Origin of the sequence: Variovorax glucosi (assembly GCF_051216695.1) — a bacterium.
Lineage (GTDB): Bacteria > Pseudomonadota > Gammaproteobacteria > Burkholderiales > Burkholderiaceae_C > Variovorax.
In genome coordinates this window covers 1418022-1474578 of the sequence record NZ_JBPJZE010000001.1, presented here as the reverse complement: position 1 = coordinate 1474578, position 56557 = coordinate 1418022, and the positions used below count along the sequence as shown (strand labels likewise).

Genomic DNA, 56557 nt, shown 5'->3' with positions numbered 1-56557 from the left:
CGCGCACGCGCTTCATCTCGACTTTCGTCGGCAAGGCCAATCTGCTCGAAGGCCGCATGGTCGGCAATGGCGCGGGCGGCGCGCGGCAGTCGGTGCAGATCGGTGCGCTGCGGGTCGACGTCGACGATTCCGGTTTCCGGGGCGGCGCAGCCGTGTTGCTGAGCGTGCGGCCCGAGAAGGTCCAGCTCTGCGCCACCGGCAGCGGCCGCATCGACGGCGAGATCAGCGAACGCTTCTTCCTCGGCAGCCAGTGGCTGTACCGCTTCGTCACCTCCGTGGGCGACCTGATGGTGCTGACGCCGAACGACGGCCGTCCGGCGCTGGAGGAGGGCACGCGCGCTGCCGTCGACTGGCCGGACCACTGCACGCGGCTGCTGCCTGCCGACGAAAGCGCGACGGTCGCTGATGTACTGGCGGCGGGAGCGGTGTCGTGAGCCAGCCGAGTTCAGGTTCGGCCGGCAAGGCCACGCCGTGGTTCCTGTCCGGCCCGGCGCTGGTGCTGTTCGTGGCGCTGTTGCTGGTGCCGCTGCTGCTGACTGCGGTGCTGTCGTTCAACGTCTACGACCCCGTGACCGGACCGAAGTCGGGCGAGTTCACGCTCGATCACTACGTCCACGTTTTCACCGACAGCTACTACCTCGGCATCTTCTGGCGCACCTTCTGGATGTCGGCGCTGGTGGCCGTGATCTGCATCGTCGTCGGCGCGCCGGAGGCGTATGTGCTGAGCCGCATGCGCAATCCGTGGCGCTCGATGCTTCTGCTGGTGGTGCTGGCGCCGCTGATGGTGTCGGTCGTGGTGCGCGCCTTCGGCTGGAGCATGCTGCTCGGCCCCGAGGGGCTGGTGAACGGAATGCTGGGGCTGGTCGGCATCGGGCCGGTGAAGATCCTGTACACCGAGACGGCCGTGATCATCGCGCTGGTGCACGTGATGCTTCCGTTCATGGTGATACCGGTCTGGACTTCGCTGCAGAAGCTGGACCCGGGTGTCGAGAACGCGGCGCTGTCGCTGCGCGCTTCGCCCTTCACGACGCTGCGCCGCATCGTGTTGCCGCAGGTGATGCCGGGCATCCTGTCGGGCAGCCTGATCGTCTTCGGCCTCTCGGCGAGTTCTTTCGCCATCCCCGGTCTGCTCGGCGGACGGCGTCTGAAGATGGTCGCGACCATCGTCTACGACGAATACCTGCACGAGCTCAACTGGCCGCTCGGCGCAGCCATCGCGCTGGTGCTGCTGGTCGCGAATCTGGTCGTGATGCTGAGCTACAACCGCCTCGTCGAAGGCCGGTACAAGAAAGCGCTGGGCTGAAGCCATGAGCAAGAACGGACCTCTCGCCCTCGCGTTCAACGCGCTGGTCATCGCCTTCATGCTGGCGCCGCTGGTGATCGTCTGCGTGGTCGCCTTCACGCCCGAGAACACGCTGACGCTTCCGACGACCGAGTTCTCGCTGCGCTGGTTCCGCGCCGCGTTCGCGCACCCGGATTTCATGCAGTCGTTCTGGAACAGCCTTTGGCTGGCGCTGGCCTCGTCGACCATCGCGACGCTGCTCGCAGTGCCGGCCGGCATGGCGATCACCCGCTACAGCTTTCCGGGCCGCGACTTCCTGAACGCGCTGTTCCTGTCGCCGTTGATCATTCCGCATCTGGTACTGGGCGTCGCGCTGCTGCGGCTCTTCGCGCTGGTCGGCGGTACGGGCAGCTTCGGCTTTCTGGTGATGGCGCACGCGCTGATCGTCACGCCGTACACGCTGCGGCTCGTGGTCGCCGCACTGGTCGGCTTCGACCGCAGCGCGGAGCAGGCAGCGCTGTCGCTCGGCGCGTCGCAGGCGACCGTGTTCAAGCGCATCACGCTGCCGATGATCCTGCCGGGCGTGACCGGCGGCTGGCTGCTGGCCTTCATCAACAGCTTCGACGAAGTGACGATGTCGATCTTCGTCACCTCGCCGAGCACGGTGACGCTGCCGGTGCGCATGTACATGTATGCGACCGAATCGATCGATCCGCTGATGGCGGCGGTGTCGGCGCTGATGGTGGCGGTGACCGCGGTAGCGATGATCGTGCTGGACCGCGTTTACGGGCTCGACCGTGTGCTGGTGGGTCGGCGATGAGCGCTGCGGTTTCTTTCTCTGATCTTGCGCATCGTCCGCTGCTGAAGCGGCTGACCGAGAAGCAACGCGCCAGCATCGCCTTCACGCTTGACGGCGAGCCAGCGACTGCGCTGGACGGCGACACGATCCTGACTGCCGTACTGACGCAGCACGACCAGTTGCGCCGCAATGAATTCAGCGACGCGCCACGTGCGGGGTTCTGCATGATGGGCGCGTGCCAGGACTGCTGGGTCGCGACGGAGAGCGGCGAGCGCCTGCGTGCCTGTTCGACCTTCATCGCGCCCGGCATGTCGCTGCTGACGGGCTCTTGCTCCCTCCCCTCCCGGGGGAGGGTTGGGGTGGGGGCTGACGGCGTCACCATGGTTGGCGATTGCGTTATCGACGGCTGCGGCCCCCATCCCAGCCTTCCCCCGGGAGGGGAAGGAGCAAGACCGGTACGTGGCGGGGAGGCGGCATGAGCGCACGTCCGCCCGAACTGGCGCAGCCCGTCATCGTCGGCGCAGGCCCTGCGGGCATCCGCGCGGCGCAGACGCTGGTCGCGCATGGGTTGCGGCCGGTGGTTATCGACGAGGCCGCGCGCGCGGGCGGCCAGATCTACCGGCGTCCGCCGGCGCATTTCGAGCGCACGGCGCGCACGCTCTACGGCACCGAGGCTGCGCGCGCTACATCGCTGCACGACGCCATCGACAGCCTGCATGACCGCATCGACTACATGTCCGACAGCCTGGTCTGGAACGCGCAGCACGGCTTCCTCGACGTGCTCGAGGGCAAGAAGAGCGCCGCGCACAGCGTGCGGTACCAACGCCTGATCGTCGCGACCGGCGCAACCGACCGCGTGCTGCCGGTTCCCGGCTGGACGCTGCCCGGCGTCTACACGCTCGGCGGCGCGCAGGTCGCGCTCAAGTTCCAGGGCTGCGCCATCGGCGAGCGCGTGGTGTTCATGGGCACCGGACCGTTGCTGTATCTGGTCGCCTATCAATACAAAAAAGCCGGCGCGGATGTAGTCGCGGTGCTCGACACGGCCTACCTGTCCGATCAACTCGCTGCCGCGCCGAAGATGCTGACCCAGCCCGCCGTTTTCGCCAAGGGCGTGTATTACGTCGGCTGGCTGCGCGCGCACGGCGTGGCGCTGCACAGCGGCATGCGGCCGGTGCGGATCGATGGCGAAGGCGACGGCAAAACCCGCGTCTCGTCCGTGACTTTCAACGACGGCAAGCGCGAACGCACGCTCGGCTGCGACGCCATTGCCTTCGGCTACGCCCTGCGTTCCGAAACCCAGCTCGCCGATCTGCTCGGCTGCCGCTTCGCCTTCGCCCCGATGCAGCGTGCCTACCTTCCGGTGCGCGATGCGGCCGGCCGCTCCAGCGTCGATGGTGTCTACCTGGCCGGCGACGGCGCGGGAATCATGGGCGCCGACGCGGCCGAGTGGGCCGGCGAACTTGCTGCCCTCGCGCTGTTGGCCGACCAGGGAGCGGCTGTCGACAGCGCACGCGCCGACGCGCTCGAACGCAAGCTCGCCCGCCTCGCACCGTTCCGCGAAGGCCTCGAACGCGCCTTCCCGTTCCCGACCGACTGGGCCGCGCACGCACCCGACGACCTCATCGTCTGCCGCTGCGAGAACATCACTGCCGGCACGCTGCGCGACACCATCCGCGAGACCGGCGCCGACGACATGAACAGATTGAAGGCGCTGTCTCGCATCGGCATGGGCCGCTGCCAGGGCCGGATGTGCGGCATCGCCGCGACCGAAATCCTCGCGCACGCTACCGGCAAGACGGTTGAAGAATGCGGGCGCCTGCGCGGACAGGCGCCGATCAAGCCGATCCCGATGGTGCTGATGCGCAAGCCGGATCGTCAGCGCGTGGAGGCGGAATCGTGAAGCGCATATCGACCGATGTGGTCATCGTCGGCGGCGGCATCGTCGGCTCTTCCGCAGCGCTGGCGTTGCGGCGCATGGGCCTGACCGTCGCGCTGCTGGAACGCGACCTTTGCGGCTCCCGATCCAGCGGCGTGAACTACGGCGGCGTGCGTCGCCAGGGCCGGCCGCTGTCGCAATTGCCGCTGTCGCAGCGCGCGCACGGCATCTGGGGACGGCTGGCGGAAACCATCGGCACGCAGGCCGAATACGTGCGCTCCGGCCACTTCAAGATCGCCCGCAGCGCCGAGGACATGGCTGCGCTGGAGGCTTACCGCGAGCGCACGCGCGACCACGGCATCGGCATCGAACTGTTGTCCGGCGAGCGGTTGCGTGCGGCCTGTCCGTGGCTCGGCGGCAAGGCGGTCGGCGGCTCGCTGTGCCCCGAAGACGGGCAGGCGAATCCGCGGCTCGTGTCGCCTGCCTTTGCGCGGGCTGCACAGCGGGCGGGCGCGGAGATCTTCGAGCGCACGCGTGTCGACGAGGTCTCGCACGACGGCTCGACCTTCACCGTGCGCTCGGGCAACGCGCTCGAAGTGCGTGCGCCGGTGCTGCTGAACTGCGCGGGTGCCTGGGCCGGTGCGCTGGCCGCGCAGTTCGGCGAAGCGGTGCCGATGCAGTCCGGTCATCCGGCGATGGCGGTGACCGAGCCGGTGCCGCATTTCATGAACTGGAGCCTCGGCGTCGAAGGCGGCGGGGTGTACGGGCGGCAGGTCGCGCGCGGCAATCTGGTGCTCGGCGGCGGTGCGGGATTCGCGCTCGATGCCGACCGCGCACGCTCGTCCAGCGAGGCGATCCTTGCGCTGACCGAACAGGCCGTCGAACTGCTGCCGGTGCTGCGCCATGCCCACATCATCCGCACCTGGAGCGGTACCGAAGGCTATCTGCCCGACCGCGAACCCGTGATCGGCCCGAGCGGAACGACGCCCGGCCTGTTCCACGGCTTCGGCTTCGCGGGCGGCGGCTTCCAGGTCGGTCCTGCAGCCGGTGAAGTTCTGGCCGAACTCGCTGCGAAAGGGCGCACCGACACGCCGATCGATGCGTTCTCGATCCGGCGCTTCGCCGGCGAACCCGCGCCGGCGACCACGGCACCGGTCGAATCCTCGCCGCCGCAACCCGTTCCGGCGACCGAGTCGGCCGTCGCCAACTGATTTCTTCGCTTCCGTTTCTTCCTGCTCCACCCTGAAAGGACTCACCATGTCTCGCATCGCTTCCAAGCAAACTTCCATCCGTCGCGCACTCGTCGCGTCGGCTGCCGCAGCGGCGGCCATGGCCTTCAGCGGCGGCGCGGCCGCACAGGCCAAGACGATCTACATCGGCATGAACGGCGGTGCGATGGAGAAGGCGTACAGCCAGTACGTGTTCCCGGCGTTCGAGAAACTGTATGGCGCCAGGGTCGTGGTCGTGCCCGGCACGTCGTCCGACATCCTGGCCAAGGCACAGGCCAACAAGGACAAGCCGCAGATGCACGTCATGTTCCTGGACGACGGCATCATGGTCCGCGCCATCGGCATGAACCTCTGCGAGAAGCAGCGCCCGAACGCGAACATCAACGACATCTATCCGGCAGCGCGCTTCAAGGGCGACATGGCGACCGGCGTCAGCCTGGGCATGACCGGCATTGCCTACAACGCCAAGATGTTCAAGGAAAAGGGCTGGGCCGCGCCGACCTCGTGGATGGATATGGCCGACCCGAAGTTCAAGGGCAAGGTGGTGTTCCAGTCGATGCCGGCGTCGTCGTTCGGGCTGCACGGTTTCCTGATGTTCAACCGCATCCAGGGCGGCAACGACAAGAACGTCGAGCCCGGGTTCAAGGCCTGGCCGACGACCATCGGCCCGAACGTGCTGGAGTACATCCCCAGCTCGGCCAAGCTGTCCGAGATGGTGCAGACCAACGAAGCCGCGATCTTCCCGCTGACGCCGACGGCCGTCGCCGCGCTCAAGGTGAAAGGCATCCCGGTCGAGTACGCGCAGCCGAAGGAAGGCTCGGTCGTGCTGATGGTCGGCCAGTGCGTGATCGCCAACAACAGCGAACCCGAACTCGCGCAGAAGCTCGCCGAGTTCCTGCTGAGCCCGCTTGCGCAGGCCAACGTGCTTCAGTACGGCGCGCAGATCCCGACCAACCCCAAGGCACCGGCGGTGGGCGAGGGCGCGCAGCAGGTCGCGGACATCAACAAGTGGATGAAGAACGCGGTCACGCTGGACTGGGATTCGGTCAACGCGAACCGTCCGGCCTGGAACGCGCGCTGGAACAAGACGATCGAGCGCTGATCGTCCGGGCTCCGTCTAGGGGTTGACCACCAATTACGAAAACGCGCCGATCCGACTAGGCTCGGCTTGCGTGCGAAGAGGTTCGCGGTGAGTCGATACCCATAAAGAAGGAGACAAGATGTCAGTTCGTTTCAAGGCCGTCGCGGCCACGGCGTTGTTTGCGATGTCTGCCGGCGCGGTACTCGCGCAGGACATCAAGATCGGCTACAACGCCGACCAGTCCGCCAGCGGCGTCGCCGAGCTGGGAACGGCCGGTCGATGGGGTTTCGAGGCCGCCATCGAGGACATCAACAAGGCCGGCGGCGTCATGGGGCGCAAGCTGGTCGGCGTGAACCGCGACGACCTCGGCTCGCCGCCGAAGTCGATCCAGAACATGACGGAACTGATCGACAACGAGAAGGTCGCCGCCGTCGTCGGCCCGGCCAACTCGGGCAACGCGCTGGCCTGGCTGCACATCCCGCAGCAACGCAAGATCCCGGTCGTGGTGCCCATCGCCACCGGCACCGAAGTCACGCTGCGCTATGCCAAGGAACCGCAGAACTACCTCTACCGCGTGTCGATGGTCGACCGCGAGCAGATCGCGCTGCTGGCCGCCTATGCGGTCAAGGCGTCGAAGACCGGAAAGATCGCGATCTTCGCGGACTCGACCGGCTACGGGCAGGGCGGCATCAAGGATGCGACCGAGGTGCTGGCGCTGCACGACGTGAAGCCGGTCATCGTCGAGAAGTACGGCCCGAAAGACACCGACATGACCTCGCAGCTCGCGAAGATCCGCGATGCGGGCGCCGATGTCGTCATCGTCTACGGCATCGCCGACGGCACCGCGCACGTGCTGCGCAGCATGGAGAAGATCGCCTACATGCCGGTCACGCTCGGCACCTGGGGCAACCTCAGCGGGCTGCTGCCGCGCATCGCCGGCGAGAAGCTGTCGGAGCATCTGATCCTCGCTGCATCGACCACCGAAGACACCAACACCCGCACCAAGGCGCTTGGCGAACGCGTGCGCAAGAACTTCCCGACGCTCACCACCTTCCCGTGCGCCGCGCAGGCCTACGACTCGGTGATGCTGATTGCCGCCGCCATGAAGCTGGCGAACAGCGTCGATGGCGAGAAGGTCGCTGCCGCGCTCGAACAGGTGTCGGGCGTGCAGGGCGTGATCAAGACCTACAACAAACCGTTCAACAAGACCAATCACGAAGGCCTGAACGTCAGCGACTTCTACCTTGCGCGCTGGAAGGGCGGCGTGCCGGTGCGCTACGACGACGGCATCGTCAAGTCGCTGACGCCGGCCCAGCTCAAGCGCTGAGCACACTCACAGACGAGCCGTCGACATGGTCGCGATCCTCCAGGCGCTGTTCAGCGGTCTGGCGCTCGGCAGCGTGTATGCGCTGGTCGCGCTGGGCTTCAACATCACCCACAACACCACGAAGACGCTGAACTTCGGGCAGGGCGAATTCCTGGTGGCGGGCGCCTTCGTCGCGGTATCGGGCGTGCTGCTGCTGTCGGGCAAGGGCCTGACCGGCGCACTGCAGCCGCAGGACGTGACGCTGTTGCGCTACGGCGGCAGCATGCTGATCACGGTCGCGGTGCTGGGTGTTCTCGGCGTGTTGCTGTACTACACGGCGGTGCGGCCGTTCATCGGGTTGCCGGGGCTGGCCTGGGTGATGAGCACCATCGGCTTCGGCATCATCATCCAGAACACCGCGCTCGCCATCTGGGGTCCGTCGCCGATGGTGCTGCCGTCTCCCCTCGGCGACAGCGTACTGCGCATCGGCGGCGCGGGCGTGCTGCCGCAGGAGGTGCTGGTGCTGTGTTCGAGCATCGCCGTGATGCTGGTGCTCGACACCGTGATGCGCAGGACCAGGATCGGCAAGGCGGTGCGCGCCGTCGCGCAGAGCCAGAACGCGGCGACGCTGATGGGCATCAACGTGTCGGCGGTGATCGTGCTGGCTTTCGTCGTCAGCTCCAGCCTGGCCGGGCTCGCAGGATTGCTCATCGCACCGATCACGACCGTGTCGGTCTTCATGGGCGTCACGCTGGCGCTCAAGGCTTTTTCCGCGGCCATCGTCGGCGGGCTGAGCAATGCGCGCGGCTGCATGCTGGGCGGCTTTTTGCTCGGCATCATCGAATCGATGGTTGGGCTCTGGCATGCGGAGCTGCGCGAGATCAGCATCTTCCTGCTGATCATCGTGGTGCTGGTGCTGAAGCCCGAAGGCCTGCTCGGTCAGCGCGTCTCGGAGAAGGTCTGATGAAAGACCTGACGGGATCGCGCACGCATGCGGTCGGGCTGGTCGCCGTCGCGCTGTTCATCGCCTTCGTTCCGTTCGTCACCGACAACGCGTTCTATCTGAAGGTGCTGTTCCTCATCGCGGTCAATTACCTGGCTGCGGCCGGGCTCAATGTGCTGGTCGGGCATGCGGGGCAGAAGTCGCTCGGACATGCGGGACTGTTCGCGGTCGGCGCGTACACGGCGGCGCTGCTGACGGCGCGGCTGGGCTGGAATCCGTGGCTTGCGTTCGCGGCGTCGGGTGTCGTCGCAGGCGTCTTCGGCGTGGTCATCGCGCTGCCGGCGCTGCGCGTGAAGGGGCCAGCGCTGGCGATGGTCACGATCGGTTTCGGCATCGTGGTCGAGAAGGTGGTGTCGGAATGGCAGGACGTGTTCGCCGGCCAGCAGGGCATCTACGGCGTGGTGCCGCCATCGTGGGGCACACACGCGTTCGGCGCGGCCGACTGGCTCTGGTTCGCGGGCGCGCTGGCGATCGTCGCGCATCTCATGATCCGCTCGCTGCTGGGCGGCAAGTACGGGCGCGCGTTCATGGCGGTGCAGACGGCCGAGGTAGCCGCCGAAAGCGTGGGCGTGAGCGTCTACCGCTTCAAGGTGCTGGCCTTCGTGATCAGCGCGGTCACCTGCGGTTTCGCGGGCGCGATGATCGCGCAGCAGAACCAGTACATCAGCTCCGACTTCATCACCTTCAACCTGTCGATCTTCTTCCTGCTGATCGTGCTGTTCGGCGGCAGTTCGATCTACGGACCGCTGCTCGGCGCGGTGGTGCTGACGCTGCTCGATGCGTTCCTCGCCCGCTGGCCCGACCTGCAGCATTTCACTTATGGCGCGCTGCTTCTGTTCGCGCTTTACGTGATGCCCGACGGGCTGGCCGGCGCCATCAGGAGTCTGGCGCGTCGCGTGATGCCGGGGCTGTTCAGTCATCCGGTGCTGCCCCCTCCCGCCGAGGAGTGGACATTGCGCAGCACCGCTGCCGCCGCTACTACCGCTACTACCGCCACTGCCGCTGCTGCCGACCGGCCGCTCCTGGTCGCCACCGATCTCTGCAAGTCCTACGGCGGCGTCGTGACGACGCGCAACATCGACTTCACGCTCAAGGCCGGCCACATCCATTCGCTGATCGGACCCAATGGCGCGGGCAAGACGACGCTGCTCAACATCCTCTCCGGCATCGTGCCGCCTAGCCAGGGCAGCATCGTCTTCAACGGCACGGAGATCGTCGGCAAGGTGCCGAACCGCATTTCCAGCCTCGGCCTCGGCCGCACTTTCCAGAACCTGAAGCTGTTCGCCGACATGACGGTGCTCGACAACGTCAAGGTCGGCCTGCACCGGCTGCTGAAGCCGGGCGTGTGGAGTTGTCTGCTCGGCCTGCCGGCATCGGACCGGGCGGAGAAGGCAGCGGCCGTCGAGGCACTGCAGATCCTCGACTTCCTCGGTTTGCGCGACAAGGCCTTCGAGCGCGCCGGCAGCCTGCCGTACGGTCTGCAGCGCCGGCTCGAACTGGCGCGTGCAATTGGCACGCATCCGCGCCTGCTGCTGCTCGACGAGCCGGCGGCCGGCCTCAATCCGCAGGAGACGCGCGACCTGATCCAGGTGATCGCGAAGGTGCGCGACAAAGGCATCACCGTGCTGCTGATCGAACATCACATGGATCTGGTCATGGCGATCTCCGATCACGTCATCGTGCTCGACTACGGCAACAAGATCGCGGAAGGCGCGCCGGCCGCGATCCAGCGCAATCCGCGCGTGATCGCGGCGTATCTCGGCGACGAGGAGCCCGAGGAAAACGTCGACGCCCACGATCCGCACGATGCCGACACGCTGGAGCCCGGCATGCGCGATCGCGCGACCGGGCTCTTCACGACCACCGGAGGAAGCCATGTCTGAATCGCCTCTGCTGCAGATCGAAGGGCTGGAAGTGCGCTACGGCGCCATCGAGGCGCTCAAGGGCATCTCGCTGGAAGTGCGCACCGGCGAAGTCGTCACCATCATCGGCGGCAACGGTGCCGGCAAGAGCACGCTGATGAAGACGATCTCGGGGCTCGAACCCGCAGCCGCCGGCCGCGTGCTGTTCGAGGGCCGCGACATCACGCGCATGCGCGGCCACGAGCGGGTGCCGCTCGGCATTGCGCAGTCACCCGAGGGCCGGCAGGTGTTCCCGGACCAGACGGTGCGCGACAACCTGATGCTCGGCGCCTACCACCGCAAGGCGAGCACGGCCGAGCTCGACGCCGACATCGATGCGCAGTTCGCGATCTTCCCGCGCCTGCGCGAACGTGCGTCGCAGATGGCCGGGACCATGTCCGGCGGCGAGCAGCAGATGCTGGCGATCGCGCGGGCGTTGATGGCTCGGCCCAAGCTGCTGCTGCTGGACGAGCCGTCGCTCGGCCTGGCGCCGCTGGTCGTCAAGGAGATCTTCGGCGTGATCCGCGATCTGAAGCGCCACGGCGTGACGATCCTGCTGGTAGAGCAGATGGCCAACCAGGCGCTGGCCGTGGCCGAACGCGCCTACGTGCTGGAGACCGGCCGCATCACCATCGAGGGCAGCGGCGCCGCGCTGCGCCGCGATCCGCGCGTGCGCGCGGCCTACCTCGGAGAGCATTGAATGGTCGCCGGCAGCGAATCGCCCGACGAAGCGTTCGACTACGTGATCGTCGGCGGCGGCGCGGCGGGTGCCATCCTGGCCGCGCGGCTCAGCGAAGACGGCAGCGCCAGCGTCTGCCTGCTCGAAGCCGGCCCGCGCGACTGGCATCCGTACCTGCATATGCCGGCCGGCTACATCAAGGCCGTCTTCAACCCGACCTATGCGTGGCAATTCAGCTCCGAGCCGAATCCGCTCACGCTCGACCGCCGCATTCCGCTGCCGCAGGGCAAGACGCTCGGCGGTTCGACATCGATCAACGGCCTCGTCTACAACCGCGGCCAGAAGGAAGACTTCGATGGCTGGGCCGCGATGGGCAACCCTGGCTGGAGCTACGCCGACGTACTGCCGTACTTCATGCGCAACGAGCGACGCGAATTCGGCGATGCGGCCTATCGCGGTCGCGAAGGACTTCAGCCCGTCAGCGACATCGCCTGGATCCATCCGATCGCAGAGAGCTTCATCGCCGGCGCGGTCGGGCTCGGCCTGCCGCGCAACCCCGACTACAACGGCGCATCGCAGGCAGGCGTCGGCTACTTCCAGCGCACCATCGACGGTCGCTGGCGCATGAGCACGGCGCGTACCTATCTGTGGCCTGCGCGCAGGCGGCGCAACCTGTCGATCCGCACCGACGCGCGAGCCACGCAGATCGTCTTCCAGGACCGGCGCGCGACGAGCGTCCGGTATGTGCGCGGAACGTCGCTCGCGACGCAACGCACCGTCTCCGCGCTGCGCGAGGTGATCGTCTGCTGCGGCGCGCTCAACACGCCGAAACTGCTGCAGCTCTCTGGCGTCGGCCCTGCGGCGCTGCTGCGCGAACTCGGCGTTCCGGTGGTGCACGACCTGCCGGGCGTCGGCGCCAATCTCAGCGATCACTTCTCGGTGCGCATCGTGCGCGGCGTCAACGGAAGTGGGGGCATCACGACCATCAACGAACTCTCCCGCATGCCACGCCTGGCCGGCCAGGTCGCGCGCTGGCTTTTGGGCAAGCCGAGCATCCTGGCGTTCAGCCCATCCCTGGTGCACTGGTTCTGGCAGTCGCGGCCCGGCCTCGACCGGCCCGATCTGCAAGGCGTCTTCACGCCGGCCAGCTACCGCGAAGGCTATGTCGGCATGCTCGACACTTTTCCCGGCATGACATGCGGCGTGTGGCCGCACCGGCCGTTCAGTCGCGGCACCGTCCATGCCGCATCCGCCGACGTGTTCGCCGATCCGCTGGTGCAGCCGAACTACCTGAGCGATCCGCGCGATGCGGAAACGCTGCTCGGCGGCATGCGCCTCGCGCGCCGGCTCCTGCAGACGCCGGAACTCGCATCGATCGCGACCGCCGAATCGCTGCCCGGCCCGCAGGTGCAGACGGACGACGAACTGCTCGACTTCGCGCGTCGCTACGGTGTCTCGTCGTATCACGTCAACGGAACGGCGCGCATGGGGCCGGCGGACGATCCGATGGCGGTCGTCGACGCGCAATTGAAGGTACACGGGCTGCAGGGGTTGCGCGTCGTCGATGCCTCGGTCATGCCGTCGATCCCGTCGGCGAACACCGCAGCGTCGACCATGATGATCGCGGAGAAGGCGGCCGACATGATCCGCGGACGGCCGGCGCCGTGAGCAGGCGCGCGATGCCGCCGCCGCCGGATCAGGCGGAATTCGATTTCGTCATCGTCGGTGCGGGCGCGGCGGGCTGCGTGCTGGCCAACCGGCTGTCGGCGGACGGCAGGACCACCGTCTGCCTGCTCGAAGCCGGCCCGCCAGACGACAACCTCTTCATCCACATACCGGCCGGCTTCATCAAGCTGGCCTATGACCCGAAATACACCTGGCAGTACGAGACCGAGCCAGGCGACGGCACGGCCGGCCGGCGCATTCCGACCACGCAGGGCAGGACGCTCGGCGGTTCCAGTGCGATCAACGGCTTCAACTGCACACGCGGCCAGTCGCAGGACTACGACGGCTGGGCGGCGCTCGGCAATCCCGGTTGGCGTTATGCCGACGTGCTGCCGTACTTCAAGCGCAGCGAACGCCGCATCGGCAGCTTCGATTCGCGTTACCGGGGCGGCGACGGTCCGCTGCCGATCGCTGATTGCGACTGGCGCCATCCGCTGTGCGATGCCTTCATCGAGAGCGCGCATGCCATCGGCGTGCCGCACAACCCCGACTACAACGGCGCGCGGCAGGAAGGAGCGGGCTATTACCAGCGCTGGATCCACAACGGCCGGCGGCACAGCGCAGCCGTCGCCTTCCTCAAGCCGGCAATGCGGCGCGCGAACCTCACGGTTTGCACCGGCGCGCAGGCGACGAAGGTGCTGCTCGACGGCAACCGCGCATTCGGCGTGGCCTACGTCCAGGATCACGGCAACGGCAATCCTGGCCAGATGCGCCTGGTTCGCGCGCGATGCGAAGTGGTGCTGTGCGCCGGCGCAGCGAACACGCCGAAGCTGTTGCTGCTTTCCGGCATCGGCGACGCGACGCGACTTATCGCCCTCGGCCTGCCGGTGCGCCACCACCTGCCGGGTGTCGGCGAGAACCTGCAGGACCACCACATGGTCCGCTCGGTCTGCCGCGTCAAGGACGCAACGACGCTGAATCAGACCGCGCGCGGCGCGCGGCTGCTAGGGCAGATCGCGCTCTGGTGCCTGCGCAGGCCAAGCATCCTTTCCATCAGTCCGTCGGTGGCCTATGCGTTCTGGAAATCCGATCCCGCGCTCGACCGCGCCGATCTGCAGTTCCATTTCAGCCCCGGCAGCTACAAGGAAGGCGTTGCCGGTTTGCTGGACGACTTCCCCGGCATGACGCTCGGCTTCTATGCGCTGCGCCCGAAGAGCAAGGGCACGCTGCGCCTGCGCTCCGCCGATCCGTTCGACGCGCCGCTGATCCAGCCCAACTACATGAAGGAGGAAAGCGACCGGCACGTCGTCGCAGCAGCTTTGCGACTGACCCGCGCAATGCTGCACGGCGAGGCGCTCAGCCGCTTCCGTGAGCGCGACGAGTACCCGCCCGAATCCGCCGTCACCGACGAAGACCTGATCGAGTTCGCCCGCCAGCGCGGCGGCACCGCCTGGCACCTGATGGGAACCTGCCGCATGGGGCCGGCGAGCGATCCGGCATCGGTCGTCGACAGCGAATTGCGCGTGATCGGCCTGCAGGGCCTGCGCATCGCCGATGCGTCCGTCATGCCGACCATGCCGTCCGGCAACACGCAGATCCCGACCATGATGATTGCCGAGAAGGCCGCCGACATGCTGCTCGGGCACGCCGCACCGCCGGCCGAATATCCCGAACGAGAGAGAGACAGGACACCATGACCGTCGATTCCAGACTCCCCGATTTCCGCAAGCTCACGCCCGCGCAACGCCTCGAAGCGCTCGGTCGCGCAGCCAATCTCTCGGCCGACGACCTGGCGCTGTTGTCCACCCCCGGCGCGCTGAGCCCGGCGCTGGCCGACGGCATGATCGAAAACGTCGTCGGCACGTTCGAGCTGCCAATGGGCGTGGCCGCGAACTTCGTCGTCAACGGGCGCGACGTGCTGATGCCGATGGTGGTGGAAGAACCGTCGGTGGTGGCGGCTGCATCGTTCATGGCGAAGCTGGTGCGTGGTTGCGGAGGCTTCGAGACCTCGAGCACCGAGCCCTTGATGCGTGCGCAGGTGCAGGTGCTCGGCACCACCGATCCATACGGCGCGCGGCAGGCGCTGCTGCGGCATCGCGCCGAGATTCTCGAAGTCGCGAACAGCCGCGACAAGGTGCTGATCGGCCTGGGCGGCGGCAGTCGCGACATCGAAGTCCACGTGTTCCCGGATACGCCGCGCGGCGCGATGGTGGTGATGCACCTGATCGTCGACGTACGCGATGCGATGGGCGCGAACACGGTCAACACGATGGCCGAATCCGTGTCGCCGCTGGTCGAGAAAATCACCGGCGGCAAGGTGCGGTTGCGCATCCTGTCGAACCTGGCCGACCTGCGACTGGCCCGCGCCCGCTGCCGCGTTACGGCCGAAGCGCTGACGACGCCCGAGCGCAGTGGCGCTGAAATCATCGAAGGCATCCTCGACGCCTACACCTTCGCTGCGGTCGATCCGTACCGCGCCGCGACGCACAACAAGGGGATCATGAACGGCGTCGATCCGGTGATCGTCGCGACCGGCAACGACTGGCGCGCGGTCGAGGCGGGCGCGCATGCGTACGCGAGCCGCAGCGGGCGCTACACCTCGCTGACGCGCTGGGAAAAGGACACGTCGGGCGCGCTGGTCGGCACGATCGAGATGCCGATGCCGGTCGGGCTGGTCGGCGGCGCTACCAAGACGCATCCGCTCGCGCGCCTTGCGCTGAAGATCCTCGCCGTCAGGTCGGCGCAGGAACTCGGCGAAGTGGCCGTTGCCGTCGGGCTGGCGCAGAACATGGGCGCGCTGCGTGCGCTCGCGACCGAAGGCATCCAGCGCGGGCACATGGCGCTGCATGCACGCAACATCGCGCTGGTCGCGGGCGCTGTCGGCGACGAAGTGGACCGCATCGCGCGCCGCATGGCCGACGAGAAGGACGTTCGGACCGATCGCGCCGTGGCGTTGCTGCAGGAGATGCGCCAGGTCGGCGGCGGCTGAATCAGCGCTTCTTGAGCGCGCACAGGTCGATCATTCCCGGCAGCGTCTGCGGATCGCTGTCTTTCGGGAAGATCGCGTGCTTCTGGATCTTGTGCGTGCCGGTGGTCGGAATGGATTCGGCGAACCAGACGTAGCCCGGCGCCTTGTAGTACGCGAGTTGCGCGTGGCAGAAGTCGAACAGCATGCGCGCCGCCTGCTGCCGCGATTCTTCGTCGCCGGCCGGCTGCTTCAATACGACGCAGGCGAGCACTTCTTCTTCGCGGACCTCGTCGGGCACACCCATCACCGCGACCTGTGCCACCAGCGGATGCGTCTGCAGCAGCGCCTCGACTTCGGCCGCCGCGATGTTCTCGCCCGAGCGCCGGATGATGTTCTTGCGCCGGTCGACGAAGTGCAGCATGCCGGTCGCGTCGCGCACGACGACGTCGCCGGTGTGGAACCAGCCGCCGCGCCAGGCGTCTTCTGTGGCGACCGGGTCGTCGAGGTAGCAGGTGAAGAAGTCCTTGCGCGGCGTGGCTTCCGAATGCCGGATGACGAGTTCGCCCGGCGTGCCGTCGGGCAGTTCGTCACCGGCTTCGTCGACGACGCGCGCTTCGGTGCCCGGCACTGCTCGCCCGAACGCGCGTGTGCCGACCTGGCGCGGCGGCATGTTGTCGACCAGCATGCGCACCATCTCGGTCATGCCCCAGAGTTCGAGCAGCGGAAAGCCGAAGCGTGCTTCGAACACGGCGTGCAGTTGTGGCTCGACGCCAGCGCCGAAACCGAATCGCACCTGATGCCGGCGGTCCGGAATACCGCCTGCATCCACCGGCTGGTTCAGAAGCATCGGAATCACGACGCCGAGGTAGTGCACGACCGTGGCGCGCGATTCGCGCACCTCGGTCCAGAAGCGCGAAGGCTGGAATCTGTCGGTCTGCACCTGGCAGTTGCCGGTCAGCAGCACGCAGTAGAACGACAGGATCGACGCGTTGACGTGGAACAGCGGCAGCGGGTTGTAGATGCGCTCCTGTCCCTCGCGCAGCGTGGCCAGTCCGCCGCAGGTGGCGTAGGCGCGGCCGGCTGCCAGTTCGTACCGGTGGGAGAGAACGCAGCCCTTGGGTCGGCCGGTCGTTCCAGATGTGTAGAGGATGCTGGCTGGCGTTTCGGACGTGACCGGCGAGTCGTCGGCAGGACGTTGCGGACGCGGCAGGGCGTTGTCGAAAGATTCGAACACGACGACTTCGGGCCGATGCGCCGACTCGGCCAGCGCGGCCAGTGCGGCGTCAAGCAGCGCGCGTCGGCCTTCCAGCACGACCACCAGATCGACGCGCGAATGATCGATGAGGTAGGCCAGCTCGCGACTGCGGTAGTCGGGATTGATCGGCACGCAGCACGCGCCGAGCGTATTCAGCGCGAGCTTGTGCAGCATGTGTTCGGGCCGGCTTTCGAGCAGCAGGCCGACACGGTGCCCGCTGCCGTAGCCGGCGGCCTGGTACTGCGCCATGAGAGCGCGCACCTGTGCGGCGGCGGCGTAGAAGCCGATCTCGTAGCCCTGCGGGTGGTAGGCGCGTGCTGCGTTGGCGGGCACGGCCATGAGGGCGTTGGCGCCATAGCGCGTGGCCGCGGCGAACAGGGTCTGGCCGATGGTGCTGTGGTCGTCGATCTCGATCATCGGGGGCTCAGGGTTGCGTATCGGGTGCCGGCACGGTCGACACGCCCTGGTCGCCTGCACTTTGTTTTTCGACCCGCAGCGCGCGCCTGAAGGCTTCGCGCTCCTGCAGACGCTGCCAGTAAGCCGCGACGGCGGGCGTGAACTGCGCGGAAAGGTCCAGGTGCTCGGCCAGCATCAGCGCGTAGCCGACCGATACATCGGCTGCCGTGAATCGTCCGCAGAGGTACGGTTGCGCGGCCAGCAGCGGTTCGAGCGACCGCAGCCTCGACAGGAACCACTTCGAATAGTCAGCCGCCACCTGTGGCGAGCGCCGGTCTTCCGGCTCGAAGCGGCCGTAGCGCAGCACCAGCGTCTGCGGAAAGGTCAGCGTGGCCTCGCCGAAGTGCAGGTAGTTGAGGTACGCGGCGAACTCCGGCTCCTGCGGCTCGACGTTCAGCGGCGTCGGGGCGGACTTCGCAGCCAGGAACTGGCAGATGGCGGCGGACTCGGTCATGCGGAGCTCGCCGTCGAAGAACGCCGGGACAGTGCCGAGCGGATTGATCTTCAGAAACTCGCGTGCGCTGGCCCGTGGCGGAAACGGCAGCAACTTCAGCGTGTACGGAACGCCGAGTTCCTCGAGCATCCAGAGGACGCGGAACGAGCGGGCGCTGACGCAATGGTGCAGTGTGAACATCGACCCCATTATTTCGTGGTCGGGTCGTTTCAAGGCTCGGGCCGATCCCTCGATTTTCGATTCGCGTGAACGGAAGATCGTCGTTCACGCCCGATGCCGCCCTGCGGCATCGGGGGCTGGCTGAAGCACGTCGAAAGCGGCGACCAGCCGGTCGATCGCGTCGTCGATCACGGCCTGTCGCTGCCCGGCGTCGAGCGGGACGAGGAAGCCTATCGCGTCCTCGATCAGCAGGTGCGAGATGCCATGGACCAGACCCCAACTGGCCGTGATGCCTGCGGCAATGGTGGCTTCGGACGCCGCCGGATCGAGCACCGCCTCGACACAGCTGCGCAGCAGGAGAAACGCGCTTGCCGAAGCGCTTCCAGCCGCCGTGCCATCCGTGCAGGGGTCTGCGAGGCGCCGCGAACGCCTGCCGGAGAACATCAGGCGGAAGAGCTGCGGATGCGCTTGCGCAAAGGCGATGTAGGCACGCCCGGCAGCCGCCAGGCGCTGCCGCGGCACATCGCTGACCGCCTGCATGTCCAGTCGCATGCGATCGGCAAGGCGCGCGAAGCCGGTTTCGGCCAGTGCCGAGAGAAGTGCGTCGGTATTGGCGAAATGATGCGCCGGCGCGGCATGGCTGACCTGGGCGCGCCGTGCCGTACCGCGCAACGAGAAGCCCGCCAGGTCGGTCTCGACCAGTTCCTCTTCGGCGGCGGCGAGCAGGGCCGCGCGCAGGTCGCCGTGGTGGTAACTGCGCAGCGCTGGCTCAGCCGGGTGCTCCGATCGATCGTGACGCGCGACTTTGCCGATCGTCTTTGGTGCTCTTGCCATGCCAATGCCTTTTCAGATCCGGACGCCGATGAACGAACAGATTTTATCTAGACACCGTCCAGATTAAACTTTACAGTGTCTACATGGTGGCGGCGTCCGTCACCTTCGATGAAGAATCAAGACATGAAACTGGATGCAATCTTTTCTTTGCCAGCTTCTTCCGTGCCCAAACGGAGCCCCCGGTGCCTGGGCGACTGGGAGCCGTTGATGAGTCGGCTGGGACTGGCGCTGGCGGCCTTGGTGCCGGTCTTGATGGTGGCTGGCGCGATGGACGATCGCGCAATCGCAGGCGTCCCGATCTGGGTCAAGCCAATCAGGTTTGCGCTGGCCTTGTCGATCTACCTTCTGACGCTGGGCTTCTTCGTCCGGTTCGTCGATCGCGCGTGGCGCAAGCGAATCGCTTTCAGGGTGCCTGTCTTTGCCGGCGCGGCGGCTATCGTGATGGAGCAGACCATCATCACGCTGCAAGCTGCGCGGGGCGTGGATTCGCACTTCAATTTCGCCACGCCGCTCGACGCGGGCCTGTATGCCGCCATGGGCGTGGGTTCGCTGGTGCTCACCGCAATGACGCTGCCGGTGGCATGGGGCGTTGCCCGCAGCAGGACGACCGTCCTCGACATCGGCATACGCCAGGCCATCGTCATCGGCCTGGTGCTGACATTCGTGCTGACATTGATGACGGCCGGGACCATGGCCATGCATGGAGGTCATCAGGTCGGAGGCTCGACGGGTATGTCCCGAAGCCTGATGCCGATAGGGTGGCTGCGCGATGCAGGTGACCTGCGGGTGCCGCACTTCTTTGCCACACATGCCATGCACGCCTTGCCGCTCGTGGCGTGGATGGTTGCGCTGGCACGCTCCGGCGACCGGCGCAGTGCCGTTGCCTGCGCCGTCCTGTATGCCGTGGGAGTTGGAGCCCTTTTTGCCCAAGCTCTGGCCGGTCGGCCGTTGCTGGTCTGGGGTTGATTTCCATCGGCTAGGCGCCAGTCTGCCGACAGAGTTCACCCACAAGCCGCTTTCGGTCGCTGCCGCCTGTTCCCGTCCGACACGGGGGAGGTCGTTCCTCGACTAAGTTTTCTGCCGGATCGCATCCCGGCGGTCGATATGTCTGTGGACAAATGAAAAATTCTGCCTTCGTGGACCTTTGCGGGTCGTCCAGAGACTTCGCATCAACGGTGCCTGTTCGAGCGGCGCACGCGTCATGAGCGCGCTCGATCGCGAAGCGCGGCTTGCAAGCCGGAGTGTGATGGAGGGCCCGCAGACCGGCAACGCGCCGCTGACGGCCATCGCCGGCGCTGTGCCGGAACTCAAGATGATGGTCGGGCTGATCACTGCTGCAGTGCTGATCGCCGCTCTCTACTTCGGGCGCGAAATTCTGGTGCCGTTGGCACTTTCGATCCTGCTCGGCTTTGTGCTGGACCCCCTCGTCGTCCGATTGAAGCGCCTGGGGCTGCCGCGTGCGCCAGCCGTCATCGTGGTGGTGCTGTTCACACTGTCGCTGATCGGCCTGGGTGGCCTGTTTCTCGGAAACCAGGTCAGCACATTAAGTGCGGAATTGCCGACTTACCAAAGCAACATCACGACCAAGCTGCGCGGCCTGCGCACCGATTTCAACCAGCCGGGCGTGTTCGACGGTGTGGTCAAGACATTCAATACGTTCAAGGCCGAAGTCGACATCGCGCCTCCGGCTGCCACGGCGGATTCGGGCCAGCGCCGAAACGCAGCGGCGGCGCCGCAGCGCGTGCTGGTCGAGGAGCGACCGACTTCGGCTTTCCGGCAGATGCTGGCCGTGCTCGAGGCCGGAAGCGGTCCGCTTGCGAATGCCGGCATCGTGCTGGTCTTCGTCGTGCTGATCCTGCTCGACCGGCTGGATCTGCGGGACCGGATGCTGCGGCTCTGGGGTGGCAGCCTGCAGCGCTCGACCGACGCGATGGACGAGGCCGGCGCCCGCATCAGCAAGTACCTGACGATGCAGCTGGTCGTGAACCTGTCCTACGGCGTGCCGATGGGACTGGGGCTCTGGCTGATCGGCGTGCCCGGCGCGCTGCTCTGGGGAGCCGTTGCGGCGGTGATGCGCTTCGTGCCTTATGTGGGCCCGATGATTTCGGCGGTGTTCCCGCTGGCGCTGGCATTTGCGGTGGATCCGGGATGGAGCATGGTGCTCTGGACCATCGGACTGATCGTGGTGCTGGAGATGGTCAGCAACAACATCATCGAGCCATGGCTGTATGGCGCGAGTACTGGTCTGTCGGCGATCTCGCTGATGGTTTCGGCCATCTTCTGGACAGCGCTGTGGGGTCCGGTCGGGCTGATCATGTCGACGCCGCTGACCGTCTGCCTGCTGGTGATCGGCCGCTACCTGCCAAGGCTGCAGTTCCTGGATGTGCTGCTCGGCAGCCAGCCGGCGCTCGACGCTCCGACCCGCGTCTATCAACGATTGCTGGCAGACAACGTCGAGGAAGCCATCGAGCTCGCGACCGAGCAGTCGGTCGAGGGCAAGGTGACGCCGTTCTACAGCGAAGTCGGCCTGCCGGTGCTGCGCATGGCGACCACCGACCATGCCAGCAATTCGACAGCCGAACACCGGCTGCGCATCGTGCGCGGCATGGAGGCGCTGATCGAGGAGCTCGAAGAGCAGTACCCGCCCCCCGATGCCGCCTCGACCAATGGCGTGCCGCTGACGGTCTGCATCGGCGGCAAGTGGGAGGTCGATACGCTGGCGGCCCGCATGCTCGCGCATTCGCTTTCGCTCGAAGGCCAGCCCGCCGAGCACCGGACGGCTGCGACAGTCACCGCAGACTACATCTCGCGCCTCGACCTCGCCGGCGTGCAGACAGTGTGCCTGTCGTACTTCAGCCCCGAACCGCAGGTGCAGGCGCGCCATTTCTGCCGTCGCCTGCGCCGTCGCTGGCCCGACGTGAAGATCGTGCTCGCGCTGTGGAACGCGCCAGCCGAACTGCTCGGGGAAGACGCCTGCAAGTCGCTCGGCGCCGATGCGGTCGTCACGTCGATCAGCGAAGCCATCGTGCGCACGGCGGCCTTCACCGGCGTCGGCCTGCCGGATGGGTTCATGGCGCCAGCCACGCCGGAAAACGATGCCGCCCGGCTCGCCGCCGTGCGTGCGAGCGGCGCGCTCGACCCGCGTGCCCAGCCGCTGTTCGACACCATCGCCAAGCGGGCGGCGGATATCTTCGATATGTCGATGGCGCTGGTTTCGGTCATCGAGGAGGACCAGCAGAGCGTGCGCGGCGCGCACGGTGTGCTCAATTCCGTGGACGGTGCCTCGGGAGGCACGACCGGCGACCCGGTCGCCACCGTTGGAGAAGACCTGAACATGCCGAGATCGCTGTCGATGTGCGGTCATGTCGTCGCCAACTCGCAGACGCTGATCGTTCCCGACGTGGCACGCGATCTGCGCTTCGCCGGAAACCCGGCGCTTCAGTCCAAGGGCGTTCGCTTCTATGCCGGCGCGCCGTTGCGCGATGCGGGCGGTCACGTCCTGGGTGCGCTGTGCCTGCTCGACACGCGGCCGCGCGCGCTCGACCAGCGCGAGGTGCGGCTGCTCGAGGCGATGGCAGCGGATGTCATGAACGGCCTGCGTGAAGCTTCGCGGCAGTGGGGCGAACTCGCACCGGTTTCTGTTGCCGACGATTCCGCCGCGGCGCCGTCGGCCACCGTCGGCCAGCTCATGCCGGGCTGATCGCCGTGCCGCTCACACACACGCCGGTCGTCAGTCGGGCCTACAAGTGCCAGTGCGGGCGGCCGGTGTTTCTGCGGAACACGCAATGCGTGAACTGCGGCAGCCAGCTTGGCTACGACACCACCCGGTTGACGATGACGGCGCTGGTGCCCGGTCCGGCTTCGGATCAATGGTGGCTGGCGGGACAGGTCGGCGGTGCGCTCTATCACTTCTGCGCCAACCGGCAGAGTGCGGCGGCCTGCAACTGGATCATCAAGGTCGATGGCAACGCCACGGCCAACGTCGAGAAACCGTGCCTTGCCTGCAGCCTGAACCGGCAGATGTTCGACGTCTCGCAGCCGCGCAACTGGCATCGCTGGCGTGAACTCGAAGCTGCCAAGCGCCGGCTGATCTCGCAATTGCTGGCGTTGCGCCTGCCGGTCGAAAAGAAGATTGGAACCGGGCCCGGCATTGCGTTCGACATGCTGGAGCAGTTGCCGCAGGGCAAGCCGGTGCTTACCGGTCACCACCACGGCGTCATCACGCTCAACGTCGCCGAGGCCGACGATGCCCATCGTGAGGCAACGCGCGCCGCAATGCGCGAGCCGTACCGCACGCTGCTCGGCCACTTCCGCCACGAGATCGGCCATTTCTACTGGGACCGGCTGGTGCGCGACGACCCGGTGAAGCTGGCCCAGTTCCGCGCGCTGTTCGGCGACGATCGGGCCGACTACGCGAAGGCGCTGCAGAAGCACTATGCGGAGGGTCCGCCGTGGGGGTGGGCTCTGACCTACATCAGCAGTTACGCGTCGACCCATCCGTGGGAAGACTGGGCGGAGACCTGGGCGCACTACCTGCACATCACCGACACCGTCGACACGGCGGCGAGTTTCCGGATCGACACTGACCAGGCGGAGACGGAATCGGAGCCGTTCCAGATGAAGGATCTATGGCGCGCCGACCTGCCGGGCGCCAAGGGCTTCCTCGAGATCCTTAACGCCTGGGTGCGGCTCACGCAGGTGATGAACGAGCTTGCGCGCAGCATGGGCCAGCAGGACGGGTATCCGTTCGTGCTGCCGTATCGGGCGGTGGCGAAGCTGCAGTTCATTCATGAGGCGATCGGGCAGCAGCGGACGGCGGGTTAATCGAGTTTCAGGGGGTGTGCAGCGGTCTTGTCTCGACTGATTTCGAGATCGACACCGCCGAGTTCTCTGCCGATGTCGGCCAGCATGCTGCCTAGCGCGACGGGACGTTTCTCTTCGTTGTCGATCAGCCCCTCACCCCGCGCCTGAAGCAACGCCACAAGCCGTCGCGCAGCCGGCGACAGATATGCACCGCTCCGATACGTCACCCCCAGCGTCCGCTGCAACGTCGTCTCGGCCAGTGGCACTTCCTTCAGTACACCGTCGCTCCCGCTCCCCAACGTCCGCCGCGAGATGAAGCTCAGCAGCCCGGTGCGCAGGATCAGTGCCGGCAGCAGTGGGATCGAGTTCGCGCTGATCTGCACGCGCGGCAGCGGCAGGCCGCGCGACTGGAAGACCGCGTCGAGCCACTGACGGCTCGGAATCGAAGCAACCGGAAGCACCCAGCCGAAAGCGGTCAGCGCTTCCAGCGTGATCTCCGGCAGCGCAAAGACCGGGTGATCCGGGCTGGTCGCGACGACGGCCGTGTCGTCGAATATCGGATGCGTCTGGAACTGCGGATCTGTCAGCGGAATGAGGCCGATCAGCAGGTCGATGCTCCCTTCGCGCAGCTGTTCGCGCAGCGCCATGCTCGGGCCGACGGTGATGTCGATGGTCGTGCCGGGCGCTTCCGACAGCAGCATCCGGCACAGCGCGGGCAGCACGTTGTCCGCAGCGATCGGTCCGCTGCCGATGCGCACGTGCCCGGCGTTTCCCTGCGCGAAATCGTTGACCTCGCGCAGCGCTTCTTCCGATGCGGCGCGCAGCAATCTGGCACGCGCGAGCAGCACTTCGCCGACGGCCGTGGTCTGGATGCCGCGACCGGCACGCGTGAAAAGCGGCACGCCGAAAGCCGTTTCCAGCCGCTGCATGCATTTGGTCAGCGCGGGCTGCGAACGCCCCAGCTTCTCGGCCGCCTGTCCCAGATGACCGAGTTCGGCAACGACTTCGAAAAAAGCGAGGTCACGAAGATTCAGTGTCATTCATAACTTAAAGAGATGGGTGGATGAACTTAATCGAATGGACGGAATGAATCAAGGTTGGGAAGATCCGCCGCAAATCACCAGGAGACAACCCATGGTTCAAAGACGCCTTCTTATTAGTGCAGCCGCCGCTTTCTCTGCAGCCGCGCTCCCGTGGATTGCCGCCGGAAACGCTTCGGCCCAGTCGGTCGGAGCCTGGCCGCAACGGCCGATCCGCCTTGTCGTGCCGTTCCCGCCCGGCGGCAGCGCCGATTTCCTAGGCCGGCTCGTGGCCGAGAAGATCACCGTCCAGACCGGCTGGGTCGTGATCGTCGAAAACCGCGCAGGCGCCGCCGGCAACATCGGCCTCGACGCCGTGGTGCGTGCACCGGCCGACGGCTATACCTTCGGCATCGGACAGACCGCCAACATGGCGATCAACCCATCGCTGTACGCCAAGATGCCTTTCGATCCGCTCAAGGACCTGGTGCCTGTCGCGCTGGTCGCTTCGCAGCCGATGGTCGTCACGGTAAAGACGGATTCGTCGTTCAAGACGATGGCCGATCTCGTCGTCGCCGCCAAGAAACGCCCCGAGCCGATGCGCGTCGCCTTCGCCGGCAACGGCACGGTCGGCCATCTCGCCATCGAACTGCTGGAGCGCCGCGCCGGCATCACGCTGCTGAACGTACCGTACAAGGGCGCCGGCCCGGCGGTGAACGACCTGCGCGCCGGACACGTGGATTTCTACATCGGCAACTCGGTGTCGGTGCTCGGCCAGGTGAAGGGCGGCAGCCTGCGCGCGCTGGCCGTGACCTCGCCGGCGCGGCTCCCGGCGCTCGCCAATGTGCCGACCGTCGCCGAGTCGGGCTTTTCCGATTTCGACGCGCAGACCTGGTCGGGCGTCGTGGCGCCGGTGGGTACGCCACCGGCCATCCTCGAGCGGATGTACGCGGAAATCGGCAATGTGCTGGCGCGTGCGGACGTGCTGGAGAAGCTCGCGAACGAGCGCAGTACCGCCGCGACGGGACGCACGAGCAAGCAGTTCGGCGAGCTCATCTCCAAGGAACATCGCAGCTGGGGCGACGTCGTGCGTCAGGCCAACATCCAGCTGGATTGACGGGCGATGCGCGACTTCACCGTTCTGGTCACCGCGCCGACGCTGGCCGCGCCGGGCGCGCGATTGCTGCACGACGCCGGTTGCCGCGTCCTGTATCTGCCCGCAGACAGCGACGACGAAGCAGTCGGCCGGATCATGTCCGCCGAGCCCGTCGACGCCGTCATCTCGCGCACCGTCCTGCTCACGGCGCGCGACATGGACGCCTGCCCGACGCTGCGCATCGTGTGCAAGCACGGCGTCGGCGTGCCCAACATCGACGTGGCTGCCGCGACGGCGCGCGGCATTCCGGTCTGCGTAACGCCGGGCGCCAATGCGCAATCGGTCTGCGAAATGACGCTCGGGCTGATGTTCGCCGCGGCCCGCCGCATCTCGTGGATGGACGCCGAGCTCCGCGCCGGCCGCTGGTCGCGTGCGCAGGACGGGCTCGAACTGCACGGCCGCACGCTGGGGCTGATCGGCCTCGGCGCGGTCGGCCGCAAGGTTGCTGCGGTGGCGATGGCGCTGGGCATGCCGGTCGTGGCTTTCGATCCTTCGGTGGCAGCGTTGCCTGCCGCGCTCGACGGCGTGCGCCTGTTGCAGAGCGTCGATGCGGTCGTCGAAGCAGCCGACGTGTTGAGCCTGCATGTGCCGCTCAACGAGGCCACGCGCGACCTGATGAGCGCGGAACGCATCGCGCGCATGCGGCCCGGCGCGATCCTGATCAACACCGCGCGCGGCGAAGTCGTCGACGAGGTGGCGCTGATCGCCGCGTTGCGCAGCGGCCATTTGCGCGCTGCGGGACTCGACACGATGTCGATCGAGCCGCTGCCCGAAAACCACGCGCTGCTCTCGCTGCCGAACGTCGTGCTGACACCGCACGTCGGCGGCTCCACGCGGGCCGCGCTCGACGCGATGGCTCTCGGCGCGGCGCGCACCGTTCTGGCGTATCTGCAGAGCGGCCAGCTGGACCTGTCCGCCTGCGTCAACGCGACCCGGATTTCTCTACCGATTCAACCCAACGCCCAGTGACCCAATGAATATGTCGATCGCAAAATCCGCCGCCTGGCCGCCCGGCTACCGAATCAACCCCCGCGCCGACAACCTGCCGGCCACGCTGATCGACGCTTTCCGCCGCATCCCCGTGGCCGTCGCCGGCGACTGCATGGGCCGCAGCGTCGGCGCCGTCGGCCTCACCGGCTATCACGGCAGCCTCGACGCCGTGCTCTGCGGCCAGGCCGTCACCGTGCGCGTGCGTCCCGGCGACAACCTGATGATCCACAAGGCGCTGATGATGGTTCAGCCTGGCGACGTGCTCGTCATCGACGGCGGTGGCGACCTCACGCAGGCACTGATCGGCGGGTTGATGCGCACGACATGTCTGGTGCGCAAGCTCGGCGGACTGGTCATCGACGGCGCGCTGCGCGATCGGCTGGAATGGGCTGAGGGCGGGCTACCGGTGTTCGCGCGCGGGCATACGCATCGCGGGCCGAGCAAGGAGGGGCCGGGGGAGATCAATGTGCCTGTCGCCTGCGCGGGGTTGGCTGTGATGCCGGGGGATTTGATGCTGGGGGACGCGGATGGGGTGATTGCGATACCGGCTTCGGAGGCGGAACTGGTGCTGAAGCGGGCGGTGCTGCATCTGGAGAGGGAGGCGGGGATTCGGGCGACGAATCTGGCGGGGAATTCGGATCCGGAGAGGTTCGATGCGGTTTTGAGGGGGAAGGGGTTGCCGGTTTGAGGACGGTTCTGATTTCTGGAGCGCGCTAGAACAGAAGGCTGATCCGATAAATCGGCTGCTGGCTAGCTGATCTAGTTTGATCCAATTGCTTGAATCTGCAGCGACTGCGGAGAGGGTCCTTGCGATAGATGCGGCTGTCGAGCCTCACTGTCGCCTCGACCTTGCTCAGATGCATGTACAGGCTGTAGTAGACGATCTGCGTCGCCGTGTCGCCTGCGGCGCCGATGTCGGTGGTGTGTTCGACGATCACACAGCCGTTGTCGGTCCACGCGGGCTTCCCGTTGGGCATGTAGTTCTGAGGATGCGCGGGGTCGGCATTCTGCGGCGCGGGCTGGTTCACGAAGATCACCTTGCCGTCGGCAATGGCGCAGACGGGCAGCGCGCCAGCTGTCTCGTGAGGCGCCACCAGGTGGATACCGTTGTGCCATTGCAGGGCGGCGCTGACCGGGTAGGAGCCTTCGAAGGCGCGTGTGCCGGGCGCCCGGGAGCGCGGCTGGGTCATGGCGCGGGCGAGCCAGGCGGATTCGTCTTCGGTCGTTGCAGGTGCGGTGGCCGTGGCGGGCGTGACTGTGCGCGCGGGGAGGAAGGGTGGGCTGATGATCATGAAATCACCGCCGCGTGAACTTTCACGGTGCGCACCAGCGCATCGTTCTGACTTTCGAAAACTGACATCCGATAGCTCCCTGAACCAGCCCTTCAAACGAGGGCTTGGCGGGATTATGGGAAGTCGCTCGGGACAGGCTTACATCGGGGTGAAGCACAAAGTTCTAGCTGGCATACATCCTGTAAGCCGACCGAATTCATAGTCACGCACCAGCGACCGAAAGTTCGTACAGCGATTCAAGCAACAAACTCAGCGAGACGGTTCAACGCGCCTTCGACGGCAGCGAAATCACCGGACCGGGCTTCAAAACGGCACCGAGCTTTTCAGCGATTTCCGGATGAAAGACTGCGAGTTGCGCCAATCCCTCCGAGGCACGTGAACGCCAGCCTATGCCGCGGCTCATCAGGTCGGTACCCGCATCGGCCAACGCGCGCGGCGAGCGTTCCATCGCGTAGGACACCAGGGATGCAACCTGACCCGCATCCTTGGCGATCTTCGAACGGAACTGCTCTTCGCGCTCCGCCATCACGATCAGCTTATGAAGGGCATAACGGACGGGAGACGGTATGTTCACGACGATCGCGTCTTCGCCGGAAATGATGGTGGTCTGGGTCGTCTTCTCAAGTGAGAACTCCATGAACTTCAAGGGCTGGAGATTGACGTTGAGCGGCGCGTGGCGGTAGACATCGTCTTTGCGTCCAGCGACTGTCAGCAGATCGATCCGCATGTCACCCCGACCGGCATTCAGGTAGGTCGCGCCTTCGCCAGTGGTGATCGATCTTGCCGGCAGCAGGCCCATTTCCAGAGAAGTGATGGCGTCATGCACATCCGCTTCCATATTTGTCGGCAGCGCGAGGGAGACATTCTTGCCTGCGCGAGCGAAATCGATGTCATTGGTTCGCCATCCGCCCGTCCAATGCACACCCAGCATGTTCGACATGGCGATGAAGGCATGGGTGCCGATCAGCACGCCGCCCGCGCCGAAAAATCCGTGTTCGGCAAGTCGTTTGATGACTTTGAAATGCGGACGAAGAATCGTTTGGCAACCCAGCGCAGTGCACGCCGCGGCCAAGCGGTTGACGCTGTCCGATGCCTGTGTTCTGCCTTCCTCGCGTTTTTTGATCAGTGCTCGCAGCCTGTCGTCGTCGGGTCCCAGGTAAACCTGTTTCAGCTTTCCCTGCAAATCGCGAAACTGCCAGTACCAATATTGGATTCCTTTGACTTCCTTCTTGTTGAACGAGCCCGGTAGATCCGCAACCGAACGCTCCGGCATCCGTGACTGCGTCTGCTCGACAAGCTCGGAAAAGTTGGTCTGAGCCGATACGGGCAAGTCAACGAAAAGATCTGGTACGACAGGCGTTGGCGGCATCGAACCTATACTCTATAAAAATAGAGTGAAGTATAACTTTCGAGCTCTAAAAGACCCAGCCGAATGCTGGTCATCAACAAAGATATCCCAATCGACGGGCATCATCCGCCGCACCCAATTTCAGCCAAGGAACGCTGTGGAAAGCCTGCAAGCCCTATTTTCCGATCCCACCGCGTGGGCGGCGCTCGTCGCGCTGGTCATCATGGAAGTCGTGCTCGGCATCGACAACCTGATCTTCATCTCGATCCTGTCGAACAAGCTGCCGGCGCATCAGCGCATGAAGGCGCGGCGCATCGGCATTGCGCTTGCGTTGGTCATGCGGCTCGGTTTGCTTTCGATGATCGCGTGGCTGGTCGGCCTTACGGCGCCGGTTTTCGATCTCGGCATCAAGGGCTCGCTCGACGCGGCCGGCGTGCCGAGTTTCGAGACGCAGTTCTCTTGGCGCGACCTGATCCTTATCGCGGGTGGCCTGTTCCTGATCTGGAAGGCGACCAAGGAGATCCATCATCACGTCGATCCGGTGCGGCCGTCCGAAACCGGCGGTGCCGCGAAGGTGGCGACGATCGCGTTCTCGTCGGTGATCGTGCAGATCGTGCTGCTCGACATGGTGTTTTCCGTCGACTCGATCCTGACGGCCGTCGGCATGACCGACAACCTGGCCGTGATGGTCATCGCCGTCATCGTCGCGGTCGCCGTGATGCTGATCGCCGCCGAGCCGCTCGCCAACTTCATCAATCGCAACCCGACCGTCGTGATGCTGGCGCTCGGCTTCCTGCTGATGATCGGCGCGGTCCTGATCGCCGACGGCTTCGGCGTGCATGTGCCGAAGGGCTACATCTACGCGGCGATGGCGTTCTCGACGCTGGTCGAGGTGTTCAACATGCTGTCGCGCCGGGCGCAGAGCCGGGCGGGGTAATCGGTGGATTAATCGGCGGGTCGATCGACGCTAGCGCAGGGCGGGTATCAGTGCCCCGGCAAGGCAGCTCGCGACCGCGCCCAGCGTGAGCTGCAGCCGCATCGGCAACCATGCCGACAGGCCGGCCCGGACGTACATCCGCCGGTCGACCAGGTAGCACAACGCCAGCAGCGCGGCCAGCGCCGCGAGCACCAGGCGCGACGGCAGCAGCAACAGCACCAGCCAGGCCGCGAGTTGCGGCATCACGCCCCAGGCCAGCGCGGCAATGTCGCGGCCGCCGTCGCGCAGTGCCGGTCCCCAGTGCACGCCGCCGAGGAATGCAGTGATCGTCGCTGCGTAGGTCGCCAGGGCGAAGGTGGCGGCACCGACGGCCGGCGTGTCGCGCACGGCCCAGACCCAGGCAGCGCCGGCGAAGAACGGGATCAGGCCGGCGTAGCCGAGCAGGCGGGCGGTGCGGGGATTGAAGTGGTCGTCGGGTTGCATCCGGCAAGTCTAGAACGCGCACACAATCCCCGGCATGAAAGCCGCCTCTGCACCGAGCCCCCAAGCCCCCCTCATCGGCACCGATCTCCTCGCCGCACTCGGCGCAGTCGTTATCTGGGGCCTCAACTTCGTCGCGATGAAGTTCTCCTTGCGCGACTTCACGCCGTTCCAGCTCGGCGTGTTCCGCTATGTCTTCGCGGTGCTCCCGCTCATTTTCTTCATCAGGAAGCCCGCCCTTTCGTGGCGCTGGCTGATCCCGGCAGGCCTTGCGCAATTCGGCCAGTTCGGCTTCCTGTTCGTCGCGTTGCAGGTCGGGATGACGGCTGCCCTCGCTTCGGTGATCCTCCAGACGCAGGTGTTCATCACCACGCTGCTGGGTGCGTTCCTGCTGAGCGAGCGGCTCGGCGGGCCGTTGCGTGTCGGGCTGGTTTTTGCCGCGGCCGGGCTGGGTTGCTTTGCGCTCAACGTGTTCAGCGGTGCACCGACCGGCGGCATCACCTTGCTTGGCCTGGCGCTCAACCTGTGTTCCGCGGCGATGTGGGCAACGTCGAACATCATCGCGCGTCGCGCGCAGCAGGCGCAGCCGGGCTTCGACCCGCTGCAGTTCATGGTGTGGATGTCGCTGGTGCCGATCCTGCCTTTCGCGGCGATGTCATGGCTGTTCGATCCCGTCGCCACGCGCTGGCAATGGATGAACGCAAGTCCTGGGGCCTGGGCCGGCGTCGCGTATCTGGGCTGGTTCGCGACCATCGCGGCCTACACGATGTGGACAGGGCTACTCACGCGTCATCCCGCCAATCGCGTGGCGCCGTTCAGTCTCGGCGTTCCGGTGGTCGGTCTGGCGGCCGGCATGCTGCTTCTCGGCGAGCAGGTGACGCCGTGGCAGTGGGTAGGAAGTGCTTGCGTCGTCGCCGCACTTGGCGTCGTGATGTTCGGCGGGCGGTTGATCGGCAGACTCCGAACGGCATAGCCGGCGCAGGAACGCGTCATTCGCGTGTCATGCGGGGTCGGCATCGTCGCGGCTTTGCGGTTCATTCGCCGCTTCCACTGCCTCAAGCCTCCACATGCTCTCCATCACCCGCATCGCCGCCTGCGCAGCCCTGACCTGCGCCGCACTCGGTTCCGCCCACGCGCAGCAATCCCAGCAAGTCCAGCAAGTCCAGCAAGCCTTTCCGGCCACGCTGGCCGGCCACGCCGTCCTTCCCGCGCAGAGTTTCGTCGCCGCGCCGAAGAACGCACCCGTCGACCTGCAGACCAGCGGCAAGTTCACGACTGCCAGGCGCGTCGAGCAGACCGGCTCCGTCGAAGGCACTTCGGCAGGTCGGCCGACCGGCGTCTCGCTGCCTTTCAAGGGCCAGCCGCTGCAGGGCCATTCCGGCATCAGGCACATGCCGGACGGCTCTTTCTGGATCCTCACCGACAACGGCGCTGGCGCCAAAGCCAACTCGCCGGATTTCATGCTCTACCTGAATCACTACAAGGTGGACTTCAAGAGCGGCGAGTTCAAGCGCCAGAAGACGGTGTTCCTGCACGACCCCGAGAAGAAGGTGCCGTTCCGCATTGCCGAGGAAGGCACGAAGGAGCGCTATCTCACCGGTGCCGATTTCGATCCCGAAAGCTTCCAGTTCGCCGACGGCGCGATCTGGATCGGCGACGAGTTCGGCCCATTCCTGATCAAGGCCGACATGAACGGCAAGGTGCTGGCCGTGTTCGACACGCTGGTCGACGGCAAGGTCGTGCGTTCGCCGGACCATCCGGCTGTCGCGATGCCCGGCGCGCCGGATGCGAAGGTGCCGGCGTTCGAGGTCAAGCGCTCGAAGGGCTTCGAAGGCATGGCCACGTCGAAAGACGGCAGCAAGCTCTATGCGCTGCTCGAAGGTCCGCTGTGGAACGACGCGGCCAAGGCCTATGAATCGGTCGACGGCGGCAGGCAGTATTTGCGCGTCCTCGAATTCGACGTCAGGGCCGCGCAATGGACCGGCCGCCACTGGAAGTACGTGCTCGAAGCCAATCACCATGCCATCGGCGACTTCAACATGATCGACGACAGCACCGGTCTGATCATCGAGCGCGACAACGGCGAAGGCACCGCCGACAAGGCCTGCCCGGAAGGCCAGAAGCGCACCGACTGCTTCCACGATCTCGCGAAGTTCAAGCGCGTCTACAAGGTCGAGCTGACCGATGCCAACGCAGGTGCCGAGCTGCGCAAGATCGGCTACATCGATCTGCTGAACATCCAGGATCCGCAGCGCATCGCGAAGAAGCCGACCGCAAACGGCGCTCTGGCTTTCCCTTTCTTCACCATCGAAAACGTGGATGTCGTCGACGCCACGCACATCGTGGTCGGCAACGACAACAACCTGCCTTTCAGCAGCAGCCGCGAGCCGAACAAGGCGGACGACAACGAACTCGTGCTGTTGGAAGTCGGCGAATTGCTGCGCGCGCGATGAAAACCAAATACCACTCGGCTACGCCATTCGGCTAAATATTTCTAAATGTATCTGGTGCAAAACGGTCGTTTGTTTTAAAAGCTCGGAAAGGCTTTTGACGGACGGCGCACCATGGATTTCATTCAGGACGTGATGGCGGGCAGGGTGAAACTGCCGATGGTTCCGCGCGTGGTCGAGCGCGTGCTTTCCGTCATCCGCAAGCCCGACGCCAGTTTTGCGGACGTCACGGAGGAGCTGGAGCAGGATCCGGTGCTCAGCTCGCGGGTCCTGCGGCTGGCGAATTCGTCGTTTTTCGGCGGTCGACGCTCGCTGGCGTCCATCGAGGACGCGGTGTCGACCGTCGGCCTGAATTCGCTGCAGACGCTGCTGATCGCCAGCGGCGCGATGGCGGCCTTCGTCGAAGTGCCGGCCGTGAACCTGCGGCAGTTCTGGATGGTGTCGGTGATCAGCGCTTCTTCAGCGCGGCAGATCGCGGCGCGTGCCGACGTCAATGGGGAGATGGCTTATTGCGCCGGACTGCTGCAGGGCGTCGGCCACCTGATCCTCTGCCAGAGCCATCCCGACGAAGCGTTGGGCGCGATGCTGGGCTACCGGACGCTGTGGGGCCAGGAGCTGGCGCTGGTGGAAGCGGCGGCTTTCGGGGTGACGCACCCGATGATCAGCGCGATCTGGGCCGACCGGCTGGGGTTGCCGAGGGAAGTCGTCGCTGCGATCCGCTATTCGCTGGAGCCGATCGGCGGCGCGGCGCCCAACCTCGGCCGCGTCGTGCAGCTGGCCTCCAACGTCGCGGCTTCGGTTTCTGCCGGCGTAAGCGTGGAGGATGCGATCGGGCGGGTGGACATGGCGCTGGTCCAGCGGCTGAATCTCGAAACCTATGTATCGAGCGGACGGTTCAGCACGGATTTCGACGAGTTGCAAACGCTATCGGTGCCGCTCTAGTGAGCAACGCGGGTCAGCCCGGACTGACGCGCAGCACCTTGCCGTCCTTGTCGTCGGTCAGAAGATAGAGCGCGCCGTCCGGCCCGCTGCGTACGTCGCGCATGCGCGCGCCGGGTTCCATGAACAGGATTTCCTCTTTTCCCGGCACGCCCGCGCGCATCGGCACGCGGCGCACGCTGCGCTCTTTCAGCGCGGCAACGAACAGGCTGCCGCGCCATTCCGGGAACAGTGTGCCGTCGTAGTAAGCCATTCCGGCCGGCGCGATGGACGGCGTCCATTCGAGCAGCGGCGACACGATGCCGGGACGGGTCCTGTACGGCGTGATGCGCGCGCCGGTGTAGTCGACGCCGCCGGTGGTGATCGGCCAGCCGTAGTTGACGCCGCGCTCGATCCGGTTGAGTTCGTCGCCGCCCTTTGAGCCATGCTCGTGCGCATACAGCGCCCGGTCGGCTGCGACGAACACCATGCCCTGCGGATTTCGATGGCCGATGCTGTAGATCTCGGGCAGCGCGTCGGCGCGTCCGACGAACGGGTTGTCCGGAGGCACGCTGCCGTCGCGACCGAAGCGCATCGTCTTGCCGAGGTGCGTGGTCAGGCGCTGCGCGTCGGTGCGTTCGAGATTGCCGTCGCCCATCCCGACCACGATGGTGCCGTCGGGCAGCAGCGCCATGCGGCCGCCGAAGTGATTGCTGTGCGTCTTGGCGGGTCGCGATGTGAAGATCGGTGTGACGTCCAAGAGGCGTCGGCTGTCGAAACGAGCGCGCACCACGCGCAGATGATTGGCATCGGGTTCGCCGTGAGCGAAGGAAAGATAGAGCAGGCCGTTGCCCGCGAAGCCGGGGTCGAGCATCAGGTCGAACAGTCCCGCCTGGGCATGCGCGAGCACGGGCGGTACGCCGGCCACAGGTTCGGCACGGAGCGCATACCTGCCGTCCGCGCCGCGCTCGATCACGCGCAAGCGGCCGGCACGTTCGGTCACCAGCATGTCGCCGTTCGGCAGGAAGGCGAGCGCCCACGGGAACTCGAGTCCGGCAGCGACCGTGTCGATCCTGTAGCCGGTCTTCGGCGGCGTTTGTGCTGCCGCCGGTGCCGAAAAGCAAAGGACGGCAGCGGCGCCGATCAAGGCCGAAAGCACCGTAAGCACCCCGCGGCGTTCTGTGGTCGACATCTCACATCCCGATCGTTTGGCCTGTTGCATCATGTGCAAAGTATGAAATGCAGGACCTTCTCATGAGCCGGACAAATGCCCTGAATCGAGTAATGCCGGCGCGCCTTCGTGTGCGACATGCATGGCGTCGGACCGCGTTGGCCTTCGGTCTGGCCTGGCTGCTGGCTTCGGCCTGGGGCTCGCTGGTGCAGACGCATTTCAACCTGCAGGCGCTGGTCAGGCTGGGCGTGGAGATTCCATTGCAGACACGCGCTCTCATGTCGGCACAGGATCTGGTCGGTTTCGGCCCCATTTATGCGGGTGTCGTGCTGGCGGCCTGGCTGCCGGCGTTCGGCGTGGCGCTTTTTCTCGCGCGCAGATGGCCTGCGTGGCGCAGTTGGCTCCTGCCGTCGGCGGCGGGAACCGGTCTGGTAGTGGCTCTGAAATTCGCCGATGTGGTGGCACCGATGCCGGTCTTCATCGATGCCACACGCGGTCTCGGCGGCTTGCTCTTGATGGCTGCCGGCTGCGTGGTCGCCGGCATCCTGTTCGAGCGGCTCAGTCGACCGTCGCGCCCGACGCCTTGACGACTTCGGCCATGCGCTTGTAGTCGACTGCCAGCAGCTTGCCGAAGTCGGCGCTGCTCATGGCCTGCGGGCGGATGCCCTGCTTGTCGAGTCGTTCGAGCACGACCGGGTCTTTCAACAGCGTACCGACGGCCGCGTTGATGCGCTCGACCGAAGCTGCCGGAATGTTCGCCGGGCCGAGAAGGCCGAACCACGAATCGAAGCGGTAGCCGGGCAGGCCACTCTCGGCGATGGTCGGAATGGCCGGCAGGTACTTGGAGCGCTGCGTCGACGTCACGCCGATCAGGCGCACGCGGCTGTCGTTGACGAAGGCCAGCGCGCCGATGCTCGCCGCGATCACCGCCTGCGCGCGACCGGAGATCACTTCGTTGATGGCTTCGCCGGTCGCCTTCAAGGGGATATGCACGACGTCGATGCCGGCCAGCCCGTTGAAATACGCCATCGACAGGTGCGTCGCGCTGCCGACGCCGCTGGTCGCGTAGTTCAGCTTGCCGGGGTTGGCCTTGGCATGGCGGATGTATTCGGCGACTGTCTTTGCCGGCACGTCGGCATGGATCATCAGCACGTAGTCGGCGGTGCCGATGTGGGCGATGGGCGCGAAATCCTTTTGCGGGTCGTAGGCGAGCTTTGTGTAGAGCGTGCCGGCGATGTTGTGGCTCGCCGCGGCCAGCACCATCGTGTTGCCGTCCGGCGCCGACTTTGCGACATATCCGGTGCCAACCGTGCCGCCTGCGCCGGCCCGGTTCTCGACGATGACGGTCTGACCCAGCGCGACGCCGAGCTCGGTCGATATGGAGCGCGCCAGGATGTCCTGCACGCCGCCTGCCGCGAACGGCACGACGATGCGCTCCACGCGCGTATTGGGTGCGGCAGCAGTCTGCGCGAAGGCGTCTTTGCCGGCGGTTGCGGATACGGCGCCAAGCGCGAAAGCAGTGCCAAGAAATTTACGTCGGTCCACGGTCATGAGTTCTCTTCCCTTTTTCAGTTGATGCAGATTTCGTCGGCCAGGCGGCGCATGAAGCGCTCGCACCAGGCCAGTTGTTCGAGCGTGACCCACTCGTTGGGTTGATGCGCCTGCGCGATGTGGCCGGGACCGCAGACGATGGTCGGCACGCCGACCTGATGGAACAGCGCCGCCTCCGTGCCGAACGACACCTTGACCGCGGCGCCCGCGCCGTCGACCTCGGCGCAGCGGAAGCACAGTTGCGCGATATCGCTGTCTGCGCTGGTCGCAAAACCGGGCAGCACCGAGTTGAGCTTGTGCGTGATGCCGGTGTCCGGCGCGACCGCATGCATGGCCGGCAGCAGGCTGTCGCCGAAAGCCTTGGCCTCGTTGAACAGTGCTACCGGCGAATTCATGTGGTGATGGCGGATCTCCCAGGTCACGTCGCAGTGGCGCGGGATGATGTTGAGCGCCGTGCCGCCCGAGATCACGCCGGTGTGCACGGTGGTGAAGGGCACGTCGAAGGCGTCGTCGAACGGACCTTCGGCCGCGAGCCGGCGCGCGATGCCCTTGAGGTTCGCGACGAACTCGCAGGCGATCTCGACCGCGTTCACGCCCTGCGGCGTCAGCGACGAATGCGCTTCGTGGCCGCGCACCGTGGTCTTGTACGCATGCTTGCCCTTGTGCGCGATCACCACCTGCATCCCGGTCGGCTCGCCGACGATGCAGCCGGCCGGCTTGTAGCCGTCGTCGACCATCTTCGAGATCAGGTTGCGCACGCCGATGCAGCCGACTTCCTCGTCGTAGCTGAAGGCCAGGTGCACCGGGCGCTTAAGCTTCCGCTTGAGCAGTTCGGGCACCATCATCAGTGCGGTCGCGCCGTAGCCCTTCATGTCGGTCACGCCGCGGCCGTGGAGCTTGTCGCCGACGACGGTCGCCACGAACGGATCGGTGTCCCACGGCTGGCCGTCGACCGGCACCACGTCGGTATGGCCCGACAGCACGAGGCCGCCGATCCTGGTCTCGCCATCATCCGCCGGAAGCGTGGCCCAGAGATTCGCCTTGCGACCGGTTTCGTCGTATGTCAGGTGGCTCTCGATGTCGTGCGACGCGAGAAAGTCACGCGTCCATTCGATGATCGGCAGGTTGCTGTCGCGCGAAACCGAGGCGAAGGAGATCCACTTCTCGATCAGCGGGAGCGCGGCGAGGGATGCAGGAGATGCAGGAGATGTGGCGGCGGCGGGGTTTGCGGGTTTGGCAGATGAGGTCATGGCAAATGCTCGATGCAATCGTCCGATTCCGCAAGCAAGTAGCAGGCCGGACACAAAGGGTTTCTACCGCCTATGACCCACATAAAGTAGTTCTATTCGCTATCGCAAAGCTTCTGCTTCAGAATTTGCGATTCCCTCTCAGCCTTTCGGCAAAACACGTAGGAGTCTCCCCATGGACAGTCAGCAAAAAGAAAATAGCGAAGTCAGGTGCCCCTTCAGCCAGGCCTCCGGTAGCGGCCGGACCAACCGTGACTGGTGGCCACAGGCGTTGCGCGTGGACCTGCTGCACCAGCACTCGTCGAAATCGAATCCGATGGAAAAGGATTTCGACTACGCCGCCGAATTCAAGACGCTCGACCTGGCCGCAGTCAAGGCCGATCTCGCCGCACTCATGACCGATTCGCAGGATTGGTGGCCGGCCGACTTCGGCCACTACGGTCCGCTCTTCATCCGCATGGCCTGGCACAGTGCCGGCACCTACCGCATCGGCGACGGCCGTGGCGGCGCGGGTCGCGGTCAGCAGCGTTTTGCGCCGCTGAACAGCTGGCCCGACAACGTCAGCCTGGACAAGGCGCGTCGCCTGCTGTGGCCGATCAAGCAGAAATACGGCCGCAAGATCTCCTGGGCCGACCTGTACATCCTCACCGGTAACGTCGCGCTCGAAACCATGGGCTTCAAGACCTTCGGCTTCGCTGGCGGCCGTGCCGATGTGTGGGAACCCGACCAGGACGTGTACTGGGGCCGTGAAGACAAATGGCTCGGCGGCGACATCCGTTACTCGGAGGGCGGTTCGCCCGGCGTCGAAGAGAGCCACGGCGTGCTGGTCAAGGACGACGACAGCCAGGCACCGCATTCGCGTGATCTCGAGAACCCGCTCGCCGCAGTGCAGATGGGCCTGATCTACGTCAATCCGGAAGGTCCGGACGGCAAGCCCGACCCGATCGCTTCGGCACGCGACATCCGCGACACCTTCGGCCGCATGGCGATGAACGATGAAGAGACCGTTGCGCTCATCGCCGGCGGTCATACCTTCGGCAAGACGCACGGCGCAGGCGATGCAGCCCATGTCGCACACGAACCCGAAGCAGCCGGCATCGAAGACCAGGGTTTCGGCTGGAAGAACAGTTTTGGCAAGGGCCACGGCGGCGACACGATCACCAGTGGCCTGGAAGTGACCTGGACCACCAGGCCGACGCAGTGGACCAACGAATACTTCGAGCATCTGTTCAAGTTCGAATGGGAACTGACGAAGAGCCCGGCCGGTGCTTTCCAGTGGACTGCGAAGGATGCGGAAGCCACGATTCCGCATGCGCACGATCCGTCGAAGAAGCTGGTTCCCACCATGCTGACCTCCGACGTCGCGCTTCGCATGGACCCGGCCTACGAGAAGATCTCGCGCCGCTTCCTCGAGAACCCCGACCAGCTTGCCGACGCGTTCGCCCGCGCTTGGTTCAAGCTCACGCACCGCGACATGGGTCCGCGTGCGCGCTACCTCGGCTCCGAAGTGCCAGCGGAAGTGCTGATCTGGCAAGACCCGGTGCCGGATGTCGACCACGCGCTGGTCGACGATCATGACGTGGAATCGCTGAAGCAGAAGGTGCTGGCATCCGGCCTGACCGTGTCGCAGCTCGTCTCGACGGCCTGGGCTTCGGCTTCGACCTTCCGCGGCTCGGACCGTCGCGGCGGCGCCAACGGTGCGCGCATCCGTCTCGCACCGCAGAAGGACTGGGTCTCGAACGAGCCCGCGAAGCTGGCCAAGATACTGCAGACGCTGGAAGGCATTCAATCCGAGTTCAACGGCTCGGCTGCAGGCGGCAAGAAGATCTCCATTGCAGACCTGATCGTGCTGGCAGGCAATGCCGGTGTCGAGCAGGCAGCGAAGGACGCCGGACGTGAAGTCAAGGTGCCGTTCACGCCGGGTCGTACCGACGCGTCGCAGGAACACACCGATGTCGAGTCGTTCGATTCGCTCGAGCCGGTCGCGGACGGTTTCCGCAACTACGTCAAGTCGCGCTATGCCGTGCCGGCCGAGGTTTTCCTGGTCGACAAGGCACAACTGCTGACGCTGACCGGACCCGAGCTGACCGTGCTGGTCGGTGGCCTGCGCGCAATCGGCGCGAACGTCGGCGAGTCCAAGCACGGCGTGCTGACGACCAGGCCGGGCAGCCTGAGCAACGACTTCTTCGTCAACCTGCTCGACATGAACACGGCATGGAAGCCGTCGGCCGGTTCGAAGGAAGCGTTCGAGGGTGTCGATCGCAAGACCGGCGAAGCGCGCTGGACCGCGACGCGCGCCGATCTGGTCTTCGGCTCGAACGCGATCCTGCGTGCGACCGCCGAGGTGTATGCCAGCTCGGACAGCCATGAAAAGTTCGTCGACGACTTCGTCGCCGCCTGGACCAAGGTGATGAATCTGGACCGCTTCGACATCGAGCGAACTGCCGCCTGACCCCCTGCGGGCTCATGACCTGAAAAGAGCGCACCGCCCGGTGCGCTCTTTTTTTTGTGCGGCTGTGCATAGCAGCTATGACGGCCGGGTCTACCCAGGCACTGCGGAAAATCGGAAGATGGGGCTCAGCTGCGACAACGGGGCAGCAATGAAAAGAAGGCCCGAGACATGAACCGAACACACGCCGAGGCACGGCCATGGCCATAAGCCAGGCCGCCATCAAGACGCTGACCGCCCAGCTCTACGACCGTTCGCTGCGCGGAATCCCCGAGGACACGAAGGCCGCGCTTCAGCGTGCCGAAAGCGCTGAGTCCAACGCCACGGCCCAGCACACGCTGCGCATCATGCTCAAGAGCGCGGACGCGGCGCAGCGCTCCAATCATTTCGTCTGCTCCGACGCCGGCATACCGGTGTTCTTCGTGCGGGTCGGCACGCAGGCGCGCTTCGAGGGCAATGTGCGACAGGCCATCACCGAGGGCTTCGCGGACCTGGTGCAGAACATCCAGCCTCCGTTGCTGCCGCACGTGACCCATCCGCTGACGCTGGAGCGCGGCTACCAGGGCAAGGGCATGCCGATCGTCACCTTCGACATGGTCGACGACTGCGATCACGTCGACATCACCTGTTCGCCCAAGGCGCTCGGTTCGGGCCGCTGGGCCGCGCTGGAGATCTTCAGCTTTCCCGATCTGCACACCATCGAGAAGTTCGTGATGGACACGGTCATCAAGGCCGGCTCGCAGCCATGCCCGCCGGTGGTGATCGGTGTGGGCATTGGCGGTACTTTCGACTATGCGGCCAAGATGGCCAAGGAAGCGACCTTGCGGCCGATCGGCACCGTGAGCGACGAGCCGATCGTCGCCGACATGGAGGCGCGGCTGGTCCGCGCCGTCAACAAGACCGGCTTCGGCCCGATGGGCACGGGCGGCGATTCGACGGCGATGGCGGTCCACGTCAACTACGCGGCCGGCCACGGCTTCACGCCGGTGGCGGTGGCTTTCAATTGCTGGATCAACCGCCGCACCCGCGCCCGGCTCTACAACGACGGCCGGGTGGAGATCGTCGAGTGAGCGCCGAATGACCATCCGAACGCACCGCCTGACTTTTCCGCTTTCCGCCGAGGACGCACGCTCGCTGCGCGCCGGAGATCTGGTCGTGATCGACGGCGAGATCGTCGTCACCGCCGGCATGCCGACGCACGAGCGTCTGCTTGGCTGCCTGGCCGGCCGCGAGCCGATGCCGATGGACCTGCAGGGCGTCTCGCTGTTCCACCTCGGCAGCTACAGCCGCGAGGTCGACGGCCGCTTCGAGTTGCTCTACATCAACCCGACGACGAGCACCCGCTTCAACCCCTACATGCCGAAGCTGATACCCGGCTATCAGTGGCATGCGGTAGGAGGGAAGGGTGGGCTGGACATGGCCTGCGCCGAGGCGATGCAGGAGGTCGGCTGCGTCTATCTGTCGTTCCTCGGCGGCGGCTGCACGCTGCTGTCCGAGGCCATCGAGGAAGTGCTGGAAGTCGGCTGGACAGACATGCTGATGCATTACCGGCTGGCGCGACTGCGCGTGCGCGGGCTCGGCCCCGCGACGGTCGGCATCGACGCCCATGGTCGCAGTCTTTATGCCGAAGAACAGCAGACCGCACGCGACCGGTTGCCCGAACTGATGGCGGAACTCGACCGCGAGCGCGATGCGGCCGCGCACGCACGTGCTGCGAACGAGAAGTAGAAGAAAAATGAACGGAGACATCGACATGAACAGACAAGAATCCCGCGCCGGCCTTCTGCGCAAGATGGCCGTCGCGGCCGGCTTCGCGACACTCTCGCTGCTCGCGACGGCGCAGCCCGCTCCCGCCGGCACGGGATACCCGAACAAGCCGGTCCGCATCGTCGTGCCGTTCCCGGCCGGCGGCCCGGTCGACCAGACCGCCCGCGTGCTGGCTGCGCGCATGGGCACGATCCTCGGCCAGCCGGTCATCGTCGACAACAAGGGCGGCGCTGCCGGCGTGCTCGGTGCCGACACCGTTGCCAAGGCGCCCGCCGACGGCTATACGCTGCTGTTTTCATCGACCGGCGCACTGGCCATCGTGCCGCACATCACGCCGACCATGCCGTACAAGCCGCAGACCGATCTGCGTGCCGTGACGCAGGCGTTGAAGGTGCCCACGGTGCTCGTGGTCTCCGCGACCTCGGCATACAAGACGTACGGCGACCTGGCAGCGGCGGCGCGCGTCGCGCCCGAGAAGCTCAACTACGCCTCGGCCGGCAGCGGCACGACCACGCACCTGGAAGTCGAGATGCTGAAGCGCGAGGCCAAGCTGACGTTCAACCACATTCCGTATCGCGGCGCCGCGCCCGCGCTGACCGATCTGATCGGCGGCCAGGTCGACCTGATGATGGCCGACGTGCCGGTGGTTCTGCCTTTCATCCAGGCCGGAAAACTTCGCGCTCTGGCCGTGACGAGCGAAGGCCGCATCCCGGTGCTGCCGGCAGTGCCGACGCTGGCCGAACTCGGTGTGCCGGGCATGGAAATCTACGACTGGTACGGCATGGTCGCACCGGCCCAGACGCCGACGGCCATCGTCGAGCAGCTCCAGCGCGCGGCATCGACGGCGTTGAAGTCGCCGGAGCTGAGCAAGGTTTTCGCGGAGCAGGGCGTTACGGTCGTTGCCAGTTCGCCGGATGAATTCGGCAGATTCATTGCTTCGGAATCGGTGCGCTGGGGCGCGGTCGCCAAGGCCGTCGGTGCTCGACTGGATTGAGAAAAACATGAACGACCTGACCCAACTCCGCTTCGAACTGACCGATTACGTCGCCACGCTCACGCTCGACAGCCCGCCGGTGAACGCGCTCACACGCACGCTGAACGACGAACTCACGCTGGCGCTCGACCGCATCTCCGAGATGGACGACGTTCGCGTCGTCGTGCTCACCGGCGCGGGCAAGGTGTTCTGCGCTGGTGCCGATCTCAAGGGGCGCGCCGACGTCATTAGGGGTCCGGGCGACCTGCCTGCGCATTCGCGCCGCACCCGGGAATGCTTCCATGCGATCCGCGAATGCGCCAAGCCGGTGATCTGCGCGATCAACGGCGCGGCGCTCGGCTCCGGCCTGGCGATGGCTGCGTCGAGCGACATCCTCATCGCGTCCGAGAAGGCATCGCTGGGCTTGCCCGAAGTCGATGTCGGCCTGCTGGGCGGTTGCCGCCATGCGATGCGGCTGTTCAGCCACTCCCGGCTGCGCCGCATGATGCTGACAGGGCTTCGCGTGCCGGGCGCCGAACTGTATCGACTGGGCATCGTCGAAGCCTGCACGACGCCCGAAGAGCTCATGCCGACAGCCATGGCGATGGCCGCGACCATCGCCTCGAAGAGTCCGATCTCGACGCGCATGGGAAAGCACACGCTCAACGTGATCGAGGACATGAGCCTGCGCGACGGTTACCGCTACGAGCAGGACATGACCGCGATGATCGGCAAGACCGACGACGCGAAGGAAGCGCAGCGCGCCTTCGCCGAGAAGCGCGCCGCCGTGTTCACGGGGCGCTGAACTGGCAGGCCGAAAGAAAAAGGAGACGACATGAAGTTCCACCCCGTTCCTGAATCCAGCCAGCCCTCCGCCATCGCGTCAGCCTACGGGTCCACGCTGCGGCGCGGGCCTCGTCATGCGCCCGTTGCGGTTCCCTGTGCGGCGGCGACCGACGCCGGCGTGCGCTTCGCCGGTTCCGCCGTGCCCGCCGGCGCCTGCGACCTCACCAACCAGGGCGCGGACGAGCCTATCGGCCAGCGAATCGTGGTCACCGGACGCGTCGTCGACGAAGACGGCCGCCCGGTGCCGCGCTCGCTGATCGAGATCTGGCAATGCAATGCGGCCGGCCGTTACACGCACGCCAACGACCAGCACCGCGCGCCGCTCGATCCGAACTTCTCGGGCGAGGGCCGGATGCTGACCGACGACGACGGGCGCTACCGCTTCATCACGATCCGCCCCGGCGCCTATCCATGGAACAACCATCACAACGCATGGCGACCGGCGCACATCCACTTCTCGCTGTTCGGCAATGTCTATGCACAGCGGCTGGTCACGCAGATGTACTTTCCGGACGATCCGCTCATACCGTTCGACGCCATCATCAACACGATCTCCGATGAGGCGGCACGCCGCACGCTGGTTTCAAGATTCAGCATGGAGGAAACGATTTCCGACGAGGCGCTCGGCTTCGTCTACGACATCGTCCTGCGCGGTCGCGACGCAACGCCTTTCGGCCTCTGAATACGGTGAAGAACAGCATGACCAACCCGCATTCATCCTCGCCGACGCCCGAGGTCTTCACGACCCTGACAAGCACGCCCGGTCACACGATCGGGCCTTTCTTCCATCCGGCATTCCACTGGGCCAACGTCGACGGCACGGCCGCGGCGGGCGTGGACGGCTCGGGCCATCTCCGGATCGAGGGCACGGTCGTCGACGGCGCGGGCGAGCCGATTCCCGCCTGGCTGGTCGAAGCCTGGGTGCCGCAGGCGGTCGAAGCCGAGACGGCGGCCGGAATGCCCGCGCCGGGCTTCCGTCGCGTTCCGAACGGACCCGACGGCCGCTTCGGCTTTCATGTGCCGCAGCCGGCGCCGGGTCAGCCGGCTGCCTTCGTCACGCTGTTCGGACTCGGCTTGACGCGCCATTTCTACACGGCGGTTTTCGTTGGCACCGGCGGCGACCTGCTCGACGCGGTACCGGAAATGCGTCGGTCCACGCTGATCGCCGCATCGCTCGGCGGCGGCCGGTACGAATGGACGATCCGCACGCAGGGCGATGCCGAAACCGTCTTTTTCGACTATCGCTAAGGAAACCCGAATGACCGATAAGCAAGGCCCGCTGTCGCACGTGAAAGTGCTGGACCTGAGCCGCATCCTCGCCGCGCCCTGGGCCAGCCAGATCCTTGCCGATCTCGGTGCCGAAGTGATCAAGGTCGAGCGGCCCGGCGCCGGCGACGACACCCGCACCTGGGGCCCGCCGTTCCTCAAAGATGCGCAGGGCAACGACACCAGGGAGGCCGGTTATTACCTGGCGGTAAATCGCGGCAAGCGCTCGATCACCGTCAACCTCGACTCGCCCGAGGGGCGGAAGATCGTCGAACAGCTCGCCGTCGAGGCCGACATCGTGCTGGAGAACTACAAGGCCGGCACGCTGGCACGCTACGGCCTGGACGAGGCATCGCTGCGCAGGATCAATCCGCGTCTCATCTACTGCTCGGTCACCGGCTTCGGCCAGACCGGACCGCGCCGCGACCAGCCGGCCTACGACTTCCTGATCCAGGCGATGGGCGGGCTGATGAGCGTCACCGGCGAACGCGACGGCCGGCCCGGCGGCGGTCCGCAGAAGGTGGGCGTGCCGATCGTCGACCTGATGACGGGCATGTACACGGCCGTGTCGGTGCTGGCTGCGCTGGCGCGGCGCAACGAGACCGGCGTCGGGGACGCCATCGACATCGCGATGCTCGACGTGCAGGTAGCGACGCTGTCGAACCAGGCGATGAATTACCTCGTCTCCGACAAGGTGCCGCGGCGCAACGGCAACTCGCATCCCAACATCCAGCCGCAGGACGTCTACGCCTGTGCCGACGGCGACGTGATCCTGGTGGTCGGCAACGACGGCCAGTTCGCGAAGCTGTGCGATGTGTTCGGCCGCACCGAATGGCGCACCGACGAGCGCTTCGCCACCAATGCACAACGGGTCCGCAACATAGACATCCTTTCCGGCATGCTGCGCGAACTGTTCGCCGGCTGGGAGCGCGAAAAGCTCATTGCCGCGCTCGACAGGGCCGGCGTGCCGTGCGGGCCGATCAACAGCGTGGCCGACGTCTTCAGGGAGCCGCAGGTGCAGGCGCGCGGCATGCTGCGATATGTGCCGCATCCGAGCGGAGTCGATGTGCCGCAGGTCGGCAGCCCGATGCGCTTCGCCGAATCGCCGTTGCGCATACCTTCCGCGCCGCCACTGCTGGGGCAGCACAGCGACGACATCCTTGCCGGACTCGGCTACAGCGCCGACCGCATCCAGGCGCTGCGCAGCGCGGGAGCGATCTGATGACGAAGATGAAACTTCACTGGTCGCCGAAGTCGCCATATGTGCGCAAGGTGCTGATCTGCGCGCACGAGCTCGGCCTGCTCGACCGGTTGGAACTGGTGCGTTCGGTCGCGGCAATGCTCAAGCCCAATCCGTCGATCATGGTGGAAAACCCGCTGTCGAAGATACCGACGCTGGTGCGCGAGGACGGCTCGACGCTGTTCGATTCGGTCGTGATCTGCGAGTACCTGAATGCGCTCGCCGACGGACCGCTGTTCCCGCAGCACGGCGATGCGCGCTGGCAGGCGTTGCGCTGGCATGCGCTGGGCGACGGCCTGCTCGACATGCTCATTCTTTGGCGCAACGAACGCGAACGCGAACATCCATTGCCTGCACTGCTCGACGCCTTCGAACTGAAGACGCGCGCGGCGATCGCGCTGCTCGAGAACGAGGCCGAAACGCTCGGCGCCGCGCCGCTGTCGATCGGCGCGATCACGATCGGCTGCGCGCTGGGTTATGCCGATTACCGATTCGAGACGCTGGGCTGGCGCGCATCGGCTCCGACACTTTCGGCATGGCTGGAACATCTTCGCGAACGCCCGTCCTTCCAGGCGACCGAGCCGGTCGATGGCTGATGCCGTGCCGGGTCGCGGTCGCGCCTGGATGCCCGTCGACATGCCCGCTCAGGCCCCGGCCAGCGAGGGCTGGGTCGACGTCGGCGGCGCGCGGCTCTGGTACTGGGACACCGGCGGGACCGGGCAACCCGTGATCTTCCTGCATTCCGGTAGCCAGAGCGGTGCCGGCTGGGGCTATCAGCAACCCGTTTTCGCGGCGGCGGGTTTTCGCGCCATCGGTTATTCGCGGCGCGGCTGCTTCCGTTCCGAAGGCGGCAACCCGCAAGACCCGGGCGTCGGCTGCGACGACCTGAATCGGCTGGTCTTGCATCTGGGCCTCGATCGAGTGCATCTGGTCGCCCTGGCGATGGGCGCCTTCTACGCGCTGGACTTCGCGCTGGCTTACCCGGACAGGCTTCGCAGCCTGAGCATCGCATCGTCCTATCTTGGCATCGACGAATCCGAGCGCGACTACGCACAGGCCAACGCACGTCTGCGGCCGAAGGAGTTCGCCGCATTGCCGGTCGAAGTGCGCGAGCTGCATCCGTCGTACCGCGCGGGGAATCCGGCCGGCACCGAGGCCTGGCTGACGCTGTCGCGCCAGGCACGGACGGGCGACCGCATCGATGCGCTACGACCGCTGCCCATTACCTGGGCGCGCGTCGAAAGCATCCGGCATCCGGTGCTGCTGATGACCGGCGACGGCGATCTCTACACGCCGCCCGCGTTGCTGCGCATGCAGTCGGCGCACATTCCGCAAGCCGAGACGGTGGTGGTGCCCGAAGCTGCTCATGCACCCAACTGGGAACAGCCGGAATTCTTCAATCGCACCGTACTTTCGTTCCTCGAAAAATGAAATCCACACGCCGCAACATCCTGAAATTCGCGCTTGCTTCGGCTGCGCTTCCGGTGACCTTCCCCGACCCGGTCCGCGCCCAGTCGATCGACACAGCCCGCATCCTCTCCGGGTTCGCGGCCGGGGGCACGGTCGATACGCTGGCACGCCGCGTGGCGGACAAGCTGCGCGGCAACTATGCCAAGGCGGTGGTGGTCGACACCAGGGCCGGTGCCGGCGGCCAGATCGCCATCCAGACGCTGAAGATGGCGCTGCCCGACGGCAAGACCCTGCTGGCGACGCCGATGTCGATGCTCGGCATCTACCCGCACACCTACCGAAAGCTGGGCTACGACCCGGTGGCGGACCTCAGCCCGGTATCGCTCGGCGTGGTGTTCGACTTCGGCTTCGCGGTCGGTCCGATGGTGCCGGCCGACGTGAAGACGGTTCCCGACTTCATCGCTTGGTGCAAGGCAAATCCGACGCAGGCCAACTTCGGTTCGCCCGCAGCGGGGTCGGTGCCGCACTTCGTCGGCGAACTGCTCGGTCGCGCCGGCAGGATCGATCTGCGACACGTCGCTTTCCGCGGCTCGCAGCCCGCCATCCTCGACATGCTGGGCGGCCAGATCGCATCGGTCTCGGCGCCCATGGGCGAGTTCCTGCCGCACGTTCCGGGCGGCAAGGTCCGCTTCCTGGCAACCAGCGGAGCGAAGCGCAACCGCTTCGCCCCTGACGTTCCGACACTGGCCGAACAGGGCTTCAAGGATCTGGTGTTCGACGAGTGGTTCGGCTTTTATCTGCCGGGCAAGGCGCCTGCCGAGATCGTGAGCAAGGCCAACACGGACATCCGTGCCGCGCTCGCAACTTCCGATGTGATCAACGGGCTGGCGACGATGGGGCTGGAGGCGAAGTCGTCGAGCCCGGCCGAACTGGCTGCGCGGCTGAAAGCCGACAGCGACCGCTGGGCGCCGATCGTCAAGGAGATCGGCTTCACCGCGGAATCCTGACCGTGGCCGGCCCGATCAGGCGTAGAGCGCGGCAGGATTGACCTGCAGGATGCGATCGGCGATTTGCGCATCGCCGGCCCAGTCCCGGAACATCGCCAGCAGTTGCGCGGTGTCGGGCTCGGGCGTCACGCGCAGGTGCGGCCAGTCGCTGCCCCACACCAGCCGGTCGGGATTGACCTCGATCATCTTTATTTGGAACGGTCGCCCGGCGTCAGGGTCGGGGCACTTGAGCAGGTTGCGATAGGCGCAGAGCTTGACCCAGACATTGCCGGATTCCAGCAGGTCGAGCAGCGTGCGAAAACCCGGATCGTCGATGCCCGCATCGACATCGAAGCCGCCCATGTGATCGATCACGACCGGCACCGGCAGTGCTTTGATTTCGGCCGCAATGTCGGGCAGCACCTTGCAGTCGGTCCACAGCTCTGCATGGATGCCGGCATCGGCCATGGCCGGAGCCAGCGCGCGAAGATCGTCGAACGACGCGCTGCCGGCAAAATTGGCGCCGGCCCCGCTGCGATGGCTGAAGCGCGAGCCGCGCGCGCCGCGCGCGCGCAGGTCTCTGAAGTCCGGTGCGCTGTCGGCCTGCGCGACGACGACGCCGCGAAGCGCGGGATCGGCGGACAACGCATGCAGCAGCAGCGAATGATCCTTTCCATAGGCGCTCGGATGCACGAGAACGCCGTGCGCTAGGCCGAGCTTCGACAGCAGCGACCGGTAGTGCGATGCGACGGCTTCGGGCGGTGTGTAGCTGCGGTCATTGGCGAGCGGGAATCGGTCGTAGGGGCCGAACAGGTGGGCGTGGCAATCCCAGCCGGCGGCGGCTGCTGCGACGGTGGCGGTCGCGGCTTTCGGCGATGTCGTGTCGTTCATGGTCACTGAGCGTTTCGTGCGTGCTGAGGAAGAGGGAAGGCCGGGTCGACGTCTTCGGGCAGCGGAATCTCGTGGCAGTTGAGCGTCATGGCGACCATCGTGTAGTAACCGATCAGTGCCGTCAGCTCGACCAGCGTGCGCGCGCCGAACCGGGCCAGGGCGGCGGCATAGGTCGGATCGGAAACCGACTTGTCGCGGTTGAGTTCGACGGCGTAGTCGTACAGCGCCCGTTCGTCTTCCGAGAGCCCCGGCGGCAGCGTTTGCGCGAGAAGCGCTTCGATGATCGGTCGCTCGATGCCCGCTTTTTCGGCTTCCAGGCGATGCGCGTACCACTCGAAAGGCGAGTTGCAGGCCCGTCCGGTGATGAGGATCGCCAGTTCCGATAGTCGTGGCGTCAGCGTCGTGCCGTAGCGCAGCAGCGCGCCGAGCGCCTGCCATCTGTCGGCCAGTTCGGCGTTGTGCAGCGCGGCACGCAGCGGTCCCTGGATGCGTCCGCGCGGGCCGGAGACGATGCGGTCGTGGACGGCGCGCTGCTCGGCGCTCATGGTGTCGTTGGGGAAAAGCGGAATGCGCGGCATGCGTGTCTGTCTCCGAAGTTTTTCTTCAGCTTAGACGTTGCCGCCATGCCTGTGCGCCGCTGTCGCGCAACGCTGCCTTGCGTTTTCAGTCGGGCGAACCGGAGCGCCACATGCCGGTGCGCGCGCTCTCCTCGAAGATCGCGACCATCTCCGCAGCCACCGCCGACACCGCGCGCGTCGGCCCCTTGGTGCGTGCCAGCGCCATCGAGACAACCCGCTGCAGCGTCGGCGAAACGATCTTCGCGGCCTGCAGCTTGCCTTCCTTCACCTCCGTCCAGACCGCATGGATCGGCAGCACGGTGTAGAGGCGTGCTTCTGCGACGGCTGAACGCATCAGCGGCAGCGAGTCGGCTTCCAGCACCGGCGCGAGTGTGATGTGCGCCTGTCGCGCCATGCCGTCCAGCGACGTGCGCAGCCCGTTGGGCGCTCCCGGCAGGATGAAGGGCAGCGCGTGAAGCGACGCGAACGCGACTTCCGGCGCTGCGGTCAGGCGGTCTCCGGGCGCACCGATCAGGTAACTGTCGACCGTGGCCAGCGCATGCTCATGCTCGTGCGGCGTCTGGCCGTAGCGGTAGAGGACGGCGATGTCGATGCGGGCATCGGACAGCCATTCCTCGACCTGGCCGCTGGAGCCTTCGAGCACCTTGAGCCGGATGCCCGGATGGTTCTCCTGCAGGCGCTTGAACAGGCGCCCGACGATCGGATTGGTGATCGACGGCAGCGAACCGATCGTCACGCGTCCGGCCGGCTCGCGCGCTTCGCCGCGAAGCTCCAGTTCCAGTTGCTCCGCATCGGACAGCAGCGCCTTCACCATCGGAAAGATGCGCTGGCCGACATCCGACAGCGTGACGCCACGGCCGGTCCGATTGAACAGCCGCGCCTTGCAGTCGCGCTCCAGTGCATTCAGGTGGCGGCTGAGCAGCGACTGGTTGCTGTCCAGGAATAGCGCCGCCCGGGTGAGGCTGCCCAGTTCCGCGATGGCGAGGAAAGCGCGCCACTTCTGCAGGTCGACGGTGAGGTCCAACTGGATCTGCGTGGCCTTGCCGGCTTTCATGGAGTTCATCGCATTGCTAATGCAGCATCTGCCGGACCTTCGCAAGCAAAGCGCCGACATCGAAGGGTTTGGTCAGGATTTCCATTCCGCGTTCGAGGTGTCCGTCGCCGACGGCAGCATTGTCCGCATACCCGGTGATGAACAGGACCTTCAGTTCGGGTTGCGAGCGCCGGGCGGCGTCGGCCACCTGGCGGCCATTCAGCCCACCCGGCAACCCGACATCGGTGATCAGGAAATCGACATGCGCGGCCTCTTCCAGAATGCGCAGGCCGGATGGTCCGTCGGCCGCCGTGGCGACCTTGTATCCGGCCTCGACCAGCATTTCGGAGACGACGACCCGGATCGTCTCCTCATCCTCGATCAGCAGCACCATTTCGCCCTCGCCGCCGCCGACGAATTCGGACCGGGCCTGGACCAGGTCCGAATCCGCTTCGCCCAGGTGACGTGGCAGATAAAGGCACATGGTCGTGCCTTTGCCGACTTCGGAGTAGACCCGGACCTGCCCCCCGGACTGGCGGACGAATCCGTAGACCATCGACAAACCCAGTCCCGTGCCCTGACCCATGGGCTTGGTGGTGAAGAAGGGATCGAAGATGCGCTGGGCCACTTCCTGCGACATCCCGCTTCCGGTGTCGGTCACGCAGACGGACACGTACTGACCGGGCGTGACTTCGCGCTCGGCTGCGAGCCGGCCGTCGAACCATTTGTTCGCGGTTTCGATCGTCAGTCGACCACCTGCCGGCAGCATGGCGTCGCGCGCGTTGATGCACAGGTTCAGGACCGAATTCTCGAGCTGGGAAGTGTCGACCTTGGTCGTCCACAACCCACCGGAGCCGATGACCTCGACCACCACGTTGGGGCCCACCGAGCGCCGTATGAGGTCCTCCAGTCCCCCCAGCAGACGATTGACGTCGGTGGGCTTGGAGTCGAGGGTCTGTCGACGGGCGAAGGCGAGCAGTCGCTGGGTGAGTGCGGACGCACGCTTGATCGAGTCTTGGGCCATGCCGAGATACCGCTCGACGCCCTCGAACCTGCCGCGCTGCAAGCGCAGGTGGAGCACCTGCAGGGCCGCCGCCATGCCGCCGAGCAGGTTGTTGAAATCGTGCGCAATGCCACCGGTCAGCTGTCCGATCGCTTCCATCTTCTGCGACTGGCGCAGTGCGTCCTGGGCCGTCATCAGTTCGGCAGTGCGCTCTGCCACGATGGTTTCCAGCCGTTCGTTGGTCAGGCGCAGCGCCTGCGTCGCGGCAACACGTTCGGTCGATGCGCGAGTCCGGTCGGCAACTTCCTGCGCGAACGAAACGTCATCGTCGGTCCACTGACGCGGGGTCGCATGATCGACGAAGAACAGAGCGACGAGCCGACCATGTTCGACGACGGGAAGATTCAGGAACGACTGAACCGACAGGGCCAGAAACGAAGGCAGGGAGCCGGCGGTCCGTTCGTCCAGCGCGACGTCGGGAATGCGAACGACCGTGTTGGCCTTGAGGCTGTCGGCGAAGGATCCGAAGTCGTGAAGGTGGATCACGGCTGGAAGCGCCTCGATGCCGTCGGCACACCACTGGCCAGCGATGACGATGGTGTCGTTATCCGACCTGCTCGAAGCATAGCCCGCGCGACCCGCGCGAAGATATCGCCCGAGCGTGCGTGCGGCGATGCTGGACATCTCTCCCGGATCGTCGATATCGCGGAGCTGCTCGGAAAAGCTCGCGAGCGTCGTTCTGCGTGCTTCGAGCCGTGCGCGCTCCGACACATCGCGCACCACGGTCAGGTGGCCGACGATCAGGCCGTCCGCATCGACGAGTTGCGAAACCGTGGACTCCACTTCGATGACGGTGCCGTCGGGCATCGCATGCGCGACCCGCACCAGCCCGTTACCGCCGGCTTCCTGCGCGGCATTCGAGCTCGGCAATTCCGTATACAGGGTGGAGGTGGCGCGGCCCAGCGCATCGGAAGAACTCACGCGGTACTGACGTTCCGCAGCCGGGTTCAGATAGATCAGCAGGCCATCGCCATCGATCGCCAGCACGGCATCGCGCATCTGACCCAGGACATCCTCACGAAGTCTGTTGACGGAAGTGCCGGCGCTCTGGAGCGTGAAGATGTCGCCGTTGACGATCAGCGCGTCCACTTCACCGGAGCTGACGGCTTCGAAGGCTTGCTTGAGCTCGTCGAGTTCCGCGCGCAGAGCGCGATTCTCGTCGCGCAGGCTTGCGTCTTCCGACGGTTGGCGCTGGGTCATTTCAATGGCCCGTGAAGCAGCGCAGCGCGCAGCTGGTCGGCGTCGGACAGATCGCCGATCAATCGACGAGGCGGGATGTTGTCGAGGATCAGCAGCGTCGGCGAAGCGATGATCTGGTCATCGCGTGCGCGCGTCGCGTGCGTTGCGAGATCGAGTATCTCGAGGCTGTGCTGTCCGGCGAGATGGGCATCGAGAAATCGGCGCAGGTTCACGACTGCGCGAGCGGAGATCGGAGAGACGGCCCGGATGTAGAGCCGTAGACGAACTTGCGAACGTCCAGGGGGAGAGGCGCCGTTTCCGCCTTGAAGCTTTCGATCAGGCAAGGGGTCTCACATCCAGGCCTACGAGCACCCGTTCTTCGTTTGAGAGATCGCCGATGATTTTTCGGATGGGTTCCGGAAACTTGCGTACCAGTGTGGGCACGGCAAGGATCTGATCGCCAGCTGCCAGCTTGGGATTCACAAGCAGATCGACGATCTCGATGCTGTAGCGACCGGCAAGATGGCTCTCGCACAGCCGCTTGAGATTCTCGAGTGCGGTAGCCGATCTCGACGTGTTGCCCGCCACGTACAACCGCAGTTGCCATTCTGGCCTGGTCTTCGTCGCTTTCGGTGTCTTTGAAGTTTCGGCGGATTTGTCAGCTTTTCTTGCCATGTTGACCTCCCCGTGAGTAGGCGTCGTTGCGCGCGCGCGACTCGATGGATTGCGCTTCCAGAGCCTCCTTGGCTATGGCGAATTCGACTTCGCCGGAACGCTCCAGCGCTTCCGCATTCAACGCGGCAATCTGCGCATCAAGCACGGCGCGCCGGTTCGCAAGGTCGCGCCGCTTGCGCTCATGGTCGCGCGAGCGCAGGTCGCTGGATGCCACCACCTGCTCGACATGCGCGATGCGCGCGCTGCCTGTCAGGACCTGGTCCCCGAACATGTAGACGTCCACCAGTTCGACCCCGCGATCGGAAAACACGAACTCGCGCACCTGGTTGGAGTGCGGCATGCCTCGGGACTTCAGCACCTGCAGGGTGCGGGTTCGCTCGCCGTTGACTGCCACGTTCGCCAGGAGCAACCAGCTGTCCATCAGCGAGGAAACACCCACTTCCGAAGTGGCGGCCGGCGCCGATCCGGCGTCAGCCGTGAGGCTTGTGAACAGCGTGGTCGCTCCGCGCGTCTTCAGAAAGTCGATCAGACGCATCAAGGTGTTCTTCAAGCCTGCGTCCTCGGGCCGCGCAGCCAGATTGCTGATCGGATCCATCGCGACCACAGCCGGATCGAAACTGTTTACCAGTTCGTAGACATGCACGAGATGCTGCTCGAGCCCGTGCAGGGTGGGGCGTGTGGCCTCTATCCGCAGCAAGCCCGACTTGATCCATTTTTCGAGATCGAGCCCGATCGACTTCATGTTCCGCAGCAACTGCGTCTGCGATTCTTCATAGGCGAACAACAGCGCCCGCTCGCCGCGCCGGCAAGCGGCGTCCACGAACGTCGCCGCCAGACTGCTTTTGCCGGTGCCCGGTGCGCCTGATACGAGGACGCTGCTGCCGACGTATGGGCCCTTGCCACCCAGCATTTCGTCGAGTCCGGCGATGCCGGTCGACACTCGCTGGGACGATGCGGAATGCGTCAGCGTGAGGGAGGTGATCGGCAGCACCGAAATGCCCTTGGCGCCGATCAGAAACGGATACTCGTTCGTGCCGTGAGCCGAGCCACGGTACTTCACGACGCGAAGCCGCCGGGTCGACACCTGCTCGATCACGCGATGGTCGAGCAGGATGACGCAATCGGCGACGTATTCTTCCAATCCATAACGGGTCAACGAGCTTTCGCCGCGTTCCCCGGTGATGACCGCTGTGACGCCCTTGTCCTTCAGCCAACGGAACAGGCGGCGCAGTTCGGCACGGAGGATCGCGTGGTTCGCGACACCGGCAAACAGGGCTTCGATGGTGTCCAGTACGACGCGTTTGGCACCGATCAGCTCGATCGCGTACCCGAGACGTATGAACAGTCCTTCTAGGTCGTACTCTCCGGTTTCTTCGATCTCGCTGCGTTCCACATGGACGAAGTCCAGAACGAGCTTCTTCTGCTTTTGAAGCCTGGCAATGTCGAAACCCAGGGAACGCATGTTGTCGGTGAGCTCTGCGCCCGTCTCCTCGAACATCATGAAGACGCCGGGCTCGCCGAATTCGACGGCACCATTCACCAGAAATTCTGCCGCGAGCATCGTCTTGCCACAGCCAGCCGACCCGCAGATCAACGTCGGTCGACCGGCCGGAAGCCCGCCTTCGGTGATCTCGTCAAGCCCGGCAACGCCTGTAGGAGCCTTGGCGATTGGGGCAAATTTGCCGAAACCCTGCGCTTTAGTTGCTTTGCCGCTCATGCAGATTTGCCTCGACTTTTTTTGATGTGACTTGATTATGAAGGCGTGCACGGTTGTGCGTGGCAGACGGAGACAGTGGATGCCGGACTACAATTTTTCTTGCCCGGATGTCTTCGATTCGAGCGTTCGGCTACATCCGGCTACAGGCTCCATATTGGGAAAGCGAGAGGATTTT

At 65.8% G+C, this 56557-nt stretch carries 52 protein-coding genes and 1 pseudogene (1 of these 53 running past the window's edge); 36 read left to right on the top strand and 17 right to left on the bottom strand.

Features of this window, described 5'->3' with window-relative positions:
- The 14 genes and pseudogenes from ACSFA3_RS06930 to ACSFA3_RS06865 form a co-directional block, all read left to right on the top strand.
- Positions 1-434 carry the 3' portion of an ABC transporter ATP-binding protein gene (locus ACSFA3_RS06930; RefSeq protein ID WP_435504633.1) on the top strand. It extends 673 nt beyond the left edge of the window, so the window shows 434 of its 1107 coding nt (coding positions 674-1107); its start codon lies off the left edge, out of view; the stop codon is at positions 432-434.
- Entirely contained in the window at positions 431-1303 is an 873-nt protein-coding gene (locus tag ACSFA3_RS06925) for an ABC transporter permease (protein WP_435504632.1), read from the top strand. The genes ACSFA3_RS06930 and ACSFA3_RS06925 overlap by 4 nt, the downstream gene beginning before the upstream one ends.
- A gap of 4 nt (positions 1304-1307) precedes the next feature.
- The gene (locus ACSFA3_RS06920) at positions 1308-2102 is read left to right on the top strand and encodes an ABC transporter permease (RefSeq protein ID WP_435504631.1); all 795 of its coding nucleotides are present in this window, start codon (positions 1308-1310) and stop codon (positions 2100-2102) included.
- A pseudogene (locus ACSFA3_RS06915) lies at positions 2099-2407 on the top strand ((2Fe-2S)-binding protein); the annotation flags it as partial. The gene ACSFA3_RS06920 and the pseudogene ACSFA3_RS06915, both read left to right, overlap by 4 nt.
- 149 nt (positions 2408-2556) lie before the next feature.
- Complete coding sequence (locus ACSFA3_RS06910) at positions 2557-3981, top strand: FAD/NAD(P)-dependent oxidoreductase (RefSeq protein WP_435504630.1); 1425 nt, start codon at positions 2557-2559, stop codon at positions 3979-3981.
- On the top strand, positions 3975-5168 hold the full coding sequence (locus ACSFA3_RS06905; RefSeq protein ID WP_435504984.1) for an NAD(P)/FAD-dependent oxidoreductase: 1194 nt from the start codon (positions 3975-3977) through the stop codon (positions 5166-5168). Before ACSFA3_RS06910 ends, ACSFA3_RS06905 begins: the two co-directional genes overlap by 7 nt.
- A 46-nt stretch (positions 5169-5214) precedes the next feature.
- Positions 5215-6288: an ABC transporter substrate-binding protein gene (locus tag ACSFA3_RS06900; RefSeq protein ID WP_435504629.1), complete on the top strand. Its 1074-nt coding sequence runs from the start codon at positions 5215-5217 to the stop codon at positions 6286-6288.
- 118 nt (positions 6289-6406) lie between these two features.
- A complete protein-coding gene (locus ACSFA3_RS06895; RefSeq protein ID WP_435504628.1) occupies positions 6407-7594 on the top strand; it encodes an ABC transporter substrate-binding protein in 1188 nt (395 codons plus the stop codon).
- A 25-nt stretch (positions 7595-7619) separates the two neighbouring features.
- Positions 7620-8537: a branched-chain amino acid ABC transporter permease gene (locus ACSFA3_RS06890; protein ID WP_435504627.1), complete on the top strand. Its 918-nt coding sequence runs from the start codon at positions 7620-7622 to the stop codon at positions 8535-8537.
- Entirely contained in the window at positions 8537-10459 is a 1923-nt protein-coding gene (locus tag ACSFA3_RS06885; RefSeq protein ID WP_435504626.1) for a branched-chain amino acid ABC transporter ATP-binding protein/permease, read from the top strand. The genes ACSFA3_RS06890 and ACSFA3_RS06885 overlap by 1 nt, the downstream gene beginning before the upstream one ends.
- Positions 10452-11177 carry an ABC transporter ATP-binding protein gene (locus tag ACSFA3_RS06880; protein ID WP_435504625.1) on the top strand — a complete coding sequence of 242 codons (726 nt, stop codon included), beginning with the start codon at positions 10452-10454 and terminating at the stop codon, positions 11175-11177. The genes ACSFA3_RS06885 and ACSFA3_RS06880 overlap by 8 nt, the downstream gene beginning before the upstream one ends.
- Complete coding sequence (locus tag ACSFA3_RS06875) at positions 11178-12824, top strand: GMC family oxidoreductase (RefSeq protein WP_435504624.1); 1647 nt, start codon at positions 11178-11180, stop codon at positions 12822-12824.
- Between the two features lie 11 nt (positions 12825-12835).
- The gene (locus ACSFA3_RS06870; protein ID WP_435504983.1) at positions 12836-14518 is read left to right on the top strand and encodes a GMC family oxidoreductase; all 1683 of its coding nucleotides are present in this window, start codon (positions 12836-12838) and stop codon (positions 14516-14518) included.
- On the top strand, positions 14515-15810 hold the full coding sequence (locus tag ACSFA3_RS06865; RefSeq protein WP_435504623.1) for a hydroxymethylglutaryl-CoA reductase, degradative: 1296 nt from the start codon (positions 14515-14517) through the stop codon (positions 15808-15810). Before ACSFA3_RS06870 ends, ACSFA3_RS06865 begins: the two co-directional genes overlap by 4 nt.
- 1 nt (position 15811) lies before the next feature.
- Here ACSFA3_RS06865 and ACSFA3_RS06860 read toward each other — a convergent pair whose 3' ends face one another.
- The 3 genes from ACSFA3_RS06860 to ACSFA3_RS06850 form a co-directional block, all read right to left on the bottom strand.
- Positions 15812-17461 carry an AMP-binding protein gene (locus ACSFA3_RS06860; RefSeq protein WP_435504622.1) on the bottom strand — a complete coding sequence of 550 codons (1650 nt, stop codon included), beginning with the start codon at positions 17459-17461 and terminating at the stop codon, positions 15812-15814.
- Between the two features lie 7 nt (positions 17462-17468).
- Positions 17469-18134 carry a glutathione S-transferase family protein gene (locus ACSFA3_RS06855; RefSeq protein WP_435504621.1) on the bottom strand — a complete coding sequence of 222 codons (666 nt, stop codon included), beginning with the start codon at positions 18132-18134 and terminating at the stop codon, positions 17469-17471.
- Positions 18135-18218: 84 nt separating this feature from the next.
- Positions 18219-18947 carry a TetR/AcrR family transcriptional regulator gene (locus tag ACSFA3_RS06850; RefSeq protein ID WP_435504620.1) on the bottom strand — a complete coding sequence of 243 codons (729 nt, stop codon included), beginning with the start codon at positions 18945-18947 and terminating at the stop codon, positions 18219-18221.
- A gap of 123 nt (positions 18948-19070) precedes the next feature.
- Between ACSFA3_RS06850 and ACSFA3_RS06845 the strand changes: the two genes are divergently transcribed.
- From ACSFA3_RS06845 to ACSFA3_RS06835, 3 genes are all read left to right on the top strand, one after another.
- Positions 19071-19913 carry a hypothetical protein gene (locus ACSFA3_RS06845; protein ID WP_435504619.1) on the top strand — a complete coding sequence of 281 codons (843 nt, stop codon included), beginning with the start codon at positions 19071-19073 and terminating at the stop codon, positions 19911-19913.
- Between the two features lie 235 nt (positions 19914-20148).
- Complete coding sequence (locus ACSFA3_RS06840) at positions 20149-22647, top strand: AI-2E family transporter (protein WP_435504618.1); 2499 nt, start codon at positions 20149-20151, stop codon at positions 22645-22647.
- A gap of 5 nt (positions 22648-22652) precedes the next feature.
- Positions 22653-23771: a zinc-binding metallopeptidase family protein gene (locus ACSFA3_RS06835; protein WP_435504617.1), complete on the top strand. Its 1119-nt coding sequence runs from the start codon at positions 22653-22655 to the stop codon at positions 23769-23771.
- Here the strand turns inward: ACSFA3_RS06835 and ACSFA3_RS06830 are convergent.
- Positions 23768-24790, bottom strand: coding sequence for a LysR family transcriptional regulator (locus ACSFA3_RS06830; protein WP_435504616.1), 1023 nt, complete (start codon positions 24788-24790; stop codon positions 23768-23770). The two genes, ACSFA3_RS06835 and ACSFA3_RS06830, sit on opposite strands and share 4 nt — an antisense overlap.
- A gap of 94 nt (positions 24791-24884) precedes the next feature.
- Here ACSFA3_RS06830 and ACSFA3_RS06825 point away from each other — a divergent pair, with 94 nt between their 5' ends.
- From ACSFA3_RS06825 to ACSFA3_RS06815, 3 genes are read left to right on the top strand one after another with little or no spacing between them, the layout of a single operon-like run.
- Positions 24885-25886, top strand: a complete 1002-nt coding sequence (locus ACSFA3_RS06825) for a Bug family tripartite tricarboxylate transporter substrate binding protein (protein WP_435504615.1) — start codon at positions 24885-24887, stop codon at positions 25884-25886.
- Between the two features lie 6 nt (positions 25887-25892).
- The gene (locus ACSFA3_RS06820) at positions 25893-26894 is read left to right on the top strand and encodes a hydroxyacid dehydrogenase (protein ID WP_435504614.1); all 1002 of its coding nucleotides are present in this window, start codon (positions 25893-25895) and stop codon (positions 26892-26894) included.
- Positions 26895-26898: 4 nt separating this feature from the next.
- Positions 26899-27603 carry an RraA family protein gene (locus ACSFA3_RS06815; RefSeq protein WP_435504613.1) on the top strand — a complete coding sequence of 235 codons (705 nt, stop codon included), beginning with the start codon at positions 26899-26901 and terminating at the stop codon, positions 27601-27603.
- Between the two features lie 25 nt (positions 27604-27628).
- On the opposite strand, the gene ACSFA3_RS06810 is transcribed toward ACSFA3_RS06815, so the two are convergent.
- Together ACSFA3_RS06810 and ACSFA3_RS06805 are read right to left on the bottom strand one after the other, a co-directional pair.
- Complete coding sequence (locus tag ACSFA3_RS06810; protein ID WP_435504612.1) at positions 27629-28207, bottom strand: M23 family metallopeptidase; 579 nt, start codon at positions 28205-28207, stop codon at positions 27629-27631.
- Positions 28208-28469: 262 nt separating this feature from the next.
- Entirely contained in the window at positions 28470-29576 is a 1107-nt protein-coding gene (locus ACSFA3_RS06805) for a GSU2403 family nucleotidyltransferase fold protein (RefSeq protein ID WP_435504611.1), read from the bottom strand.
- Positions 29577-29712: 136 nt separating this feature from the next.
- On the opposite strand from ACSFA3_RS06805, the gene ACSFA3_RS06800 reads away from it, so the two are divergent.
- Positions 29713-30492 carry a TerC family protein gene (locus ACSFA3_RS06800; protein WP_435504610.1) on the top strand — a complete coding sequence of 260 codons (780 nt, stop codon included), beginning with the start codon at positions 29713-29715 and terminating at the stop codon, positions 30490-30492.
- Positions 30493-30522: 30 nt separating this feature from the next.
- Here ACSFA3_RS06800 and ACSFA3_RS06795 read toward each other — a convergent pair whose 3' ends face one another.
- A complete protein-coding gene (locus ACSFA3_RS06795) occupies positions 30523-30975 on the bottom strand; it encodes a DUF3429 domain-containing protein (RefSeq protein ID WP_435504609.1) in 453 nt (150 codons plus the stop codon).
- A gap of 34 nt (positions 30976-31009) precedes the next feature.
- Here ACSFA3_RS06795 and ACSFA3_RS06790 point away from each other — a divergent pair, with 34 nt between their 5' ends.
- The 3 genes from ACSFA3_RS06790 (at position 31010) to ACSFA3_RS06780 (ending at position 34364) form a co-directional block, all read left to right on the top strand.
- On the top strand, positions 31010-31945 hold the full coding sequence (locus ACSFA3_RS06790) for an EamA family transporter (RefSeq protein ID WP_435504608.1): 936 nt from the start codon (positions 31010-31012) through the stop codon (positions 31943-31945).
- Between the two features lie 94 nt (positions 31946-32039).
- Positions 32040-33425: an esterase-like activity of phytase family protein gene (locus tag ACSFA3_RS06785; protein ID WP_435504607.1), complete on the top strand. Its 1386-nt coding sequence runs from the start codon at positions 32040-32042 to the stop codon at positions 33423-33425.
- 111 nt (positions 33426-33536) lie between these two features.
- Entirely contained in the window at positions 33537-34364 is an 828-nt protein-coding gene (locus ACSFA3_RS06780) for an HDOD domain-containing protein (RefSeq protein WP_435504606.1), read from the top strand.
- Positions 34365-34377: 13 nt separating this feature from the next.
- On the opposite strand, the gene ACSFA3_RS06775 is transcribed toward ACSFA3_RS06780, so the two are convergent.
- Positions 34378-35532 (bottom strand): PQQ-dependent sugar dehydrogenase, encoded by a 1155-nt coding sequence (locus tag ACSFA3_RS06775; RefSeq protein ID WP_435504605.1) that lies wholly within the window; start codon positions 35530-35532, stop codon positions 34378-34380.
- A gap of 62 nt (positions 35533-35594) precedes the next feature.
- Here ACSFA3_RS06775 and ACSFA3_RS06770 point away from each other — a divergent pair, with 62 nt between their 5' ends.
- On the top strand, positions 35595-36098 hold the full coding sequence (locus tag ACSFA3_RS06770; RefSeq protein ID WP_435504604.1) for a hypothetical protein: 504 nt from the start codon (positions 35595-35597) through the stop codon (positions 36096-36098).
- Here the strand turns inward: ACSFA3_RS06770 and ACSFA3_RS06765 are convergent.
- Both ACSFA3_RS06765 and argE read right to left on the bottom strand, forming a co-directional pair.
- Positions 36070-37062, bottom strand: a complete 993-nt coding sequence (locus ACSFA3_RS06765) for a tripartite tricarboxylate transporter substrate binding protein (protein WP_435504603.1) — start codon at positions 37060-37062, stop codon at positions 36070-36072. The two genes, ACSFA3_RS06770 and ACSFA3_RS06765, sit on opposite strands and share 29 nt — an antisense overlap.
- Before the next feature lie 17 nt (positions 37063-37079).
- On the bottom strand, positions 37080-38312 hold the full coding sequence (gene argE / locus ACSFA3_RS06760; protein WP_435504602.1) for an acetylornithine deacetylase: 1233 nt from the start codon (positions 38310-38312) through the stop codon (positions 37080-37082).
- 172 nt (positions 38313-38484) lie between these two features.
- On the opposite strand from argE, the gene katG reads away from it, so the two are divergent.
- From katG to ACSFA3_RS06705, 11 genes are all read left to right on the top strand, one after another.
- Positions 38485-40761, top strand: coding sequence for a catalase/peroxidase HPI (katG, locus tag ACSFA3_RS06755; RefSeq protein WP_435504601.1), 2277 nt, complete (start codon positions 38485-38487; stop codon positions 40759-40761).
- A 197-nt stretch (positions 40762-40958) separates the two neighbouring features.
- A complete protein-coding gene (locus ACSFA3_RS06750; RefSeq protein WP_435504600.1) occupies positions 40959-41828 on the top strand; it encodes a fumarate hydratase in 870 nt (289 codons plus the stop codon).
- Between the two features lie 7 nt (positions 41829-41835).
- Positions 41836-42486, top strand: a complete 651-nt coding sequence (locus ACSFA3_RS06745) for a fumarate hydratase C-terminal domain-containing protein (RefSeq protein ID WP_435504599.1) — start codon at positions 41836-41838, stop codon at positions 42484-42486.
- 25 nt (positions 42487-42511) lie between these two features.
- Positions 42512-43519, top strand: a complete 1008-nt coding sequence (locus ACSFA3_RS06740; protein WP_435504598.1) for a Bug family tripartite tricarboxylate transporter substrate binding protein — start codon at positions 42512-42514, stop codon at positions 43517-43519.
- A gap of 7 nt (positions 43520-43526) precedes the next feature.
- The gene (locus ACSFA3_RS06735) at positions 43527-44303 is read left to right on the top strand and encodes an enoyl-CoA hydratase/isomerase family protein (RefSeq protein WP_435504597.1); all 777 of its coding nucleotides are present in this window, start codon (positions 43527-43529) and stop codon (positions 44301-44303) included.
- A gap of 30 nt (positions 44304-44333) precedes the next feature.
- Complete coding sequence (pcaH, locus tag ACSFA3_RS06730; RefSeq protein WP_435504596.1) at positions 44334-45026, top strand: protocatechuate 3,4-dioxygenase subunit beta; 693 nt, start codon at positions 44334-44336, stop codon at positions 45024-45026.
- 17 nt (positions 45027-45043) lie between these two features.
- Complete coding sequence (locus ACSFA3_RS06725; RefSeq protein WP_435504595.1) at positions 45044-45592, top strand: peptidase associated/transthyretin-like domain-containing protein; 549 nt, start codon at positions 45044-45046, stop codon at positions 45590-45592.
- Positions 45593-45602: 10 nt separating this feature from the next.
- A complete protein-coding gene (locus ACSFA3_RS06720) occupies positions 45603-46832 on the top strand; it encodes a CaiB/BaiF CoA transferase family protein (RefSeq protein ID WP_435504594.1) in 1230 nt (409 codons plus the stop codon).
- Positions 46832-47446, top strand: a complete 615-nt coding sequence (locus tag ACSFA3_RS06715) for a glutathione S-transferase family protein (protein ID WP_435504593.1) — start codon at positions 46832-46834, stop codon at positions 47444-47446. Before ACSFA3_RS06720 ends, ACSFA3_RS06715 begins: the two co-directional genes overlap by 1 nt.
- Positions 47439-48281 carry an alpha/beta fold hydrolase gene (locus ACSFA3_RS06710; protein WP_435504592.1) on the top strand — a complete coding sequence of 281 codons (843 nt, stop codon included), beginning with the start codon at positions 47439-47441 and terminating at the stop codon, positions 48279-48281. Before ACSFA3_RS06715 ends, ACSFA3_RS06710 begins: the two co-directional genes overlap by 8 nt.
- Positions 48278-49267 (top strand): Bug family tripartite tricarboxylate transporter substrate binding protein, encoded by a 990-nt coding sequence (locus ACSFA3_RS06705; RefSeq protein WP_435504591.1) that lies wholly within the window; start codon positions 48278-48280, stop codon positions 49265-49267. The genes ACSFA3_RS06710 and ACSFA3_RS06705 overlap by 4 nt, the downstream gene beginning before the upstream one ends.
- A gap of 15 nt (positions 49268-49282) precedes the next feature.
- Here ACSFA3_RS06705 and ACSFA3_RS06700 read toward each other — a convergent pair whose 3' ends face one another.
- The 7 genes from ACSFA3_RS06700 to kaiC form a co-directional block, all read right to left on the bottom strand.
- A complete protein-coding gene (locus ACSFA3_RS06700) occupies positions 49283-50137 on the bottom strand; it encodes an amidohydrolase family protein (RefSeq protein WP_435504590.1) in 855 nt (284 codons plus the stop codon).
- 2 nt (positions 50138-50139) lie between these two features.
- Positions 50140-50715 carry a carboxymuconolactone decarboxylase family protein gene (locus ACSFA3_RS06695; RefSeq protein ID WP_435504589.1) on the bottom strand — a complete coding sequence of 192 codons (576 nt, stop codon included), beginning with the start codon at positions 50713-50715 and terminating at the stop codon, positions 50140-50142.
- 85 nt (positions 50716-50800) lie between these two features.
- On the bottom strand, positions 50801-51778 hold the full coding sequence (locus tag ACSFA3_RS06690) for a LysR family transcriptional regulator (RefSeq protein ID WP_435504588.1): 978 nt from the start codon (positions 51776-51778) through the stop codon (positions 50801-50803).
- Positions 51779-51785: 7 nt separating this feature from the next.
- Positions 51786-54011, bottom strand: coding sequence for an ATP-binding protein (locus ACSFA3_RS06685; RefSeq protein WP_435504587.1), 2226 nt, complete (start codon positions 54009-54011; stop codon positions 51786-51788).
- Positions 54008-54334: a circadian clock KaiB family protein gene (locus ACSFA3_RS06680; RefSeq protein WP_435504586.1), complete on the bottom strand. Its 327-nt coding sequence runs from the start codon at positions 54332-54334 to the stop codon at positions 54008-54010. The genes ACSFA3_RS06685 and ACSFA3_RS06680 overlap by 4 nt, the downstream gene beginning before the upstream one ends.
- Positions 54327-54665, bottom strand: coding sequence for a circadian clock KaiB family protein (locus ACSFA3_RS06675; protein ID WP_435504585.1), 339 nt, complete (start codon positions 54663-54665; stop codon positions 54327-54329). The genes ACSFA3_RS06680 and ACSFA3_RS06675 overlap by 8 nt, the downstream gene beginning before the upstream one ends.
- Entirely contained in the window at positions 54649-56382 is a 1734-nt protein-coding gene (gene kaiC / locus ACSFA3_RS06670; RefSeq protein WP_435504584.1) for a circadian clock protein KaiC, read from the bottom strand. The genes ACSFA3_RS06675 and kaiC overlap by 17 nt, the downstream gene beginning before the upstream one ends.
- Positions 56383-56557 lie beyond the last annotated feature (175 nt).

Coding starts and splice junctions, on each gene's coding strand:
- ACSFA3_RS06920 (WP_435504631.1), top strand. CDS start 1,308: ATGAGCAAGAACGGACCTCTCGCCCTCGCGTTCAACGCGCTGGTCATC.
- ACSFA3_RS06910 (WP_435504630.1), top strand. CDS start 2,557: ATGAGCGCACGTCCGCCCGAACTGGCGCAGCCCGTCATCGTCGGCGCA.
- ACSFA3_RS06900 (WP_435504629.1), top strand. CDS start 5,215: ATGTCTCGCATCGCTTCCAAGCAAACTTCCATCCGTCGCGCACTCGTC.
- ACSFA3_RS06895 (WP_435504628.1), top strand. CDS start 6,407: ATGTCAGTTCGTTTCAAGGCCGTCGCGGCCACGGCGTTGTTTGCGATG.
- ACSFA3_RS06890 (WP_435504627.1), top strand. CDS start 7,620: ATGGTCGCGATCCTCCAGGCGCTGTTCAGCGGTCTGGCGCTCGGCAGC.
- ACSFA3_RS06885 (WP_435504626.1), top strand. CDS start 8,537: ATGAAAGACCTGACGGGATCGCGCACGCATGCGGTCGGGCTGGTCGCC.
- ACSFA3_RS06880 (WP_435504625.1), top strand. CDS start 10,452: ATGTCTGAATCGCCTCTGCTGCAGATCGAAGGGCTGGAAGTGCGCTAC.
- ACSFA3_RS06875 (WP_435504624.1), top strand. CDS start 11,178: ATGGTCGCCGGCAGCGAATCGCCCGACGAAGCGTTCGACTACGTGATC.
- ACSFA3_RS06870 (WP_435504983.1), top strand. CDS start 12,836: ATGCCGCCGCCGCCGGATCAGGCGGAATTCGATTTCGTCATCGTCGGT.
- ACSFA3_RS06865 (WP_435504623.1), top strand. CDS start 14,515: ATGACCGTCGATTCCAGACTCCCCGATTTCCGCAAGCTCACGCCCGCG.
- ACSFA3_RS06860 (WP_435504622.1), bottom strand. CDS start 17,461: ATGATCGAGATCGACGACCACAGCACCATCGGCCAGACCCTGTTCGCC.
- ACSFA3_RS06855 (WP_435504621.1), bottom strand. CDS start 18,134: ATGTTCACACTGCACCATTGCGTCAGCGCCCGCTCGTTCCGCGTCCTC.
- ACSFA3_RS06850 (WP_435504620.1), bottom strand. CDS start 18,947: ATGGCAAGAGCACCAAAGACGATCGGCAAAGTCGCGCGTCACGATCGA.
- ACSFA3_RS06845 (WP_435504619.1), top strand. CDS start 19,071: ATGAAACTGGATGCAATCTTTTCTTTGCCAGCTTCTTCCGTGCCCAAA.
- ACSFA3_RS06840 (WP_435504618.1), top strand. CDS start 20,149: ATGAGCGCGCTCGATCGCGAAGCGCGGCTTGCAAGCCGGAGTGTGATG.
- ACSFA3_RS06830 (WP_435504616.1), bottom strand. CDS start 24,790: ATGACACTGAATCTTCGTGACCTCGCTTTTTTCGAAGTCGTTGCCGAA.
- ACSFA3_RS06825 (WP_435504615.1), top strand. CDS start 24,885: ATGGTTCAAAGACGCCTTCTTATTAGTGCAGCCGCCGCTTTCTCTGCA.
- ACSFA3_RS06820 (WP_435504614.1), top strand. CDS start 25,893: ATGCGCGACTTCACCGTTCTGGTCACCGCGCCGACGCTGGCCGCGCCG.
- ACSFA3_RS06815 (WP_435504613.1), top strand. CDS start 26,899: ATGAATATGTCGATCGCAAAATCCGCCGCCTGGCCGCCCGGCTACCGA.
- ACSFA3_RS06810 (WP_435504612.1), bottom strand. CDS start 28,207: ATGATCATCAGCCCACCCTTCCTCCCCGCGCGCACAGTCACGCCCGCC.
- ACSFA3_RS06805 (WP_435504611.1), bottom strand. CDS start 29,576: ATGCCGCCAACGCCTGTCGTACCAGATCTTTTCGTTGACTTGCCCGTA.
- ACSFA3_RS06795 (WP_435504609.1), bottom strand. CDS start 30,975: ATGCAACCCGACGACCACTTCAATCCCCGCACCGCCCGCCTGCTCGGC.
- ACSFA3_RS06790 (WP_435504608.1), top strand. CDS start 31,010: ATGAAAGCCGCCTCTGCACCGAGCCCCCAAGCCCCCCTCATCGGCACC.
- ACSFA3_RS06785 (WP_435504607.1), top strand. CDS start 32,040: ATGCTCTCCATCACCCGCATCGCCGCCTGCGCAGCCCTGACCTGCGCC.
- ACSFA3_RS06780 (WP_435504606.1), top strand. CDS start 33,537: ATGGATTTCATTCAGGACGTGATGGCGGGCAGGGTGAAACTGCCGATG.
- ACSFA3_RS06775 (WP_435504605.1), bottom strand. CDS start 35,532: ATGTCGACCACAGAACGCCGCGGGGTGCTTACGGTGCTTTCGGCCTTG.
- ACSFA3_RS06770 (WP_435504604.1), top strand. CDS start 35,595: ATGAGCCGGACAAATGCCCTGAATCGAGTAATGCCGGCGCGCCTTCGT.
- ACSFA3_RS06765 (WP_435504603.1), bottom strand. CDS start 37,062: ATGACCGTGGACCGACGTAAATTTCTTGGCACTGCTTTCGCGCTTGGC.
- argE (WP_435504602.1), bottom strand. CDS start 38,312: ATGACCTCATCTGCCAAACCCGCAAACCCCGCCGCCGCCACATCTCCT.
- katG (WP_435504601.1), top strand. CDS start 38,485: ATGGACAGTCAGCAAAAAGAAAATAGCGAAGTCAGGTGCCCCTTCAGC.
- ACSFA3_RS06750 (WP_435504600.1), top strand. CDS start 40,959: ATGGCCATAAGCCAGGCCGCCATCAAGACGCTGACCGCCCAGCTCTAC.
- ACSFA3_RS06745 (WP_435504599.1), top strand. CDS start 41,836: ATGACCATCCGAACGCACCGCCTGACTTTTCCGCTTTCCGCCGAGGAC.
- ACSFA3_RS06740 (WP_435504598.1), top strand. CDS start 42,512: ATGAACAGACAAGAATCCCGCGCCGGCCTTCTGCGCAAGATGGCCGTC.
- ACSFA3_RS06735 (WP_435504597.1), top strand. CDS start 43,527: ATGAACGACCTGACCCAACTCCGCTTCGAACTGACCGATTACGTCGCC.
- pcaH (WP_435504596.1), top strand. CDS start 44,334: ATGAAGTTCCACCCCGTTCCTGAATCCAGCCAGCCCTCCGCCATCGCG.
- ACSFA3_RS06725 (WP_435504595.1), top strand. CDS start 45,044: ATGACCAACCCGCATTCATCCTCGCCGACGCCCGAGGTCTTCACGACC.
- ACSFA3_RS06720 (WP_435504594.1), top strand. CDS start 45,603: ATGACCGATAAGCAAGGCCCGCTGTCGCACGTGAAAGTGCTGGACCTG.
- ACSFA3_RS06715 (WP_435504593.1), top strand. CDS start 46,832: ATGACGAAGATGAAACTTCACTGGTCGCCGAAGTCGCCATATGTGCGC.
- ACSFA3_RS06710 (WP_435504592.1), top strand. CDS start 47,439: ATGGCTGATGCCGTGCCGGGTCGCGGTCGCGCCTGGATGCCCGTCGAC.
- ACSFA3_RS06705 (WP_435504591.1), top strand. CDS start 48,278: ATGAAATCCACACGCCGCAACATCCTGAAATTCGCGCTTGCTTCGGCT.
- ACSFA3_RS06700 (WP_435504590.1), bottom strand. CDS start 50,137: ATGAACGACACGACATCGCCGAAAGCCGCGACCGCCACCGTCGCAGCA.
- ACSFA3_RS06695 (WP_435504589.1), bottom strand. CDS start 50,715: ATGCCGCGCATTCCGCTTTTCCCCAACGACACCATGAGCGCCGAGCAG.
- ACSFA3_RS06690 (WP_435504588.1), bottom strand. CDS start 51,778: ATGAACTCCATGAAAGCCGGCAAGGCCACGCAGATCCAGTTGGACCTC.
- ACSFA3_RS06685 (WP_435504587.1), bottom strand. CDS start 54,011: ATGACCCAGCGCCAACCGTCGGAAGACGCAAGCCTGCGCGACGAGAAT.
- ACSFA3_RS06675 (WP_435504585.1), bottom strand. CDS start 54,665: ATGGCAAGAAAAGCTGACAAATCCGCCGAAACTTCAAAGACACCGAAA.
- kaiC (WP_435504584.1), bottom strand. CDS start 56,382: ATGAGCGGCAAAGCAACTAAAGCGCAGGGTTTCGGCAAATTTGCCCCA.